The following is a 56479-nucleotide window of genomic DNA, read 5'->3' as shown; positions in this document are numbered from 1 at the left end:
CACGAAACGCTCAAGATCAATAAAGAGGCCGGCACCAAGTCCGCCTCCGTGCTGGATGATTTGCTTGTAGGATTTCGATTCGTCTTCGGCACGCAATCGACGGTGTTCCTTCTGGTCGTAATCTCGGCCTTGTACAATCTGGGTGCGAGCGCGTTTGTGTTCATTCTGCCGGTATATGCGAAAGAGTTTCTCCAGGTCGGTCCGGTTCAACTGGGCTGGCTCTGGTCCGGTCTCGGGGTCGGCATGCTGGCGGTGTCCACATGGCTTGCCTCGAGGCACCAGGGAGATCTGCATAGCCGTTTGCGCCTCATTGCTCGTGGCATGACGGTGGGGGGACTGGCGGTCTGCAGTCTAAGCCTGCTCGAGACGCCGCTGGTCGCGACTGCGGTGGTGGTTGTAGTCGGTGGGAGCACGGCGATCATGAATCCCGTCGTATGGGCGTTGCTTCAAGAGATCACTCCGGAACACTTGATGGGACGCGTGCTCACGACGTTCAGCACGGGATCGATGGCTACCGCGATGGCCGGGATGACCGGCTTTGGATGGATTGCGGAGACCGTCGGCCCGGCGCAAAGCCTTATCGGACTTGGGTTGGTTCTGTTATTGACGGCAGCCGTTGCGATCCGGTTCATGCGCCGGGCAATGATGACTCAACGGGCTCCAGCCTAAACGTTGAGTCAGGTTGCGCGGCGTCCAATCGTTCTGCCCGCCTTTCTTGTCTGCCTCATTCCGATATAACCTTTACGATTGATCAGGAGGAAGAGTAGTCGCGTATGACGGAACGTCCAATCATCCGTCGCAGACAATGGCTCCTCACGCGCGATTTCAGTCTGGTGTGGTGGAGCCAGGTGCTGTCGCAGGTGGCCGACGGTGTCAGCAAGTTGGCTCTCTTGTGGTTTGTCTATTCCATCACCGGTTCGGCGCTGAAGACGACGGTCATCGGCCTCATGCAAACATTGCCCCCGATCGTCTTCGGACCCGTGATCGGTGTGGTGGTCGATCGATTGCCCAAGAAGGCCATCCTGATCGGCAGCGACCTGGCCAGAGCCCTCTTGATCGGCTTGATCCCCTGTTGGGTATCCGTCGAATCGTTTACCATCCAATCGCTCTACGTGCTGACGTTCCTTTACGGGATTGCCACCGCCATGTTCGTGCCGACACTGTCCTCGTCGGTGCCGTTCATGGTGAAGAAAGCACAGTTGACGGCCGCCAATGCCCTCCTCCAAGGCACAACGAGCCTCGGCATCGTCATCGGCCCGGTCATCAGCGGGCTGGGGATTGCCTTTACCGGGTCTCAGGATGTGCTCTGTCTCAATGCGGTGACCTATCTGGCGTCCGCGGCATTCCTGTTCCCGCTTCGACTTTCAGCAGGGATGACGACTGCTCCGTCGGCGAGACCACGAACCACGGCGATTCAGGATCTGTTGGACGGTATTCGCTATACGCTGATATCTCGGCGCACCATTCTGGTGTTGATCCTATTGGCCTCGCTCTACACGTTTGGCAGCGGAGCGTTCACCACACTGTTTCCGGTGTTCGGAAAGGCGCTCCTTTCACTCGGTCCGATAGAGGTGGGATACCTCTGGTCTTGGCTCGGCGTGGGCTTCCTGCTCATATCGCTCTGTCTCGTGAGGTTCACCGAATGGGATCTTCGGCGCCGGATCTCGATCATCACGTGGTCGAGTGTCGTCGGGGGGTTAGCGTTGTGCGGGCTGGTCTGGACGTCGAACATCGTGGTGGCCACCCTGCTCGTGGTGTTGGTTGGGATGGGGTTGGGGACCTGGACACCGATCGCTTGGGGAATCATCCAAGAAATCTCACCCGCCCACATGGTGGGGCGGGTCATGGCGCTCTACACGGCGATGGCCACGGCCACATCAATGGCGGGCATGACGTTCTTCGGGTGGCTCATTGATGTATCCAGCGAGTCCGTGAGTCTGGTCGGCATCGGCGCAGTTCTGCTTGCCCTCGCGACATCCAGCGTGTGGTTTCGCCGACGCGTGGAGGGAGAGCACCTTTCAGTCGGGTAGTGTGTCTTTCGCTCAGCACATTTATTCAATCCGAATTCCGAAGCTGAACGGCAATGGCCTGCATTTACTTTCCTGGCTCATGCCTGCCCATGATATATAGGTGACGGTCGCAGGCAAGCCGAGCGACGATTTACCACCTGGAACATTGAACAGCATCTTCAAGCAAGCTGGGTGGAAGAAGTAGAGGACCTATCATGCGCTATGCGATTGTGATGGAAAAAGCTCCTCAGAACTATGCCGCCTATGTGCCGGACTTGCCGGGGTGCGTGGCAACTGGAGCGACGATTGAAGAAACGGAAGTCATGACCCGCGAGGCTATCGAATTCCATCTGGAAGGCCTTCGTGCAGACAGCCTACCCATTCCTCCACCCAGCAGCCAAGTGGAATACATCGAAGTCTCCGCCTAGCGGGTGCCACCACCACTCTCTGGGTGCCCTTCCATCTTATAGGGTGAAGTCCACCCAGCACCACTATTCTTGACGCCATTCTCTACGCGGCTGATAATGCGCCGGTCCTGGGAGGGCGCATGAGGGGAGTCGGTCGAATCGCAGGTCTGATTGTCGCACTGATCGGCGTGAGTTTCATTGCGGCCTGTGGTGAGTCCTTCAGTGCGCCGCATTGCGAAGCCAATGCTGCCGGGAACCCGCAAGCGCTTCAATCCCTCAGTGCCCTGCTCAGCAAGAACCGGGACAACACCCCGGCGCTTCTCGGCCGCGCCCGCTGTCAGTACTTCCTTGGAAACTATGTTCAAGCCGTACAGGATGCGAGCGACGTTCTCCGGCGCGAACCGAAACAGGCCGAGGCGCACCTCGTCCGGGGCAAATCCCTGAAGATGCTCGGCCAAATTCCGCAGGCTCTTCAAGACTACAGCGTCGCGATTGACCTCCGTCCCACCGCCGACGCCTATTATGGACGAGGGCTGACCTACCTGCGGGAGTTTCGGGGAGCGAAGCACCGGGAGGCGCTGAACGATTTCACCGAGGCGATCAAGCTCGATGCCGACCACGTCGGCGCCTATCTCTACCGCGCCCAAGCCTATAGCCATCTCGAACAGTATCAACAGGCGCTCCAAGATTCAGAAATCGTCCTGAAGCTCGCCCCGGAGACCCCCAACGCCTACTGTAACGTCGGCTTCGCCCACTATGCCCTTGGCCACGATCAGGAGGGCCAGCAATTTCTGAATACCTGTTACCAGAAGGATCCCGATCCCCAAACGCGCGGATACTATGAAACGGAAGTGAACAAGGTGCTACATGCTAGGCAGCCGCGAAGGGGAGGGGGCGGCGGGTACGATTCAGGCGGCGGCGGGAAAACGACCTACGATCAAGAGATGGAACGGCAGCAACGGGTCATCGACAGTCTCCGGAATTCAGGATTCGACAGCCGCGCCGAAGCCTGCCGGATGGATAGTTCGAAGTGTTGAGTGGGAGAAGGGTCCGAGAAAGTTAACGAGTCATGAAGGTAAAGATCATACCATCGAAGGGAAATGTCTTTTGTGATCTGGGATTTTGCCGAGGGGAGGCCGAACATTTGCTGGTCCGAGCGGACCTCATGATCCAAGTGCAGAAACTCATTGCAGCTCGCGGCCTCAAACAGAAGGCTGCCGCCAAGACACTCGGTGTGACTCAGCCGCGCGTCAGCGATCTCCTCCGGGGGCGTATCGATCTCTTCAGTACCGACGCGCTTATCGATATGCTTGCTCGACTTGGCGCGACGGTTCGCCTGACCATTGAGGTTTGTCCAGCTGTTTGAAGCAATTAGAAGACGTCAACAACCATTGTTTATGAGGAAAGGCTGCTAACGCTACGTTCAGCCTCAATCGTCTGAATTAGTCGAGACGCCATTGCTTGTTCTGCATCTAGTAGTTTTGGAAACTCAGCGCGCGCCTCCTTTAGTACTTCATCACCTTTGATAGGAGCTATCCGATACTCTTCCTTGGCAAGATGTAACAATGCCCACACTGCCAACAACGTTTGGCTCTTTTTCTTTGCCTCATTTACTGCCATCCGATACAGCCTTCGACCTTCATCTGGAACACCAAGACGAAATGTTAGCAGTCCATTTGTAGCAAGGTAGGTAGCTCTGTGGGGTCCTTCAGATTCACTGACAGAAATTCTCTCAAAATACGTCATCGCATCGTCGTAACGTCCTTGGTAGGTTAATGCTACAACGACATTGTTTAGGAGAAGAAAGTCGTCCTTGTGTCTATTGAGTCCGTGCTGGGCAATACGCTCTGCCTTTGCAAAATCAGGAGCCATAGTCAGTGCAACCCAAGAACCAAAAACTGTAGGCCGTTTGGCAAAGGGCTCATCAGATAGCCAGAACTCGGCAGCTGACAAACTATCCTGCCATCCTTGCTGCATAATACTCGTCCACGCACAAGCCTCATACGAACGAGGCGCTTCAAGTAGTTTGGTCTCAAATCCCCAATTTCCTATCCTTCTTGATATCCAGGCTGCCTGCGCGACAGAGTTTTCAGTAGGACTTTCAAGGGCCTTGCGGAACAGTTGTTTCATTAACCGGACTTTCCCTGATTCGAGTTCGAGGGTGCCAAGTGCACTGGCCAGTTCTGCGATGTGGGCGGGATGGAATTTCTTGGACTCTATGAGCTCTCTAGCTGTCTTGACAAATTTTGGAGTTCGTCCTGCTGCACTCGCTACAGCAATTTCTGCTGCAACAAGCCAAGGGTCTCTTTTCGTCGCAGCTGCTCTCAAGAGAAGATCATGTGCCTGCCCAGAATCTTGCTTGTGCAAGTAGAACCTAGCAGCGCATCTGAGGATGAAGCGGTTCGATGGGGCCAGTGCTGTTCATAAGCCACAGGGCTTGAGATCACTTTTAAGACCTTCGTATTAGCGAACATAACTGCGCCATTGATGACAATGGCGATCCCGGCACTACCACCGTATGCTCTCCACATTGAAAGGCGTCCATGTTGATCTTCATTGGATAGGTGCTCGGACAAGCAGGTGAGGTACGTATCTTCGGAAATGATAGGCAAGGAGCTAATATAAAGATCCTTAACTTCCGCAGCCAACCCTGGGAAACAGACGTCAAGTGCTCTATTAAAGTTCTTGCCAGGCTCATTGCTGTATGCACTGTTGAGACAGTTGAATCCATACTGAACTTCAGAGTAGTCGTTCATCACGGCTGTGTTTCGTAGCCAGATTTGCTTGCTCGCAAGGATCTTCGCCGCAGTATCCGCCGTAGTGTAGTAAACAAAACGACGTTCCGCAGAATTTGCCTCTCGCATCTTGGATTCGACATGCGGGAAAAAGATGTGCGTAATTCGATCTTGATCTTGAGGGGGTAAGGCCACTTTGACAATGTCCTTGCTAGAGAGATAGGGCAATATAATTGCAAAAGAGTCCGCATTCTACTCTTTGGGGAGGATTACGGTCCATGATCTGCTAGGAAGAGTAATCGGTCGAAGAGCAATTTAGCATACCTTAGGGTAATAGTTTCTTCCCACGATGACGCTTCGCCCTCACCGGACCGGTCTCGACGCGATTGCTGTGTTCGAGCTCGTGAAAGGCGCAGCTCTTGCTGTCGGCTGGGTTAGGCTTGCCGAAATTAATGCGTGCGGACATTGCGACGCTGTTCTTGTGTTTGATTGAAGCGCTACATCTGAATGCCGACTCCCGGATTATTCATGCGCTGGTGCTGAAAGTAGAGGCCTTGCAGCCGCACAGTGTCCTCATGGCGGGGCGCAGGCTGATCGGTGCGGGTCCTAGGGTAGATATCGGTCGATATTGAGTGCCCCATGGAAGACGCCGATGATGTCGATCGCGTCTGAGTTCTTGATCAGGTAAGCGATACGATAATGTCCGTGAAGCAGAATACGGATGTGTCGGTCTGGCTTCTGCCAGTAGCGGTATCCTGATTCTGGAAATTCTCGAAGGATTTCGGCTTTCAGATAGATGGTTTCGATAGTTCGGGCGGCAGCGGATGGATTATCAAGTGCGATGTAGTCGTAAATGTCACGCAGCCATCGTTCGGCTTCGGCGGTCCATGTCACCTCTGCCATGTCTTGATGCGGCGTCCCATCTCTTCATGGCTGACTGTCTTTCCTGCGTCAGAGTCAGCAAGTCCCCTCTCGATCATTCTTGCGAACGCTAATTCTCGTAGAAGCTCATCATAGGAGCTGTCATCCGGCTGATCTTGAAGAATCTTGGCGATTTGTTCTTTTGCGGAGGGCATGATCACCTCTTAGAGAGACGTCGATTTCTACTGGCGACAGTTACAAGGATAGCGGTAAGCCCCCCGTTTTACAAGCTACTAGGCCTCATGTTCTCGGATCATTCATGCGTTGGTACTGTGAGCGCGGCGGCTCCTGTGAACACGGTTCGTCCGTTGGGAAGGGGATGGATCGCTGAGCGCCACTTTCTATGAAGATGCGAGGACTCCGGCAATACACCCAGTCAGCAACGTCGTCAAATAGGCAGTCCACAACGCGCGTAGTCCCAGCACCGAGATATCTTTTGCCCGATGCGGCACCAATGCGGAGATGCCGCCGACAAAGATGCCCATGCTCGCCACATGCACGAATCCGCAGAGGGCATAGGTCATGGCTGTGAGGGACCGGGGAGAGAGCGGCGGCGGAGACGCGGATTGCACCGCGGCTAGCTTGAAATAGGCCGCGACTTCCGTCTCGATAAACCGCGACCCCAGCAAGTCCGCGCCGATCTGCCACTCCTCAGGACGGAGGCCGAGAAGAATGGCGAACGGCCAGGTCAGCCAGGCGAGGACCCGTGTGGCGGAGAGCGGCACTCCACCGATCGCAGGAAGCTGGGCCAGCGCCAGATCGACCAACGCTTCCACTCCAAGAAACACGATCAGCAACGCGGCAATGCCGACCGCCATTTTCATTCCCTGCCCCGCCCCATCGATCAAGGCGACAATGAGGTTGGAGGGCGGCTGGATTGTTTCACCGTTGGATAAAGGCGATGGGTTCCGGTCGGTGGGCACAGCAGGCACGCCGCCCAGCGTCACGGGCTGTCCATCTTCGGGCCACGTGAGTTTACTGATGAGTACCGCGCAAGGAATAGAAATCACTGACGCAGAAATCAGATGCCCTGCGATCTGAGGCGCCACATGTTGCAGAGCCGACACGTAGATGCCCATGACCGTGCTCGCCACGGTCGCCATCATGCACGTCAGCACCAAGAGCAGTTCCGATTGCGTCATGGCTGTAAGGTAGGGACGAACAATCAAGCCCGCCTCGATGCCGACGAAGATATTCGCTGCGCCGGACAGAGACTCGGCCCCCGATAGGCCCATGGTCCGGTAGAAGAGCCGGGCAAACAGACCCACGATCGCTTGCATGACGCCCAAATAGTACAGACCGGCCATCAAGGCGGCAAAGAACACGACTGCCGGCAGTGCTTGTGCAGCCAGAATAAAGCCCACCGAGGTTGTACCGTCCGAGAGACGCTGGCCTGGGTCGAGCGCGAGCGGACCGAGTAGGAAGAGCGTGCCCTTTTGCGAGGCGTGGAGCACGGCGACCACCATATCGTTGATGATGCTCCAGAACCAGCGGGAGCCCGGAAACCAAAAGGACACGATCCCGAGTCCCCAGGCCAAGACCGCGCTGCCGCCAATGGTCGTCCAGTTCAGCCGACTGCGCTTCCCCGTCAGCCAAGCCAGCAATGCGATCGTCATGAATCCGATACACGCCAGCAGGCGATACGGCCATTCCTCCACCGTCATGTCCTCCTTCCGATAAAAGCCCGGCGGAGGCTACGCCGAGGGTCGGCTGCCGTCAAGAAATAAAATAGGTGCGTGCCATCACACAGACAAAGACAGATGTGTCTGATCTCTGACATGTGCTCTAGGGCTATGCATGCTGGTTCATTGCTGCGCTTTACTTTAGTATGGTAATGTAAAGCCTTATGAGGGAGGTGTTCCATGGCTGTTCAGAAGCTCAGCAGCAAGAATCAAATTGTTATTCCGAAAGAAGCCCGACAAGCGATGGGCGTCAAGGGTGGCGATGAATTGCTGGTGGTTGTGAAAGATGATCTGACACTTATCATGCCGAAGCCAAAACGGTATTCGAAGGTTTTACAGGGGCTAGCGAAGGGAACCTATCCTGCCGACTACCTGAAACGAGAGCGCCGGTCGTGGTAGGGCCTTCTTTATCTCAAGGTCTTCCTGTCCAACGACAACGCATCGGTCTCGATACCAATGTTTTCATCTATTTTCTCGAAGACCACCCACGATATGGAGCTTGGTGTGCTGCCTTGTTTGAATTGATCGAACGGGGGCAGAATGCCGCGGTCACTTCGACGGTGACGCTTCTGGAACTGTTGGTTCAGCCCTACCGTGACCAGAAGGATGAATTGGCACAAAAGATTTTTGCCCTGACCAGCACCTACCCCAAGATCGAGTGGGTCCCGTTGACGATGAATCTGGCTGATCGAGCGGCTGAGTTGCGTGCCAACTACCGTCTCAGCACGCCTGATGCCATACAACTGGCGACTGCCATCGGCCACAAAGCCGCGCGTTTTTACGGGAATGATCGTGGATTACAGCGCGTCAAAGAGATTGAGTGCATCATTGTGGATGACCTGGTTTAGTCTCACCATTTTTCTTACGTGACGCGACGGAGGCGAATGGAAAAGGGTTGGGAGTATTTCCTGGCCATTCAATCCTTCAGTCGCTTCACATCCGAGGCCTACAACGGTACCGTCCACCATAGTTGCTTTCTCTTCTTGGGAGATAGTCTTCTCTTCACTCGATGACGCCTCGCTCTCACCAGACCGGTCTCGCCGCGATTGCTGTGTTCAAGCTCGTGAAGGGCGTGCTGCTGCTCCTCGTTGGGTTGGGCTTATTGAAATTAATGCATGCGGAGATTGCGACGCTGTTCTCGCGTTTGATCGAAACACTTCATTTGAATGCCGACTCACGGATCATTCATGCGCTGGTGCTGAAAGTCGATGCGTTGCAGCCGCACAGCGTTCTCGTGGCAGGGCTTGTCAGTCTGGGTTATGCAGCGATGCTGTTGTTGGAAGGAGTCGGGCTGTGGCTGGAGCGCTCTTGGGCTGCATATCTGACGGTCATTTCGACGAGTCTGCTGTTGCCATTCGAGCTCTACGAAGTGATCGACCGGGTATCGGTGCTTCGCGTCGGTGTACTACTGCTGAATCTGGTCATTGTGCTCTACCTCATTGTGCAGTTGAAGCAGCATACCTTCCAACCGGAGGGTCAACAATCTCTAGGAAGGTGACAAGTGAGCCGACTGAGCTCACCATCTTCCTCGCACGGTTCATCTAAACTCATCGGTCACCCCCCTTGTGATACATTCGGCGATCTCTTCTCGTCTAGTGACCATGGATGGAAGAAAGGGATTTCCAGCGAGTGGATGAACGTACCTCGGTAGAACCATCGACCACTACGCCGGGCAACGGCATGATCGCGCGGTGGGAGAGCATTCCGCTCTATGCGCGCATCGTGATGGCATTGGTGCTCGGCGTGATAGCGGGAATAATGCTGGGGAGCGAGGCGGCTGTTCTCGCGGTGCCCGGCAGGCTTGTCTTGCGTCTGCTTGGTGCGCTTGCGCCGGCGCTGATCCTTGCGGCGATTGTGCACACGTTCATGACGACTCATCTCGGCGGTCCACTCGCGGCTCGGCTACCGCGCTTATTGTTACTGAATACGTTGGTTGCCATTGCCGTCGGCCTGACGGTCGCCAACGTGATTCAGCCAGGGCACGGGGCAGGTATTACTCCACCATCCCCGCACGAAGAAGCTGCGAAGACCGCTAATCCGCTGGCCACCTTCTTGGAGAACGTGCCCAAGAGTCTGCTCGGGCCGCTCGCCGATGACGGCAAGGTGATCGGGGTCATCTTCATCGCCGTGGCGTTTGGGATGGCCTTGCGCAAGGAACGCCACCGTCCCCTCGGCACGGTAGGGCACCTTGTCGAACTCTTCCTGGAATCGCTGATCAAGATTTTGCATTGGATCATCGCGCTCGTGCCGTTCGCCGTCTTCGGCATCGTGGCCAGCATCGTGGGAACGGAGGGCTTCGCGCCGTTCAAGGCCCTTGGAATCTTTGTGCTATGCGTGCTGCTCGCGCTGGCGATCCAGGCGATGTATTACCTCGTTCGCGTACGCTTCGGGTCGTGGGTGTCTCCAGGGCAATTGCTGCGTGGTGGCCGCGATGCGCTGGTCATGGCCTTCTCCACGGCCAGTTCGACGGCGACGATGCCGGTGACGTATGCCGCGCTCAAAGACCGGGTGGGATTACGCGAGCAGTCCGCCAGCATGGGCGCGCTGGTCGGCGCGAATTTCAATAACGACGGCACTGCGCTCTACGAGGCGATGGCGGCCCTCTTCATCGCGCAAATGATCGGAATGGATCTAAGCGTTCAGCAGCAGCTGATGGTCGTCCTTACGAGTATCATCGCTTCAGTAGGCGCCGCCGGCATTCCGGAAGCGGGGTTGGTGACCATGACCATGGTCTTTACTGCCGTCGGCCTCCCCGTGGAATACATTCCTGTGCTGCTGACGGTGGATTGGTTTCTCGATCGCTGTCGCACTGCGATCAATGTGATGGGAGATATGAACGTCAGCTGTCTATTAGATGGAAAACAGAGGAGCGAAACACAGTTCCGGTCTGACACGACTTAAATCATTGCGACCCGGTAATGTCTTTACCGAGTTGTTCCGGAGCACATCCTTGTGAGGTAACCATGCGGTTCTCCAATCAGACGAATTCACACGTAAACCTCTGGTTCATTTTTGTGCTGCTGAACGGGTGGCTCGGCGGTTGTGCAGGAATTGAGTCGAAAGAAAGTCTCAACACGGTGACTTCAGTCGACCTTGGTCGTTACGCCGGAACTTGGTATGAGATCGCGCGGTTACCGATGTGGTTCCAGAGACATTGCGTGGATTCAAAAGCGGTCTACACGGTTCGATCGGATGGACGGGTTGGGGTGCACAACGAATGCGTGACCGACGGCGGCACGCTGGACACGGCGGAGGGTGTAGCGACTGTGGTGGACCCCCAGACGAATGCACGGCTCATGGTGGTATTCGACAACTGGTTTGCGCGGCTGTTTGGATCGTCCCGCGAGGGGAACTACTGGATTCTCGATCTCGATCCCGAGTATCGCACCGCGTTGGTGGGTACCCCTGATCGCCGACATTTGTGGATTCTAGCCCGTGCGCCGAGAATCGACGACGACAACTACCGGAACCTCGTCCAACTGGCGCGAAGGTTCGGCTATCCTGTCGAGCGTCTTATCCGCGACCAGCGCCCCGGCCCATCGTCTTAACCCACATGCCGGTGATCCAAGCGTATAATCAATTACCCGAAGATCACACTCCCTGCCCGCTTTCCCGAGCCTTCGGCTACCCTTTGCTGATTTTTTTTTGATCGTGGTGATGTGTGAGGGCCACTCGCAGCTTTTCTTCCTGCTCTTTGCTGAGCGATGTCTTGAGGATGGTTCCCTCATAGTTTGAGATTCCCGCCAACAGCTTGTCCTGGTCAACGCTCCGGATCAGCAGGAAAATCGCCGAGGTACCTCGCTTGATGGTGCTGCCCAAGTCCTTGATGAAGTTGTCGGGGATCCCGTAATCGCTGAGGAGCCCGAATTCACTGGCAGCGGTGGTCATGGCACCACCCCCTGCGCCTCCGGCGATGCTGCCTAACAGGCCCGCCAAAGGATTCATGAAGAGCAGCCCCATCAAGCCTCCCCATAGCACTCCCATGGCCACGCCATGTGTGGTGGCACCTCCGAACACATCGACGCACTGTTTCAGGTGGACTTTCCCATCCATGTCGCGGACGACGATGACGGCATCTTCCAGATCGAGGACATATTCAGTTTCCAACGCCCGCAGTTCGTTCAGCACCCGGTCGGCTGTGCCGGAGTCTTTAAATGCGATGCAGACCAGTTCACTCATGATCGCTCTCCTTTGATTCTATGTGGGCAGACCCGTTTCATCGAGACAGACGGTCAATCCTGTGGCGCATGCACTAGATAGCAGTTGGATTACTCTCAGAGCAAGGTGGGTTTTCCAGCGGTACCCTGACAGGGTAGCGGCCAAGCCTATCCTGACCCCTTGTTTTTCCACGCTCTGTTCCCTTACTCTCGACGCGTTCTCATCGAGTAGCCTCTTTATGTTACAAGCTGTTGCACTTGGTTGCAGTCGAGGATCGCGCCGGCTTTTTTCCGACCTCAACGTCAAAGTCGAGCCTGGGACCCTACTGGCCGTGGTGGGTGAGAACGGCAGCGGGAAAACCAGTCTGCTCCGTATCTTCTCCAGTTTATTGCCGCCCGAGCAAGGCGCGATCCTCTGGGAAGGGCAGGACATCCATCAGCTGAAAGAATTGTATTCTGGCCAACTGACCTATATCGGGCATCTCAATGGCATCAAGGACGATCTCACGCCGCTTGAAAATTTGACGAGTTCCATGTCGCTGGCTGGTGAACCATGTGCAGCTGCCAAAGCACAGGAAGCCTTGGAGTCGATCGGTCTGAAGCGACAGATTCATTCCTTGCCGTCTAAAGTGCTTTCGCAAGGACAGAAGCGCCGGGTTGCTCTGGCGAGGCTCTGGTTATCCACGCGACCGTTATGGCTGCTGGATGAGCCCTTCACCTCGCTCGATACAGCGGCAACGAGTGTCGTGACACAACGTTTGCATGCCCACCTGCAACGAGGCGGGCTGGCGGTCGTGGTGACGCACCAAGAGGTCGCGCTGCCGGCCGAAACGGTGCAACGACTGAGGCTGACCGGATGAAGCGCTCCAGCATGTGGGAGGCTGTCGGCGGAGTCGTCCGGCGGGATCTGCTTCTGGCCATGCGCCGACGTTCGGACGCGGCGATGTCGGTCTTTTTCTTGGTCATTGTGGTCAGCCTGTTCCCATTAGGTGTCGGGCCGGAACCGGCGGTTCTGAGGACGATCGGTGCCGGCGTATTATGGGTGGCGGCCTTGTTGGCCTGCCTCTTGTCGTTAGGACGGGTGTTTACTGCGGATTACTTAGACGGCGCCCTTGAACAGATGCTCCTCGTGCCCCAGCCTCTGGCGGTCTTGGTGGCAGGAAAGGTCCTTGCGCATTGGCTGATCTCCGGCCTGCCCGTGGTGCTGCTTTCACCGCTCCTCGGTCTTCAGTTCGGCTTGAGCGGGGAAGCCTTGGGAGTTCTCGTGATGTCGCTCTTGCTTGGGACGCCCACGTTGAGTATGATTGGTGCGATCGGCGCCGCGTTGGTGCTTGGCGTGCGGGGGAGTGGTCTACTGGTTGCCCTCCTGGTGCTTCCACTCTACGTTCCAGTGTTGATTTTTGGGGCCGGCGCCGTCACCAGCAGCATGGCCGGTATCGGCGGCGAAGCAAATCTCTCGCTACTCGGGGCCTGTCTGGTGTTGTCCCTCTTTTTGGCACCCTGGGCCACGGCGGCAGCCTTGCGCATTGCGTTGGAGTAAAACCGTTTCATGAGTACGGGCATCAACTGGCTGAAGTATTCGTCACCGCAGGCTTTTTATCCCCTGGCCGGCCGTCTCATTCCATGGTTCGCGTGCGTGGCGGTTGCCCTGATGGGCATCGGTCTCTACCTGGGATTCTTCGTCGCCCCGACCGATTTTCAGCAGGGCGATTCGTATCGGATCATCTTCGTCCATGTCCCCGCCGCCTGGATGTCCATGTTTCTGTATGTCGTCATGGCGGTGTGGGCCGGTATCGGGCTTGGGCTCAATGCACGTCTTTCCTTCATGATGGCTCAGGCGATCGCTCCCACGGGGGCGATGTTTACGTTTTTGGCATTGCTGACCGGGGCGATGTGGGGCAAGCCGACGTGGGGAGCCTGGTGGGTGTGGGATGCCAGGCTGACCTCGGAACTGATCCTCTTGTTCCAGTACGCGGGAGTGATGCTCCTACGGACCTCGATCGATGATCTGCGCCGTGCGGACCGTTCAAGCGCGGTGTTCGCGCTGGTCGGGGTCGTCAATGTTCCGATCATCTATTTTTCCGTCCAGTGGTGGAATACCTTGCATCAAGGCGCATCGGTCAGCATGTCCACCGGGTCGAAAATGGCCGCAACTATGCTGATGGCAATGCTGATCATGACCATGGCGTTTTGGCTGTACAGCATCGCGGTGATCCTCTCGCGGGCTCGATGTATCGTGGTCGAGCGGGAATCCCAACCCGTGTGGGAAGAAAAACCGGCCGTGATCCAGAACGCGGTGGAGGCTCGCTGATGCAGTGGGGAAGCGCGTCGGAATTCTTTGCGATGGGCGGTTATGGGCTCTACGTATGGACGTCGTTCATCGCCACGGCATTGTGTATGGTGTGGGAAGTCCTAGCCCTGTGGCGGCGACGGGCTGCTGCGCGGGCTGAACAGCGCGCGATGTTGTTAGGAGGCACCGATGAAACCGCGGCATAAACGCTTCGCCTTTATCGGGCTGGGGCTGCTGGTCTTGGGCGTGGCGACTGTACTGATCTTGAACGCATTTCAGAGCAACCTCGTGTTCTTTTTCACGCCCACGCAAGTCGTCGGCGGTGAAGCGCCGAAAGGGCGCAGTTTCCGGATCGGCGGGATGGTTGAAGACGGGAGCCTCGTCCGCGACAACGACGGCCTCACGGTCCATTTCATCGTCACTGACACGGCGAAGCGCGTGCCCGTCACCTACAAAGGGATTTTGCCGGACCTCTTCAAGGAAGGGAAGGGTGCGGTGGCGCAGGGGCAGTTGGTCGCCGACGGTACCTTCGTCGCCAGTGAAGTCCTGGCGAAACACGATGAAAATTACATGCCTCCGGAAGCGGCGGAAGCGCTGGCGAAGGCGAAGGCCTCCGGGGCGCAGCAAAGCAAGTCACTCGTTGTTCCTCAAGGTAGGAAAGATTCGCTATGATCCCTGAAATCGGTCATTTTGCCTTGATCCTCGCGCTCTGCGTCGCGGTGGTGCAGGGAACTCTCCCCATCTATGGTGCCGCAATCGGGAACTCGGCCCTCATGTCGATCGCCAAGCCTGCGGCGCGCGGGCAATTTCTTTTGGTCTTAACGGCATTTTGCTGTCTTGGTTACGCGTTTGCCGATAAAGATTTTTCTGTGTTGTATGTCGCGGCGACGTCGAATTCCCAACTCCCGCTGCATTATCGTCTCGCGGCCATTTGGGGCGCTCATGAAGGGTCGCTTCTGTTGTGGACTCTCATCTTGACCGTCTGGATGTTTGCAGTCACGCTCTTCTCCGCTCATCTTCCCGAAACGATGCGCTCACGCATCCTCGGGGTCATGGGCTTGGTCAGCTTGGGATTTCTCCTGTTCATGTTGACGGTTTCGAATCCATTCGAGCGGTTGATTCCGGCCGCTCCGGATGGACGTGACCTGAATCCCCTCTTGCAAGACCCTGGGATGGTCATCCATCCGCCGATGCTCTATATGGGGTATGTCGGTTTCTCGGTGGCGTTTGCGTTCGCGATCGCCGCGTTGCTGGGGGGTAACCTTGATGCCGCCTGGGCGCGCTGGTCCCGGCCATGGACCACGGTCGCGTGGTGCTTTCTGACCGTTGGAATCGCGATGGGGAGCGGCTGGGCCTATTACGAGTTGGGATGGGGAGGGTGGTGGTTCTGGGACCCGGTTGAAAACGCCTCATTCATGCCGTGGCTGGCCGGTACGGCCCTGGTCCATTCGCTGGCCGTGACGGACAAACGAGGTGGATTCAAGGTGTGGACCGTGCTTCTTGCCATTATGGCATTTTCCTTAAGCCTCCTCGGAACGTTTCTCGTGCGCTCCGGTGTCTTGACCTCCGTCCACGCCTTTGCCACCGATCCAAAACGAGGTCTCTTCATCCTGGCCTTTCTGGCCATCGTCATCGGGGGGTCGTTGATCCTCTACGCGTGGAGGGCTCCGCGTGTGGGATTGGGTGGGAGTTTCGCGATAGCCTCCAGAGAAGGGATGCTGTTGGCCAACAATGTGTTGCTGGTCGCGGCCATGGGCTCGGTCTTGCTGGGGACGTTGTATCCTTTGTTCCTGGATGCCTTGGATCTCGGGAAAATTTCCGTCGGGCCCCCGTATTTCGACTCGGTATTTGTTCCATTGATGGCGCCGGCGCTCTTCCTAATGGGGATCGGTCCGCTGGCCCAATGGAAGAAGGCCGACTTACCTGATCTGGCCAAGCGGTTGCGTTGGGCTTTCGGTGTGAGCATTGCGACGGCGATTGCCTTACCGTTTGTCATCGGAACATGGACTCCTTTGTTGAGTCTCGGTCTTCTGCTCGCGATTTGGATCGTCACGACTGCGATAGTCGGTTTGCGCGAGCGACTGACCCACGTCGACGGCCAAGGTCTCGCCGGTCGCCTGGCTGCGGTGCCCCGATCGTACTGGGGCATGCTCGTGGCGCACTGTGGCATTGCGGTCTTTGTCGTCGGCGTCACGATGGTGAAGGGATTCGAAACTGAAAAGGATGTACGGATGAACGTGGGGGAGACGGCGACCATCGGTGGCTATACGTTCCGGTTCGATGGCGCACAAGACGTCATGGGTCCGAACTATACGGCGGCGCGTGGCACCTTCCGTGTGAGTCTGGATGGTCGCGAAGCCGCGGTCTTGTATCCGGAGAAGCGGCGTTACCCCGTTCAGAATCAAATCATGACCGAAGCCGCCATCGATCCGGGGCTGCTGCGTGACCTTTATGTTTCCTTAGGCGAACCGCTCGATGATGGAGCCTGGAGCGTGCGGCTCTACCACAAGCCGTTTGTAGATTGGATTTGGGGCGGATGTCTGATTATGGCGTTGGGCGGCGTGCTGGCCGTCAGTGATCGCCGGTACCGACTTGCCTGGCGCCGACAAGAGCCGGCCGTGCCTGCTTCGACACGTCCGGCTAGGCGAAAAGTGGCATGAGTCGGTTTCTTCTGCCCTTGTCTATCTTCGTCGTGGTCGTCGGTTTTCTGGGTATCGGACTGACGCTCAATCCACGAGAGATTCCCTCTCCATTGATCGGAAAGGCTGCGCCGGATTTCTCTCAGCCTCAGCTGTACAATCAGGAGCAGGTGTTTTCACCGGCAGATATGAAAGGCAAGGTCTGGTTGCTGAACTTCTGGGCATCCTGGTGCAGCGGCTGTAAGACCGAACACCCGGTGTTGATGGAGCTGGCCAGGTCCGGTGAGGTCCCGATTTATGGCATGGATTACAAGGATCGACGGGAAGAAGCCTTGAGCTGGTTGCAGCGTTGGGGGAATCCCTATCCGATCGTCGGCGTGGATGATGCGGGGCGAGTCGGCATCAATTATGGAGTGTACGGGGTTCCGGAGACCTACGTCATCGACAAGCAGGGCATGATCCGCTATAAGCAGATCGGACCGTTGGATCCCGACACGGTGGCCAAGAAAATTATCCCGCTCGTGAAGCAGTTGGAATCACAATGATCTGGTTGGCGTTCATCATGGTGCTTGCCTCCGGGCCGGCGTGGGCCGGAGAAGCTCGGCCATTGGCCGACGATCCCGTCGCTGAAGCCCGGCTGAAACATCTCGCCGTCGAGCTTCGATGTTTGGTCTGTCAGAATCAAACACTGGCCGATTCCAATGCGCCGCTGGCAGAAGACCTCCGCCGTGAAGTGCGGGAAATGATCGCCAAAGACATGAGCGACAAGGAAATCATCGATTTTCTCGTCGAGCGCTATGGAGATTTCGTGCTCTATCGGCCGCCGCTTAAGGCGACGACCTCGCTCCTCTGGGTGGGACCGTTCGTCTTATTGGCCATCGGCGCAACCGCGCTCGTCGTGAGTCTGCGGCGTCGCTCGACCAAGGTGATCGATGTGCCGGTGACGGACGAAGAGCATCGACGAGTCGAACAACTATTGTCAGAAGGAGGCAAGCGTTCATGACCGCTACATTCTGGTTTATCGTCTCGGCCATGACTCTATGCGTCCTGGCGCTTCTTTTGAGACCGTTGTTGAAACGCCCGTCCGAGTCTACCAGTGAACAAGAGAAAACCTTGCCCATCTACCGGCAGCAATTCTCGGAATTGGAGCAGGATCGCGCCAACGGTTTGTTGACGGAGGACCAGTATCGAACGGCGCGAAGTGAACTGGATCGCCGTGTATTGGAAGAGACGGGCGCAATGGGAGCGCCGGCCGCACCCACCGGAGGAGTGTTGAATCTCCGGTTCGTCGCCCTCTTGCTGGGTATGCTCATTCCGGCTGCCAGCGGCGTGCTTTATTGGACATTGGGCAATCCTGCCGCGATGACGCACCCGGCGGTTCCCACGATGGCTTCACAAGGCGGACCGGGCGATGATGCTCAGATGGCGGATAGTCTCAATTCGCTGATCGAGCAGTTGAGAAAGAGGCTCGAGCAGAATCCGAACGATGCAGTAGGGTGGGGGCTCTTAGCGCGATCCTATATGGCCATGGAACGGTACGCCGATGCGGTGCCGATTTTTGAGAAGGCGACGAAGCTCGATCCCAATAACGCGAGTCTCCTGGCCGACTACGCCGATGCGCTCGGTGTTCATCAAGGGCGCAAGCTGGATGGAAAACCGGAAACCTTGATTCAAAAGGCGTTGAAGCTTGAACCTCACAATGTGAAGGCGCTTATGTTGTCAGGGACGATCGCGTACAACCGAAAAGATTTTGCGCGCGCCGCCAAGGAGTGGGAAGATGCGCATGCCCATCTTCCTCCCGACGACCAGGAGTCATCCGACCAGCTGAAGGCCAGTATTGCCGAAGCCAAACGGCATCTCGGCGGCGGTCCCAGTATGAACATGTTGGTGGCAAATCCTCCAATGGAACAGGCCAAGCCCGCCAAACCGGCGGCGCAATCCGGACAGTCGCGTGCGATTACGGGTAAGGTGGTGTTAGGGCCGAATCTGGCCGGTAAAGCGTCTCTCCCGGATACCTTATTTGTGTTTGCGAAAGATGTGGCCGGCCCTCCGATGCCGGTGTCAATCGTACGGGCGTCGAAAAAAGATTTACCGTTTACATTTCGACTCGACGATTCCACCAGTCCCATGCCGTCAAGGAAATTATCCGACATCGACACAGTGGTGATCGTCGCACGCTTGTCGAAGTCCGGAAAAGCGATGGCTGAGAGCGGTGATCTGGAAGGCATGAGTCAGCCGATCAAGCCCGGGACAGAAAACATCACCGTGGTCATCGATCGAGAGCGACCGTAGCTTTTATGTTGATCGTGCGTTCGTTGCAGATTTGTTTCATGTCCGTGTCGGTCAATCTTTGCAGAAATTCTCTTGACACTTTGTTTGGACCTAAGCTATATTTTCGCGCCATTTCAGGAAGTTGAAACAACGAACTCTAGAAAGACCTTACTGCTGACAATGAGTATGCTTTCGACGAACATTTTTATGAAGAAAAGTGCGCACTGCCTCTCAAACGGAAGGAGTACTACTGTGGGAGTCAAGCATTTGGTGAAGTATGCCCTGGTGGTTTGCGGCGTGTTGGTCGCCGCACAAGCGCAGGCGGATTTTCCCACCGTGCCGAAGGAGACGTATGAGGCGCTGAAGATCGAGCGCTCGGCGTCGCCGAAGGAGCTGTACGAAGCGCTGCTGAAGCGGTACATGGATCCGGCGCAGAACGGGGTCGGGAAGGGCAAGTACGGGGAATATTGGCAACCCGTCTCTTTCAGTAAGTACTTTGATCCGCACACCTTCTATAAGCCGCCGCAAGCGGTGAAAGAAGTGGCGAGCCGCGAGCAATGCGTCAAGTGCCACACCGACGAGTCCCCGGGCTGGGTGGCCGCGTGGAAGAAGAGCACCCACGCGAACCTGGACAAGATCCGCAAGCTCACGCCGAAAGACGAGACTTTCTATAAGAAAGCCAAGCTGGAGGCCATTGAGGACAACCTGCGCTCGATCGGCAAGCTCGGCAAGGGCGAGAACCTCAAAGAAGTCGGTTGCATCGATTGCCACTTCGACATCAACACCAAGAACAAAGCCGATCACCGCAAAGACATCAAGTTGGCGACTGCCGACACCTGCGGCACCTGCCACTTACAGGAGTTTGCGGAACGCGAGTCGGAGCGGGACACCATCACGTGGCCGAAGGATCAATGGCCGAAGGGCCGGCCGTCCCATGCGTTGGACTATCGCGCCAACGTCGAAGTGGAAGTCTATGCGGGCATGCCGCAGCGGGAAATCGCCGACGGCTGCACGGGCTGCCACGTCAATCAGAACAAGTGCGACACCTGCCATGCGCGGCATGAGTTCTCCGCCGCCGAATCCCGCAAGCCGGAAGTCTGCGCCCAGTGCCACAGCGGGGCCGACCACAACAACTGGGAAGCCTACAACCTGTCCAAACATGGCTTGAAGTATCAACGCGACAAAGCGCATTGGAACTTCAACATCCCCATCAAGGATGCGATCGGCAAAGGGGCGGCTACCGCGCCGACCTGTCAGTACTGCCACATGGAATATCAGGGCAAGATCGCCCACAACGTGGTGCGGAAAGTTCGCTGGGCCAACTATCCCTTCGTGCCCGGCATCCGCGAGAACATCAAGACCGACTGGGCCGAAAAGCGCAACGATGCCTGGGTGAAGACCTGTACGCAATGTCACTCCGAGACGTACGCCCGGGCATGGTTGGAGTTCATGGACAACGGGACCTTCTCCGGCTTGGATAAGTACGATGAAGCCCATCATACCGTCGAAGAGCAGTACAAGGCGGGCCTGTTGACCGGGCAGAAGACCAACCGTCCGGCGCCGCCCGCGCCGGAGACCGATGGGTTTGAGAAGTTCTTCCAGATTTATTGGTCGAAGGGCAACAACCCGGCGGCCAATGAGTTGAAGCTATTCGAAATGGCGGAAGATCACCTGGTGCAATTGCACGTGAGCTTGGCCCACCAATATTGGGGCTACACCTATACGGTGGGATGGGCGGCCATGAATCGGGCCTATGTCGAAATCATGGATGACGACACGCGGCTGAAAGAGAATCTCGCCCTCCAAGCACGGGTGGCGAAGCTTGAGAGTCAGGTTAAGCACAGCATGCTGGATCTGGACAGTGAAACCGGCAAGCTCTCCCTCGGCGGGATCGGGGGCGGGATGATGTTGGCCGGGACGATTGCGATTGCCGGATGGCGGAGGCGTGGAAGGAAGGAGCGTTGATCTCGACCGCTCCGTCCCTGGGTGCCCCCGTGTCACATCCGTCAGGGGCTAAATTCCTCCCGTCACTAGGACTCCTCCTGGTGACGGGAGGTCTTTTTCTGAGCGGATGGGTTGCGTATCTTTGGTTTAAGCCAGCGCCTGCTCCATATAGCTATCACCTTGTGGACGAAGGTCCCGTCACAAAGTTTGACAACCTTGCGTTGCAAAACTGGCCGGACTTGAAAGTCAGTAAATACGAAATTCGCGTTCAATCGGTGGATAAACCCATCGCCATTGCCTATCGAGCAAGTAGAGGAGCTGGATCGTCGGTTTTCCTAAATTGGGAGAATCTACTTTCTGAACCAGTCGGGGCGATGGGAGGAGATCTTCCGGAATTGGCTGCAGTCGCTGTCGATATTACAAAGCATGTTCCAGAAGGCGCCGCCCTTCTCGCCTGGTGGGACACGTCGCGTCAACTCGGGCTGTTATCCGATCGACATACTGTCTTCACATCTCATCTGGGGCAGCCTTTGATCACCCCTTCTTATTGGAAGGAACGAACTGAGGTCATCAGCAAGTACGAACGACAGTTCTGGGGAGCGGAAGGATCCGCCGAAGAGCAGAAAAGGTTCCAGAATTTTGCGGATATATTAGCCTCTGAGCCGAGCAAAGGGGCAGCCATGCTTCGAGAATTTGTCGGCTCTCAGGAAGCCTATATCGTCGTTCACCCTGCTGACCTCTATAAGCTTGGCCTCATGCGGCCGGATCGGCTCGACATTGCATTTAAGGATTTTCCTTTGACGGGTAACGTCCATGGACTGGTTGGGCAGGTCAAGGCATGGATGAAGGAGAATGGTTACGATACCTATACGCTCCAGTCTCTGTCAGAAAAAGCGGTGCGTGCCTACTTCTTAAATGAAAGTAAAAAAGGGAAGACACTCCTGTCCCAAATGCTCCCGCTAATGAATTCAAAGCCGGTTGATTTTGAAGCATTGCAAGTTGTCCATAAGCAAGGCGGATATTGGGTCTACAAAATTCCATCTGCCTCAAGCGGTGCGAATGACAATAAACCCTAATTATCTGAGTAGCAGTCCCGCATAGCTCATGGTAAACTGAGCTCGCGTCCAATCAAGCAAATGAAACGGGCGTTCAACTCTGATGAATAAAGAAACGTTCAGATCTAGACAACAGAAAGTGATCAGTGATCTTAATCATACATTCGTGGGAAAGGAGATGCCGTGAATCGTCGCATTGTGTTCGCATTTGCCGCTGCGGCGGTATTTCTAGTAGTAGCAGGGACAGCCTCCGCCGAAGGGACATTTGAAGGCCGGAAAAAGTGCTTCAACTGTCACAAAGGCGAGGGCGAGGCGTGGGAAAAGACTCTCCATGGTAAGGCCATGGAGTCGCTCAAGCCCAGCAGAGGCAAGAAGAAGGACGAGGCGATGGTCAAGGCCAAGCTGGACCCCAAGAAGGACTATACCAAAGACAAGGATTGCGTTGGATGCCACGTTGATGGGTTCGGTAAGGAAGGCGGCTACGTCATCGAAGAACCGGAGAAGTTCTTGACCGGTGTGGGTTGCGAATCCTGCCACGGGGCCGGTAGCGATTACCGGAAGATTCATAGAAAGGCAGGGGAAGCTTTTGAAAAGTCCCAGAAGACGATGGAGCGGGCCAATCTTGTTGAGGCTGGCCAGGAGTTTGAGTTTCAGGAGAAGTGCAATGCCTGCCACTTGAACTATGAAGGATCGCCATGGAAAGGTGTGAAGAAGCCGTACACTCCATTCACACCCAAGGTGGATAAGAAGTATGAATTTGATTTTGAAAAGTCCGTCCGTGATGACAAGGCCATGCATGCGCATTTCAAGTTGGCCGGCACCTTTACAGGGCCACCGATGCCAAAGTTCCATGAAGAGTTCCAGAAGTCAGCCAAGCCTCCGGTGAAGTCCGACAAGGCTGGGGAAGAATAGCGATGGGAAAGATCGGTACTCTTGCAGCAGGCGCAATTCTCACAGTTGTCTTCATCGTCGTGGTATTCGGCGGTGAGGCGGCTGTCTCTCGAACGGAATTCTGTATCAGCTGCCATTCTGAAATTTATCCCTATGAGGAGCTGAAGAAGTCTTCGCATTGGGGTGCGCTAGGGATGGATCCGGGCTGTAAGGATTGTCACGTGCCTCAGGGCCTGTCGAACTTCCACAAGGCTATTTATACGCACGTGGTAGATGGTGTGCCCTTTCTGATCAAGGAATTCACCACGGATTATTCAACCGTCGAAAAGTTCAATGAGCATCGTCCAGAGGCTGCTTACCGGGCTCGCATGAAGCTGAAGGAGTGGGACAGCTTGACGTGCCGAGCTTGCCACAAGAACACGAAACCACCAGGTGCTTCAGCCAAGGCTGCGCATGCCAAAATGCAGAGCGAAGGGGCTACGTGTATAGACTGTCATCAAAACCTGGTGCACAAGAAGGTACCAGAGAACGATCTGAACGCGAGCCTTGCCCAGGGACGCCCTGTGCTGAAGGAAGTCAAAAAGAAGAAGGATGACGACGACGAAGACGAATAAGAGAAGCTAAGCGTAATAGTTGCGGGTTGCCGAGAAGCCAGGACTGCACACAATGGTTGTGATGCACTCCTGGCTTTCTCATTTGTACAAATTTGAAAAATGAGCTTCCTACTTGCTCCCTTCCATTGGGTCATTCAGTCTTGATGACGTATTCTCGATTGCCCCAGTATCCGCACGTCGCGTGAGCTTGCTTCGCTACCTTGGAGAGAGATAGGTGCAGTCAGCAAGATCTCTGGCAAGATCCACATCGTCTATATCGTCGTGCATCACCCTATTAGCAGCGGCCACCGTCCATCGTGGGCATGGGCGTTCGATCAGAATCAATGTGCTTCCCGCTTGAACTCGGCCTTCCCTGAGTACCCGAAAATACCACCCTGTCCGACCCGTTTCTTGGACCTGAACAGCTAAATCCTTAACCCGCCAGCGGCGAGCCAATTCCCAGCATGGTTGTCTTGGTTGAGATATTTGGACGAGTGATTCGCCGATCTCAAACACATCCCCGATACAGACGGTGTCCTCCAACAGACCCTCGGTTGTAAAGTTTTCACCAAAGGCTCCAAGCGGTAGGCCAGGTAAGACTAAGGCTTCAGTCCAATAGACGTAGTGCTCGATAGGGTAGGCATTGACGGCCTTTTCTGGTCCACCGTGGTTCTCAAGGTCCGCCTGTCCGTCACCGGCGAGATTAGTCCGTCCAAGCCACACAAAGCCGGATGTCGGCTCCTTAAAAAACCCTGTGGTCCAGACTTGATCCAGAGGATTCGGCGAGTCGCCGTTTCCCACAGTCCTCGGTAGTCCAACTTGCACAGAAAGCACTTTTGCGGTGCCGGAGTTGTTCAGGATCAGCTCCTAGGCTCAATAAATCGATCGGATAATCATGATATAAATGACGTCGATACATGAGACTAGGCACTGAGGAGTCCCAGGTTGTAGGAGGTTCTCACCCATAGCTCGTACGACAGTGTTTCAATCTTGCTGCAGCAGGATGTCCGAGGTGAAAATGATCCATGGTGCAGCGAAGATAGAAATCTATGGTGGGGTCCTTCACGCCGTAACGATCTTCAGGAGTTACGGGTTCAATTCAAAATTCTTCCGGACCTGTACCACTCACAGATGCGTTTGATTCCATGTAAGGTAGGTCCTGCTCCTCCGATAGCGACTGCGTCAACCAAACAGTACCAGGCACCAACTCCGCTGGGCGGATTCCCCTGAGGCCATCCCAATAACGGGTCGATGGCCGCCCATTTCCAAGCGCCGACGGCAGTACCGATCAATTCCAACCATGTCGTAATGAAAAAGGCGGCGAGGTATACCATCGGCGAACGGCCGATAATCAGCCATACTAAAAATATGCAGAACAGCAACGCGCCGACCGCATCCCCGCGATCCGGGAACCCGCTGACCCCCCAGAGAGACCAGGCGCCCCATATTCCCACCACGAAGATCGCGATTCTTCCGGGATGCCGTACAAACAGGCCGGATCGTGCTAACGCAACTGCGGTTAGGTACACCATTCCATGACCTGGCGGGACATAGGCAGGCACGTTTTCAAACCTATATGTGTAACCACCCATATAGATAGAGGCAAAGTGCTCACCGACCGTGGCAAACAGAACGGCAATGGCAACCTGGATTCTGGTTTCTCTGCTTTCTCCAAACAACAATGCTCCGAGACAAATCCACGCCAGCACTCCCAACGTCTGTTGCCGTTCGACGCTCGCGCTGATCTCAAACAGAGAACTAATTCCAACGCAGAGGAATGTAAATGCGGCGATCACATAATCACGCATTCGATGCGTATCGAGGGCTCCTGCTTTCGGAAAATGCCGGAGGGCAATCCGCTCTGCGGCATTGAACCAAGTTCCAAGCTGAGGGGTACTCGAAGGTGCGTCCATGGGTCAGATGGAGTCTATAGAGCAGAGCGCATGCGCGATATGCTGTTTAAGACTAATGGGATTTGGTGAAGCCAGGTTGTGTAATTTCGCGGGTATCATACAGGACCGTTGGCGAACGGGCAAGATCTGGTGAGGTCATCGAGCTCCCCCCAAACGTGACACCTGAGGTGTCATAAATGAAACTGATTTTCGCGTATGCCCTGTTAAGGAGCCGTATGAGTACCGAATTTGAAGAGAGATTATTCTGAAGGAGGGAAACAGCTTGCGAGTAAGAGAGCAAAGAAAAACGCCGACCCGCCTTGCTACCTTGCGATAGGGGCGGATCGGCGTCTTACTAAACGAGCAGTGCTCTAGGCTCCCAGTCGTGTAAAGACAGGGAGAACCGGAGCCCAGATCGGATTGATGAGTCGATCACCCTTCTCAGTCCAGGACATCAACAATCCTGCGAAGCGCTGATCCGGATCGTGGAGGATGTCCACCAACCGCTGCACTTCCCACAGAACGTCCTTGGACTCAATCTTGATGTCGACCGTCTGACCAGGCAGGATCGGGGCTTCATTGTCCATCGTCAAGCCGGCCGATGCAACTAGCTCAGCCGGATAGTTTGGATCAAGTTTGGCTGCCCCCATCTTGTTGGTAAACCGGATGCCAGCGGTCGTGAATTCACCGATGGTCACAGGTTCGGTGCCGTTATTGGTCGCATGAAGAGTCATGCGCAAGGCCCGGCCTGGGACGTCGTATTCAGCATGAGTGACTTCCACCACGAACGGGTTCGGCTTGATCGGCATCGGCTTGACCTTGGTCTCACCGGCCTGAAGCGGTACGCTGACAGGATGGCGTGAATCTGCCGCCAAGTATCCGACGACCACAACGACCAACACGAAGATCAACACCGCAGCTCCGACCTTCCGATCGATGGGGTCAAGCAGAATCTCATCCCCATACGCTGCCAGCACCCGTGCACGGACCAGGTACATCGGCCGGATCATGAAGAAGCCGACCCAGAAGATGGCCACAGCCGCCCAGAACAGGTGCCACATGATACCGGTGGCAGTACCCATCGTTTCTGAGTCGAACGTTTCTCCGGTAAGGGTCTTGATCGGATTGGTGAAATCCTCATATCGACCCGTGATGTCCATCCATCCACCTGGCCCTGCGATCGGACCGGCATCCTTAACGGCAAACATCGGATGGATATGATGATGGCCGGGGAGTCGAGCCTTCAAGACGACCACATACTCGTAATCTCGGCCAATTTCCATGGGACCCGCAACAAACATTGGCGTCCCATTGATCTTTGAGCTGAGACGCACAAAGACGGAACTGGGAGAACCGATGTTGAGGAACGTCCGGGTTGGTTTTACAACCGCACGAGGCCAATCCTCGGACAAATGAAACTTCCCCCTCAGCTCTGTCACATCATTAACCTTGGTCGACTTTCCAACCCATTCAGTGTCGTACCAATTCACGGTACGCATCCGCAGGAATGGTTCCTGTGATCGCTCTCCGTGAGCGAATGCAGGAGTGATATCGAGAACCGGCGTGAATGCCAGCGTCGCCACCCCGCAAAATCCCATTATCCAGAGTTTAAAGGCGTGTTTGGCGTTCATGCTTTCCCTCCGACTTTGGCCTTGTCCTGGTTCGCCAACGTGGCGTACGCGAACACATCGTACACTTTGGTCGTCCGCTGCCGGTCATCCGTCAGGTAGAAGTAGGACGTGCAGAAGAACTTCCCGAACTGCCACCACAGGATGTACATCAACGACGACGCGAAGGCCGCGAAGAACGAGGAGATCATCGTGCTGTGCCCGCCGAACGTCCGCAGCGAGCCCACTTCGATCATCCGAATGTACTCCGGCGTCCCGGTCCGGACATACGCAAAGCCCATGTAGTCCGCCCACGACAGCAAGGTGCCGTCGATGACGAGCGGCGTATGGCTATAGGCGAAGATGGCCCAGTTGGTCGGATAGAACAACGCGGCAAACAGCCACGCCCCGATCACCGCCGTCAACGTCCAGTTCCGGGTCAACAACAAGACGATGTCCAGCACCAGCGCGCTCGGCAGCAGGGTGGACGGCATCACGAAGTTATACGGATAGTTCGACCACCACCACCAGGCGGCCACGATCGTCACCCACTTCCCGGCCAGCAGCGCCAGAATCGTGATCGTCGCCCCAAAGGGCTGCCGATAGTTCACCCAATTGTAATATTGCAGGGCCGCACAAAAGGTAATCGCGGTGACGGGCGTCACGATCGGCCACCACTGCCGATCCTTCCAATCAATCCAGAAATCCCAGTCCCCCGCCAGCAGGTCGAAGTGCATGTGGAACGTGCCCACGATGGTCACAAACAAGATCGGAATGAAATAAATGTAGTCGATGTGCCTGGACATCGCCACGCCTTCCGGCGGCAACTTCGAGGCCTTAATAATCTCATCGGTTCTAAACATAACTGACATCCTCCGTCATTCCAGCCGGCTGAGGCTGGCCCGACGCTCAGTACTTCGAGCGCCGAAACCACCCTCTCATGCCGGCCTCATGGTTATTTGGACTGCTCGCCATTCCCGTTTAGTACACGGTCTTGTGCCCGGGGCCCACCTGGCTGGGGAACGGATCCAGGATGCTCTTCGGCGCGTTGTTCCAGATCACGTCCGCCAGATTCGACATCCGGCTCACGATCTGCGCCGCCACCCCGCCCGCTGCCCCGAACAACCCGCACCACCCCAACGTCACAAAGCCCCAGTGCAACGGGGCCGAGAACAATTCATCGACGAACCAGAACGCATGCCCCCACTCGTTCAACCCCACGTTCGGCAGGATGAACATCGGCCCCACCACCGCCGCCACCAGCGGGAACGACGTCGCCTGCGCGTACAACGGTAACCGCGTCTGCGCATACAGGTAGCTCGCCACCCCGCACGTGATGTACAACGGGAACGTCCCGTAGAACGCCACAATGTGGCTCGCCGTGAAGCTCGTGTCCCGGATGATCACTTGGTGCCACGCCGCATCTTGCTCCAGCGTATAGCTGCCCGCGTAGTACACGCCCCAGATGTAGCACACCAGCCACCCCATCCAGTAAAAGTACCGCTTCAGCTCCAGCTTGTGGTCCAGGTTCGCCAGGTTCCGGTCCCGCGTCACCCAGATCCACCCGATCGTCACGGCAAAGAACACGGCGTTCGCTAAAATGTTAAAGCGCCACAGCCCCATCCACACCGAATCGAACTCGGGGGTCATGGAGTCTAACCCGTGCGAGTACCCGAAGGCCCGTTGATACAGCACCCAAAACACGCCGATCCCCAGGATCGCCAGCCAGCCCAACTTCACCGGCTTCGAGTCATACCACTGCGATATGTCATACCCTCGCCCCGAACTGTCAGCTGCCATGTCCCCTACCTCCTTGTGTTAAATGAAAGTGTGCAGCTACCGAATGCTAGATCCCAGAGAAAAGATCCCGCCACACGTTATGAATTTATTCCAGTGGAAGGACCCGCGAAAAGGTGAACAAGTATCCGACAAAGCTTCAAGACGAGTCAAGCAAAATATCATGGGTGAGGCCAGCTAAACCCTTTGCAGACAGCGTAAATTGAAGGTCTGGCTTGCGCGCCCGCAGGTATACTCTTGTAGGTGTTGGAAGTCAAGGTGAGCCGGTGTGGTTTCTTGCCCCAGTTCTGCTTGTGGACTAGTCTTATGTAGGGTGTTCTGTTTAAACGGGGATGGTTCGGTCGGCTACACGAGAACATTCTTCAATGAACGTGATCGCCGGGAGGAGGCAAGATCTCTCGCTCTTGATTGAGTTGGGTGATCTGCTGTGCCAGAAAAGCAATATCCGTCCATCCCGACCCGTCGCCATCAGGGATCCATCGCGCCCGCAAATACCCGTAGCGGTCAAAGAGAAATTCCATGTGCTTCGGGCGTGTCCCTTCACCGAACAGGTCAGGAATGGAGAGGGTTCGACGGAAGAGGGCATAGCTGCGGGCGATCTCTCGTGCACCCTGCGTGACGACAGGAAAGGGCATATCGTGAACGATCGCGGCCAGTTCATCCGGAGGGAGGTCGGTTATGGGCACTGCCAAGATGGCCGTATTCTTTCCGGTGATCGTGGCGGCAGCCGTGCGTAATTGGTCAAGCCGCCCGCGCGACTCCGGCCAAGAGAAGAGAACGAGCAGCACGGTGTGTTTCCCGCGAAAATCTTTCAAGGTACCGCTCGAACCGTCGTGCCCCGCGTACGAGAAGTTGGGCGTGGCCATGAATGGTTGCTCAGGGAGAATCCGGGGGCCAATGATTCTCGATTGATACCCTCGGGAATTGGCATGGAGAAAGTTCAGGACATCCCAACGCTCCTCCTCGGAGAATTTTTCGCCGAAGGGCGGCATGATCCCGTTGAATCGACCGTAGGTCAGCCAATGAAAAAAATCACCCGCCGTGTGCATGGCGGTATGAGGTTCCGTGAGAAGGTCTACCGGTTGTTTCGGTAACGTTTTGGCCAGCACACCGTTCCCTTTTGCTTGGGGTCCATGACAAGGAATGCAATTCCCGGTAAAAAGATCGACACCGTTTGCGATGGAAATGGCATCGAACGGTACCGGGGTTTTCCGATAGGTTTCCGGGTACGATTGCACGGCGATGGGATAGAAGGTTGCGGCGAGTCCGACGATTCCAAGGACTGTGGGCACCGCGATCCGCCACGAGGTTTTCCAGCTTTTCCGACGACCGAGAATGATCGTCGAGGCGGCTAGCATGAGGAACATGATTCCAACCCCGACGAGAGTTCGTACAAGCCAGTCGCCCCACGTGGCGTCGATAGAGAAACGGAATGGATAGGGCCAGTTATCAATGACGTCATGCTTGGCGGGGACAGCATTGGCCAGTAAGGTCGCAACAATCACCAGGAGGATGGCGAGGAGAAACTCGACTTTGACCCCTGTCCTGAGCTTTTGTCCGGCCGCTACGGCTGTTTCAGGGTCGCCCTTGAGTGATGGTACCCAAACAGACTTTGCTCGCGAGGCGATGGAAAGAATGACGGCAAGTAACGTCACCTTTGTGATGAGGAGCCAGCCATAGGTGGTTGCAACCAGTCCGGCATAATTGGTGTCAATCATACGATTGGCCACGACGACGCCTGACGCGACGACGGCGATCATCGTGGGGAGAGCCATCGCTGAAAACCGGTTCAACACGTCGCCGGCGCGCGTTCTTTCTTCGGTCGAGCCTGTCGCGGCGTTGGCGGATGAAGAGGCGACCAGGATGACTCCCGGGAGGCCGCCGAACCAGGCGCTGGCTACGATAAGATGCACGGCATAGGACAACGTAGCGAGCAGCGCTTGTTCTTCGGCTGCCGAATGGCTGGCGAGTGAGCCGAGGGCCAAGGTCAGCGCAGCGGCAGACGCACACAGAACGTAGCGCCATCGCGCCGCGGACGCATTCCGAACGTACAGGACAATCGCAAGAACCGCGAGCGCGCTGGTCGCGCGCAGGACCCAAATAAGGCCGATTCTGGTCTTTTGCAAGAAATCCGACCAAGCTTGCGGATTCCAGGCATTTTCAGGGACTCCGGTCGCTTGCGCGGTGGTGGTCGCCAAAAGACCGAATAACCCAATCAGAATCGCGAGGGCCAGCCAGGGAAAAGTCTTTTTCAGGCGGGTCGGCCACGGATGTCCGAAGCCGGCGAATGTCTGCTCGGCGATTGCTAAGAAGACGCAACCACCGATCAATATCATGTTGGACGCTAGTTGCAGAAAGCGGAACAGCGCACCAGCAGCCTCGATCATTTCCTTTGAGCTTCGCCCTTTACGGTAAAGTCGAAGGTAGATTCGACCACGTGACCATCGACGGAGAGGACACGAAACTTTACGGAATACTTGCCGGGCGCCAACTCCGGTAATGGCAGCAGAATCGATTTTTGGTCATCCGGGGCGAGGGTGGGTTTCAAGTCGGTGATCGGCTGCTTCTTCGCATCAAGGACCACGAGCGAAGCGTAATCTCCCTCAATTTTCTCATTGAACCACAATCGCACTTGAGTCGGCGACTTGGTGAGGACGGCTCGTCGTGGAGGCTCCGCCTTGACCAGCATAGAATGCGCGAAGGCCGAGGTGATGGGCATTCCCAGGGCGAATGCCACGATCAAAATGAAGCGCACAAACGTGCGCCTGCGTGGTGAGCCGATCATTATTCCTCCTCGTGCCCGATTGCTGCACCCGAGAAAACGTGACGCGTCTGGCTGGTTAGAATATCGCTTCAGCGATGGGTCAGCCGCCTACGGCACGGGTGATTTCCGAAGGTTTACGACGATCGCGAAAGGCGAAGAATACAACGACAGCGATACCGACCAAGACAGGCAGAATAAGCATCATATAGTGTTGCAGGTGTGAAACGGCTCCTGTTTCACCGACAGAAAAAGGAAATCGTGCGGCGTGCTCGCGCTTTTCGCCGATTGATACCAGCCCGACGAACTTACCGGGCTTGTCAAAGTTGTATTTCACGTCGATGGACCCGGTTGGGTAAACCTTGGCAGGGAGGTGCGTGACGGTCACGGCTTCGAGATTGTCCTCCGAACCGGTATCTCTGATGACACGCACTTCAACCGGGAGCGAGCGAAGCTCCTGTTCCACATAATCAAGAACCAAGACCGTGTTTCCCAGCCCCGGTAGTTCCTGGCAGAATTGCTTGTCGTAATAGCTGTCAGGCTGGTAGCTGTTGAAGTACATCTTGTACGGTCCGATGTGCAGGACACAGGTGTCTGTTGCCAATTCGTGTCCATGCTGGGCCAGCGCCGAGAACGGAGCTGCGACCAGAAGCAACACGCAACACACCCACACACGAATCAGAAAGTGACGGGACATGTTCAAACCTCTTCTTTTCCGGTCCCTATTCATTCGTAGCGACTCTGTCGCAGTTGATGCCTTAGGAAACCGCTATCTGCGACGGTTTGCGGCGATCGCGCATGAAAAACACAATCCCCACTACAATGATCACTGCCGCTACGGGAACCATATAGATGTTTAGGAATTTTGAAAAAAACTTCGGCTCTCCTACCGAGAATGGAAACCGGGAGATATGTTGCTGTTTGTCGCCCACGGTGACCATGCCGACGAATTTCCCCGGCTTGTCAAAAGTGTACGTAAAATCGATGGAACCATTGGGATACACCTTTGCTGGGAGGTGGAAGACCGTATTAGCCTCAAGATTGTCCTCCGAGCCGGTGTCCTTGATAATGCGAACTTCGGCGGGTAGCGTGCGAAGTTCTTGTTCGATGTAATCCAAGACGACAATGGTTTGCCCAGTCGCCGGGATGTCTTCACAGAATTGTTTCTCCTGTGTATTCTCAGGTTGGTAGCCGCTGAAGTGCATCATATAGGGGCCCACCGTGAGTTTGCACATGTCCTCGGCCATGGATAGCCCACCGTGAGCATGGACTTGTGAAGACAAGAGAGCACCCATGGCAAATACCGCACATCCAACCGTCAGCTTTAGGTTTACGAAAGGCTTCATGAGCGATCCCTCTCTGAAATGGTAAGTGAATGCTTAGATACCGACATGTCGCGCCTGGCTGCTCATGTGCGACGTCGTGCAAACCAACCCCGCACTTTGACCGACTTCGAGAGCTCATACCCGACTATCCCGAGTACCAGAAGCAATGCCAGAGGCCCCAGTGCTGCGCGTCCGAGCTTTGAATAGTCGACTTGTTGCACTCGCAGCAAATACGATGAAGGGCTCAGTCCTTCTGCCGTGATGATGACTTTGTACAGGCCCTTGTCCAATTTGGCTTCGCCCCTCACGACGCCGTCCGGGTGAGAAGCCGGCTTCCAAAACGCCACTGTCTTAGCCTCGTCTTGCTCGTTCTCATTGACCCCTTGGACGATTTTAACCCCAACCTGCAGTGTCCGCAGGCTTGGGTCGACCAGGTCCACGACCAGGAAGGTATCGCCCACATCGGGGATGTCCGTGCAGTATTGAGCTTTCGGCTCAATTTGGGGTTGGTAGGCGCTGAAGTGCACCAAGTTGCCACCGATTCTGCGCACACATGTGTCTTCTTCGATCGACACGTTTCCGTGCGCCATGACGGTGCCTGGGCTCAATGTCGCCGCGAGAACGAATAGAAAAAGAAGCGGGCCGATGCGTCTTGCCTGCTTGATCATGAGGTCTTCTGTCGTGTCAAATTCCAGACGGTCGATATTCGACGAAATTTACCATCCTGCAGACCGCTCTTTCAAGTAGTCGAGCCCCGCGTCTCGGTGCGCATCAGAAGACCGCCTCACTGCAGGTCTGGGCGCAGCCCATGAGACTGAGAATTCATGTCATCTGAAACTGAGAAGTAAACTCGAAATGGAACTATTTCTCGAGTTGACGATATCGATCAGACGTGGTGATAATGGCAAAAAGGGAGCGGGCGTAGCAAGAAAGGAGAACGTATCATGAAAGCAAAAGAAGGGGTCATCAATATCCTCAACAAAATCCTGACGGCGGATTTGACCGCCATCAATCAGTATTTCGTCCATGCCAAGATGTGCGAGCACTGGGGGTATGAACGCCTCCAGCATAAAGTGCGCGAACGGAGCATCGATGAGATGAAGGATGCCGATGAACTCATCGGTCACATTCTGTACCTGGAAGGCGTGCCCAATATGCAGCGAATGAACGCCGTCCAGGTCGGGGAGACCGTTCCTGAACAGTTTAAATTGGACTTGAAGGCAGAGCAGGAGATGCTGAGCTTACTGAATGAAGGCATCGTGCATTGCACCAAGGTCACCGATTTCACGACGCGGCACATGCTCGAAGACATGGCGAAGGATGTTGACGCCCATATCGATTGGATCGAAACCCAATTTGATACCATCAAACAAGTCGGCCTGGAGAATTACCTCGCCGAACAAATCAAGAAAGAATCCTGAGGCAGCATGAAAGCCAAAGAAGGCGTCGTTGAACTTCTCAATCAGGTATTACAAGCCGAATTAACGGCGGTGCACCAGTATCTGTTGCACGCCGCCATGTGCAAGAACTGGGGGTATGAACGGCTGCACGATCACTACAGCCATCTGGCAACCGAAGAAGTGCAACATTCTGCCGGCCTCCTAGACCATATCTTGTACCTAAACGGGACGCCGGATGTGGGACGGCTCGATACGATCGCACAGGGGCGGGATGTGGCGGCGCTGTTTCGAGCCGACCTGGACTTCGAACGTGAAGATGTTGAATTGCTCCGAAAGGCGATCGCACATTGCGCCAAGGTCAATGATTTCACAACACGTCATCAGCTGGAGCATATGATTGAGGATTCGGAAGAGCACGTTGACTGGTTCGAAACGCAACTGCGGACGATCGAGCAAGTCGGTCTCGATCGATTCCTTTCGGAGCACATCAAGAAGTAGTGACTCACCCATCCTGTTCGGGACGTGCGGTTCACAAAAACCGGAAGGGCGAGGGCCCGATCTCGTACAACGCGGGCTGCTTACGGGCGCCGCGTAGTAAAACATGCCTGATGCTCAAGTCGGCATGACCGGGGAGATCTTGCGATCACGCGCCCAGTGTTTTCAGCCATGCTTTGAGTCGTCGTGTTCGAACCGACCTGGCGAGTCCCCGTGCTTGTCCTCGTTGACGCTGGAATGAGCGGCACTTGAGACACCACAGCGAGGGGATCTGATGCCCGGTCGGTTGATTGCATCGCTGGCAGATCATGATAAGCGTTTCTGTATCGGACGTGTGATTCACCGGCTCCACGCTCTCAACGGAGAGCACGATCCGCTCTCGAATGCGTATGCGATGCCTCTCGGGAGTCCTTCTTTAACCCCCCCAAAACCCCCTTGGCATCCTACCAGTTGAATGGGGGAGGCAAGGGTCCTCGGGAGGTGAGGCCCCTTGCCTGTAAGGTGGGAGGGATGGGAACTCCCACTTCGGAACCGGTGGAAAGGGCATGCCGCAAGTGTTAGAGGTAAAAAGTTTCATTCAAACCTGTAGCCTCCATCTTTCCTAGGAGTTCACTCAAAAGACTGACGACAAAAGGGTCAAATTGCGTTGCTGAGGCTACCCGGAGGATTCGAAGCGCGATGTGATCCCGGAGAGCTCGATCAGCGACACCGGGAATATCAATAGCATCGAATGCGTCCGCAACGGCCAGGATTCTCGCTCCCAAGGGAATAAACTCTCCTCTCAGACCATACGGGTAACCGGACCCATCCCAACGCTCATGATGGTGTGCAATCATAATGGTTGCATCACGGAGGAAGGAAAAGGGTTCCAGTAACGTGGCACCGAGCCGTGGGTGGTTTTGAATCGCCACGTAGGATTCGGGATCGAGTGACTCTTGCTCGGATTGTAAGTGGAGCGGCAACATGAGAAGGCCGACATCGTGAAGCAGGGCGGCCAGTTTCAGTTGATGTAAAGTCACGGCATCGAGATGCGCTGCTTCCCCGATCCAAAGGGCAATGGCGGCTGTCTTTTGCCCGTGTGCTGCTTGCCAAGGGAGCAGGAGATCGAGCTCCTTACTTACCTGCCGAACGAGGATGCTTTCGAGATCCCGGCGGGATGTATGTGGCAGATAAAGATGATCGATCTTTCTGAGCATACCTTGAATACTCAGGACGGCTGGCTCAACTTTATCTGGCGTGTACACGCGCATGACTCGCCTCCGTAAAAACGAAGAGCCCGGGACCACCCGCGTGATCCTGGGCTCTGGGTGAATAACCGCTGGCCGCACAAAACGTCTACGACTTGCGCTCGTGCCTATTATTCTTGAGGTCGTCTATCTCTCATCGGAAGACCTTCCAGACGCCCACATTCACGCAAGGAATGATCATGATCAGGAAGCTCAAGGGCATTGGGATAGCCCCGGCCCCGGCCACTCCTTCTTTCAGGACAAGTCATGGTGGTCCGGTCCCCCAACCTTCAATCGCTGAAAAGGGGATCACGATAATGCGCTTGCACCGCTTGCATTTCAGTTCCAGCCCTTGTCCGCATACCTTGGCGATCAACTGCCCGCATTCGCAACGAGTCTCAACGGCCTGAGAACGTTCCAACGAAGCAGTTTTTGCAATAGCCATATTTTGATCGATTTGTAAATGATATTGAGAACGATTATTAATATCCTGATAGGTATTTAGGTGTCAAGCGGAAAATTCTTGGGAGTGGGACGGGTCGGACCGTACGGAAATAACTTAGTCGAGGACGCAGGAAGATGGCAGCGCCATCAGAAATTCCTCATCGACGACATGCACTGTGAGAAAATGCACTCTGTCCGTATGTGATTCATGAAGGCCGTAGAATGGCGATGAGTCAGATATCAGGGCAGTTCACAAGGTGACAGTTCGCTACAGGGCCGCGTTTGTATTCGGTACGGTCCGTTGTCGGTGAATGACCGCAGGCTATTGATAGTCTTCATTCAATGCCTTGAGGAACGCGGCGAGCGAACTGACATCTTGGCTGGTCACGGAAATTCCCCCAAGCTCCGGAGCTCCATTCCGAAGAGTATTTGCGCGTTCGAGATCCGATATCTCTCGGTAAAACTCCACCACTTGCTCAAGCGTATCGAATTGCCCGTTGTGCATATAGGGTGCGGAATGGCTCAAATCGCGAAGGCCTGGTGTCTTGAATCTGGCTATGGCCCGATCCAATAACGTTGAATCGGATAGAGGGCACGGTATCTGCTCATCGCACAGGATGACTCTTATTTTTGTCTGAGTGTTTGGGATATCGGGGTTGGCGAAAATGTTCCATACACCCAGATCGGTCAAGGCAGGGTTGTTCAGCACAGGGATCGCTCGGAAACGTTCTGAGGCGGCGGGATGTTCCTCAGTGCCGGGAAGGAAGGCATCGTAGTTTCCATTACGAGTGGCAAGATCGGGGATCACGAGAGCGGAAAATGTGTTGGCACCGTGAATGCCGTCGTACTCTTTTTGAGTTGTGCCCGTGTTGTGCAGCTTGAAATCGGTAAAGTTAGGTGCGGCATGGCAAGCGAGACAATTCCCGATCGTGCCTGCGGTTAACTCGCCCGGTGAAGCGGGTAGCGTCGCCGGCTCCGCTAGGAACATCTTCAGACCGGCCAACTCCGTCGCGCCGAACTCGAACACCTGAGCGTGAAACTGAAACTGTCCATTCGATCGGTTAGGATTGGACGTCACGAATCGAGGGGAGAATCCCGGTGCGTTGATAAGCGCCCGGAGCCGTCGGCTATAGGATAGCGGAGATTCATTTGGATCAGGCCGCTGAGGTAAGCCGTTGATCGTCAAGAAGACATCGAATGGGGACCGAATCAACGCCCCACTGTCCTCGGTCTGTGAAAAGAGAAGACCTCTCACATAAGCTGAGACCACTCTCACGACCGCGTCGAAGATTTCTTGGTCGGTGGACGATCCGATGAAAGCGCGAAATTGGGGAGGTAGTCGCAGCTCCTCAGGAATGTTCGGGTCGGTGCCGGTGAACAATACTCGGTAGGACAGACCGGTGTCGGTCAGGTCGAAGGAACCGTCGTCACCTCGGACCACGTTTGCGATATGCGCGATCGCTTGAGATTTTTCACCGTGAAGCCAGCCGAAGTTTCGGCCGGTAAATGTCGCCGTGACCAGGTTTTCCATAGAAGTGAATTCCGCGTCGAAATGAAACAAAACGCCTCCGGGCCGATTCAGACTTGCATTGACCAGGGGAGGGGAGTTTCTCGGCGCGTGCGTCTTACCGTCGGCCCGTGCAGGGATCGGACTTCGGCGCGCAAAGTCGGCATAGGTTCGCATGCCGGCGCCGGGAGATGACAGGACATCGTCCACCAAATGGCAGGCCCGACAATTCATCGACAGCCCTTTGAACGGTCCCGGGTTGATCGGTGCTCCCAAGGTCTCAACCGTATCGACCACGCCATCACCGGCTTTCGAATTGTTGACATTGCCCCCATTGTCCATGAAGACTTTGAACGCCTGGGCAAATCGCGTTTCCAGAAATAGCCGTTCGCCGACAGCCTCCTCAGCGCCAGGTGTGCCTGTGTTTGTAATTGGTGGGGTGGAATTCTCAGGTCCTGAACAAGCAGCCAGGCCGACGAGTAAGAATGAGATATGTAAAATGGTCAACGCTGATGGGATAGCACCCGAATTATGTTTGCGACTCATGATGCCCCAAGTCTTTCTGTTAAGGAGCGAGATGTGGGTTGTACGTCTGTGGACTTTCCTATCCGGCGTCGTATACCCCTACGAAGGGTCAGAGATCCACGGAAGCACTCTGAAAGAATCTGTCTAGCGCATTTGTCAATTTATGGTTCCTGTGGGTGTTTGCTTCCCGCCAGTGGTCGACCGAGCACCCACATTTCGTACAGTGGAACGACCATCATGACCAAAAAGCTGATAGTCATCAGAGTATCGCCGGTCAGCATCGAAACGACGAATATGGGTGAGACATAGCTGATCAGCCATGGCGACAGAAGATCGAGCATCACGCCGCCGAACCCGGCCCAGGTAATCGCCGCTTTCAACATATGGCTCGCACCGGTCAGATACATGACGTGGATCAAGATCATGAATACGACCGGCATCGTAAACAGATGGAAGTGGGTGATCTCCGCGAGCTCTCGAAACGACATGGGCTCCCCAAATGTCGTATCGGACCCTCGATAGTGCTCAGCGATGCCTTGAGGTGACAATCCCGTCATGCTATGGGCCCAAAAAAAGGAAAAGCAAAATCCGACGAACATCAAGAGCAAGAACAATGTGTACAGCATCCGAACATGGCGATCGGAATCGCGGAGCTTGAATTTCTGGTTGAAGTTTCGCATGCAGGGACGCGGGGCCCGCTCGATCTAGTTCCCAAATATAGACGGCAACAATCCCCTGTCTTTTTTGGCGGCCAGTGTGTCGCTGCCGATCCCGGCCGGTTTCAAGTAGAACTCATCGATCAACACGAGCACGCGTTTAATGCCCGCACTCATTGAACGCACGGACATCGTGGCGCCGGTGATATTGATGATGTCCTTGTTGATCCGAACCGGATCAAGGACGGATTTACCCTCATACTGGGCGTTGAATCGCTTCTGGCGAACTTCGCTCCCGCGTGCTTCCCGAAACACAAGGAGCTCAATGTCGGATACCAACCCTTTGTTGTCGACACCGACCATATACGTCATCGGTTTATGTTTGCCGATGGTATTTTGAACGACCGCATAGCCGTCGACCTGAGCTCCGGTTTCCCCGATGTAAACCTCGAAAGACTCTTCCGGAAACTTCCAACCGATCCGTTCCTCGATAAGAGACTTTTTCTCGGAGCCGAGCCTGATGATATCTTTTCGAATCCGCTCGGAGTTCGGAAGCATGAGTTTGATGCCGTCCTCCTCCTTTAAGTAGACCTCGGCCATGTTCACTTCTTGGTCGGTCAAATAGCGCTTGAGATCGCTGTCCCAAATACGTTCGGCACCGATCGATGGAGTCGGCATCATGGACAAGGCGATGAGCAAGCAGACGAAGCCAATACTCATGGTGAAACCGCGCACCCGTTTTCTTTGAGACGCGCGTTGAGTTTTTCAGTGACCTCTTCCATCACTTCTTCCGATGGTTCGACCGGCCACCACCGTGTTGCCTGCTGAGATACCCCGCCCCTGGCATGCCATCGTTGACGCGTTTCCAGCACATTCACTGCAGACACGTCATGATCCTGCTTGACGGCAATCGTCAGCCGCGCCCGTTCACGGTTGCCGAATCCCTCCCGCCCAAAAATTCCATAGGGTCGTCTTTTACCTTCCATTTCAACCCATGCCGTTTCAATCGTTCCATTACTTTTATTTTCAGACGTGACCGAATAGCCCTTCATTGTTTCCGAAGTCGCTGCCCACACGGTGTCGTATGGGCAGACAAAATACTGATCCCGCCCCCCGCTTAAGGATGCACAGGCTGTTAACGCTAAACACAGAAGGAGAATAATTACTCGCATAAATCCATTCTCATGATTTCAGGTTAGGGGAGGCCGGCAGGAACCGGCCTCCTCGAATCCTTAAAAGTATGTTGCTGCCGAAATGACAAGCGCGCTGTCGTGAATACGTTGCCCGTTGTTTGGGTTAAACGATTTGGGCAGGTATTGATAGCTGATCTTGAACACCGCGTCTTCGACCGGTCGGTAGTTTAAGCCGAACGAAATTTGCTCGAGCTCGCCCGAATTCTCTCCCTTGTTGTCTAAGTTCAAATTGACTCTGTCATAACGAATCACACCGGTGAATGTCGAGCCTTCCCCGAAACGTTTTGGCGAGAGTTTTGTCAAGAACGAAGGCATGAAGTGGTAGTTGCCTTGGACATAAAATCCTTGCAGTCGTTCAGGAGGAGTACCCAGCGTATTGAGTGTGCCCACGCCCGTCAGTAAGCTGCCTGGCGAGATACCCTGGAATGTACTGCCTGGAATAGCTCGAATGTTATTTCTCGCATACGCCCAGGCCGCCTCACCGATGAGTTCAAACGGTCCCCTTTGAAGAGTCCAGTCTATGGCAAAAATGCTCAGCGGGCTGTAGCTGGTGGGGGATCGATTTCCAAAATAACCAGACCCAGCGACTTCTACCCCTAGCATGGGGCTAAACGCCAGACGACCGGAAACCGTTTTCCCATTATTAATGTCCAGACCATCGGCAGCGCCACATTTTCGCTGACGAGACTCTTTTGTGCCGGTTTCTTCGTTCACTCTCGGCTCCCCATCGGGCCCATAGCCGCAGGGACCGGTCGTAACATAGACTTCATAATCCAGCTTGCCGGTTCGACCGGGATAGAACGTTCCGTAGAGACCGGCGCCCGTCTCTGATAGTGTTGATGGAATGATGAATTGGCTGACCATCGGCCGATCGGTCAAGTCGTTTAGCGGTGAATCGTGCAGCAAGTTAAACTTGCCGAGGGGAATCAAGATGATCCCACCTCGCAGGTTGACCTTTTCATGGATCAGGTAGTCGATATGGGCGAACTCCAAACTGATTTCAACGTCATTGGTCGCTCTGATCCCGTGTTCAATCTCAATTTCAGAAGCAAATTTCACATGTTCGGTGATGTCGGCATAGATAAAGGGAACGAATCGTTGCTGGTCGAAGCCATTCGTGGTGCCCTGACCATTTCGTATATCGTCAAATCCTGTTTCCATCACCGGATTCCGGTGGGCACGATATTGGATATCGAAATAGCCGCCGACGATGGCCTTCGGGAAGGACACGAATGGTTTGGCGTAGACGAGCCGCCCGGATCCGCTTGTTCCGAACGATAACGGCTGCGGCTGATCTGTTCGGCGTTCTCTGCCGACCTCTGGAAGGGCACCAATTCCAGGTTCAGCGGCTGGTGCGGCCGGCCCTTCGCGGCGTTCCATAGATCCTTCCCGCCGTTCATGTTCTTGCAAACGTTTTTCCACTGCTTCGTCGACCATCTTTTTGATTTCCTCAGGGGTCAGGTTTTCCGCTAAGGCCGGCATCGCCGGTAAGCAGATGATGACGAGAGCCCCGAGGATCGACCGCATCTTCATCGGCGTCCTCCACTATACATTGAGGTTGTGGTTTGACTCGGGACTCGGTGGTCTCTGGTCTTCAAGGGGAACTGAATTGTAGAGAGCTGTTACATGTGGTTTCCTGCAGTAAAGCTGTAATTAAGCCTCAGGCTCTTTGTGGTGATATTGAAAACGATTATTAATATTCTTTCTCGAGGGCCGAAGCTACAAGAAGGAAGATATCCGTATCAACTAGTTGTTCGCTCTGTTTATGGCAATAATTCTACTTGGTTTATTATCAGATACCTGAGTTTTACCTGGTCGCCAGCTCTATCGACTGGCAAAATTAAGTCGATTTGGGGAGGTAGCCCCAGATAGCGAGGCCGGAGTCTGGAAGTTTAAAGGCCGTGCGACAGTGGACGTGACGGGTCACGGCAGCTTGTCTTATAATTTTTGTATGAAGACAATCTGGATGCTCCAGAGAAGTTTAATCGGGGGGTTGATTCTAAGTGTGGCAGGCTGCGCGACAGAATTGCCGCCGCTGGTCCATCAAGATGAGGTGACTGGTAGTTTGGTTGTGGGGCGGGTCTTAGCGGTCCTAACAGGGGAACGGTCTCGACGGTATATGCCTCAAGTTCGGTTTCTTGAATTGGAAAACCAGGGTTCTCTAAAACGCTTTCAGGTAGAGATCGAGTCTCCGGATCAACGATTTGCGGTCAGTTTACCTCCCGGAATGTATCAACTCACCCGAGTCCAGATTAGCGAAGGTCCGTTCATGTCCATGGCCGATTTGTCCATGGCGCTTTCCGTTGACGCCGAGGCTATTACGTATGTGGGGACCTGGCGATTCGGAGTCGAGTCCCCGCGCTATGGGCGGATGGTTGCGGTCTCTGTGGTTGCTGATCAAGCAGAAACGGCACGGGTGCGGGATTTTCTCGATGATCAGTATCCGGCCTTCGATAGGCGCTCCATAGTCGAAACGCTTCCGAAGCCGTCACAGATGGAAGCGCGGCTTTATGAGGTCATGCCGTACCCTCGGTATTCGAGATATTTCCGCCGGCACTGGTGGTAAGGACGATGTCGCAGTGAAAATGCCTCACCTTCATGCCATTTTCGTCAGCACGCTCTGCTTCGTCATTCCTATGGTGGCTAGTTGTGTAGAAATGCACCCCGTTTCCCCGCCCATTGTCTCGAAACGGATCCAGATGCACATGGGCACGCTGGTTACAGTCACGGCTGTGGCTTCCGACAAACACGTGGGCGATCGGGCTGTACAGGCCGCGTTCGACGAAATCAAGCGGCTCGAGCAGCTACTGAGCACCTGGCGTTCTGACAGTCAACTTTCACAGGTGAATGCACAGGCCGGTCGTCGGCCTGTGCAAGTGAGCCCTGACACATTCCAATTGGTGCTCAGAGCTCTGGACATCGCAGCGCTCACACATGGTGGGTTCAATATTGCGCTTGGCCCTGCGATTGAAGTCTGGAGTGTGACCGAGGAGCAACGCATTCCCGCGGAGAAAGAGTTGCAACAACTGAAGCCGCTCGTCGATTGGCCAAGCATTCAACTTAATTCCGAGAAGCAGACCATTTATCTTCCGCGTACGGGGATGCGTATTGATGTCGGCGGGATTGGCAAGGGGTATGCGGCCGATCGGGCAGTGGAAGAGATGAAGCGGGTAGGGGCCAGGGGCGGCGTGGTTGCCATATCGGGAGATATCAAAACCTTCGGCAACTTGCCTGACGGAGGCGGGTTTCCGGTAGGGATCAGGCACCCACGTGAAGAAGGTACATTGATCGCGGTCATCGACTTAAAAGATGAGGCGATTTCAACGGCAGGTGATTACGAACGGTACTTCGAACGAGATGGAGTCCGCTACCATCACATCTTGGATCCACAAACACTCCAACCGGCACGCGCGTGCCGAAGCGTCACGGTCATTGCCAAGGAAGGCCTGGTGGCCGATGGATTGGATACGGGGATCTTTGTGTTGGGCCCTGAGCAAGGAATGGCCTTGGTGGAGCACTTGCCGGACGTTGAAGCTATCATTATCGATGGTGAAGGAAGGATCACCGTATCGTCAGGGCTTCAAGATCGGCTGCGTGTCCCATGAAAAATGGGTCTATGTCCGCATAGGACAATAAAAAGATCCAACGGGCTGCTTGCAGAGACCAGAAACCTCCCTGATGGCATGAGCCCCATCTGTGATGGAAAGTGACTGGAGTTTTATAGCAGCTCAGGGTCGTGCCGGGCAGCCACATGCTTGCGGCTGCCCGACGGTCCATTCATTAGAATGTCCAACGTGCTCCGGCTTGCCAGAGTGCCGGAAGGCCGGGGTAAATACCGCGGGTACGGTCCATGATGACGTCCTGTCCGAGCATATTTTTCCCTGTAAAGAAGAAGGTCGTATTGATCCTCTTGACGTGTTGATTGATCGAGGCGTTGAGCATGCACCAACCCCGCACAATCCCACGCTGTCCGTTTGGCGTCGGAATGACGGTGTTGCGGTCGTCGGCGAATTGATCACTGACGCATTGAGTTTCCACTCTGGCGTTAAACGGCCCAAAACTGAAGGCGCGGTTGGCATAGCCGATCCCGGCTGAGATCAAGTGTTCTGGAGAATAGGGCAGCCGGTTTCCGTTGGTGTTGAAGATGGCCGGTTCACCGGGCAGCAGGGCCGCACCCGTAATGGAGCTGTTGCGTAATCCTCTAAAGTCGGCTTGAGCGACCCAGGTGTAGTTGAGATCGAGGGTGATATCTTGATCGTCATTCCGGCCGGTCACGGCGTCCAGAATATCCAACTGCGCGGCAACTTCAGCTCCACGATGTTGCGTTTTGCCCGCGCTGGTCAAGGTCGCGCCGGTGCCACCGGCGACGGATTGAGAAATAATTTGATTGTCGAAGTCCATCTGATACCCGTTAATTGAATATCCGAGCCACGGCGTCAGATTACCCCGCACCCCCAATTCGTAGGTCCAATTCAGTTCCGGTCCAAGATCCACAACTTGTCCTGTACCGGTGATCGCATCGGAAATCTGTGGCGGTGCCATACCGCGATGTGCGCCGAAAAAGAACGTGTTGTTCTTGAACGGCGAGTAGGTCACCCCGACTCCCGGCAACACTTCGGTGAAGTTGGTTTTTCCGTATGTTCCCTGGCCGTTGTTCGCCAGGCGATTGGATTGATCGTAGCTGATGTGTTCGACGCGGAACCCAGGTGTGACCGTGAATGGGCCGAAGTACAACCGCTCTTGAGCAAAAAAGGCATAGGCGTTCGTCGTGCGGAAGTTATTTTCTCCCAAACAGGTGGCTGATGTAGCGGGGGGGGCTGCAGGAGCAGGGACAATGCAACTTGAAGGTAATCCTGTACCCGATAGGTTATTGAGCAGCTGCTTACGGTCGGATTGCTCGAAGGTATACCGCGCTCCAAAATCTGCTTCGCCTTTTATTCCCAGCAATGAGTGCAGATAGTGGAACCGGGGCTCGATGCCCCACACCCAATATTCCCGCTCATTCGTAAAACGCCGGTTCGCCGGGACAACACTGAAGGAGGTTGCCGGGAGAGAGTTACCGTTTTGTATGCCGCCGACGGGAGCGCCGTTGGCGTTCACACCTTGTTGAGACTGCCGAGACCAGTCCCGTTGAATGTAATGCCCAAAAAAGTTGGTGGTCGAGGTCAGATTGGCCGAGAACATGTGATTCACGGCCACATGATAACCGAGCCGCAGAAAGTCGAAGCGATCGTTGGTGAAGAGAGTCTGCCGCTCTTCGCCTCGGGTGGCCCAATCCGCCTGCGTGAGCCCTTGATAGCCGATTCCCGAGTTTTCGCGATAGTAGTTGAACTTGGCCAGAATTTGGGTTCGATCGCTCAATTCGTGGACACCCTTGAACGTCAGGTCATCCACCTTCGCGCGGATGTTGGTAAACCGCGGCGTATCGGTTTGATAATGGGTGTAGTCGACCAAGTAGCCGGTCTTGCCCCAGGTGCCTCCGTAATCGAAGTGGGTATTGAGGTAGTTGAGGTTGCCGCCCCAGACCTGGAAATGGCCTTCCGGGGTTGTCGGAGGCATGCGAGTAATGAGGTTAATGACACCTCCGATCGTTTGTGGCCCATAAAGCAATTGGCCGCTGCCTTTCAGCACTTCTATCCGATCAAACCGGAAAATCGGCGGGAAATAGTATGAAGACGGATCGGCGTACGGCATGAGCATGATCGGGACGCCGTCTTCCATGATGTGGACTTTTCGACTACGTGTTGGATCCAAGCCGCGGATACCGATGTTGGGTCTGATGCCTAAGCCGTCCTCGTCCCGCACATGAACGCCAGGGACCTCTCTCAAGGTTTCGTTGATCGTGAATCGGTGGTTGTTCTGGATGGACTCCGCCGTGATCACTTTCCCCGAGCCGGGGATATGGTCCAGGGCTGTTGGTGCGGTCCCGATGATTTCAGTCAATGGAATCTTCAGCGGCTTTTGGTCTTCTGTAGACGGCTGTGGAAGCATCTCCTCAGCGGGAGCTTGGGCTGCTGTCGCGCTTTCGATGGTAACGGAGTCCGGTCCAACAATACGATACGTCAGTCCGGTTCCCGCAAGAAGTAGCCTCAATGCGACTTCGGGGGAGTATTGGCCAACCACAGCTGCGGATTGCTGGTCTTGAATAAGGTCCGTTCTCGCCAAATAACGGACCGCGCTTTGGTTTCGAAATGCGTCGAGTGCCTGTGGGAGCGGTTGACGCGGTATATCGAAGGTCACAGCCTCAGGAGGCAGTTCGACGGGGGACTCTGCAACCGCGTTGGGCAGATTCCCCAAGCCCAGAAATAGCAATGCAACGAGAACGAAATATAACGACTTGATCCGACCCATGTGTATCTCCTTTTCCATCGTCGGCACTAGTACAGGAGTGAGTTCTATGAAGAAGGACGAAGCGAAGAGGTGGTATTCCCTATCTAGTTATGAATAATTTTTACAATCAGTCTCAAAATCGCCCAAGCATGGGTTGAAATCTAGACCTGATGGCCTGATGGAAGAGCAATATTATCAATGCGTTATTAGGAAACTACGGCAAGGTATGAAGTGAGTGGTGTCACTCGAAACGGATGGACACTTTTGAGCATGTTGAGAGAATGGTCGGGGTCGTTTAGGGAAACACTGCCGGACAAGCGAAGGTCTCGTAATGAGGCAGTGGCGATCACAATCCGGCCGGGTCGATAGCGGTTCAACTCCTCGACAATCATGCTCAGGGGCATGTCCGTGAATGAAAATTCGCCCTTTCGCCATGATGTGATCTTGAGCACATCCGCGGGTTCCGGTTCGTTCAGGATATGGTGCTCGTCATAGGTCATCCGATAGCCGGCCGGGACGTCCCATGCATGGTTGTCGTGAAGCAATCGAACGGCGCCTTCGATGACCGTGACCGTCATGATGTCCGTATGATGGTCAATGTTGAATTTCGTGCCGACGGCCCGTACGACCCATCCATCCACCGTGACTTCGAATGGTCGCTCGGCGTCAGGGGCGACCTCAAAAAGCGCTTCCCCTTGCATGAGAGTCAGGGATCGACGGTGTTCGGATAGCTTCGCTGAGAATGCGGAATGTGTGTTCATAAACACGGTTGATCCATCAGCAAGGGTGACGGACTTCTGCTCACCGACAGCAGTGTTGTAGTCGCTCAACCAGACTGTGAGCGTAGACCAAAGAAGCATGGTGGTGATGATGACGAGAAATGTGGCGGCCATGGCGGGCCGGCGCAATCGAGCGGCCGATCCAAAGATCATAGAGGGTCCACCGCGTGTCGCGAACCCGACTTGGGTCGATTCATGTTTCCCGCGTGCGACTTGGCCGGTCAATCCATCAAGGGCGAGCCAAAACCGCTCGGCATCCTGAAACTGCGATTGATGCACAGGACTTCGCGCATGCCAGGCCTCAAACTCTCGCTGTTCCTCGGAAGACATGAGGCCTGAATGGACGCGCAGAATCCACGTGTTGGCTTCGTCCCATACGCGCGCGCGTTCGTTGTGGTCTGAAGAGGTATGTTGTGTCGACATATCCGCTTGATCGTATGACAGTCAACCCGGTGAATAGTAGGAACCCACACTATGATAGTTAGGAATGCTGTTCCGACTCAATGGAAATCTTTTTACTTCTTTACAGCCGGCCATCGAAGGCTTCAAAACGGGCCCGGCAATAAGCGATGGCCTTGCTGAGATGGTGCTCTACCGTCTTCACGGATATGTGTAGTTCCCTGGCGATTTCCTCGTAGGTTTTATGCTCAAACTTGAACATGACGAATGCGGCGCGGCGCCGAGCGGGTAGCTCGTCGATCGCCTTAAGTACGGCAGCCAGGCGCCTTTTCGCGTCGACGGCCGCTTCGACATCAGGAGTGGCGATCGGCACAGTCAGCGCTTTCTCCAGCGGTTCTGAACGAGACATCGCGCGATCTTTCTTTCGCAGATAATCAATCGCGAGGTTTTTGGCAGTGGTGTAAAGAAAGCCTCGTGGGTCGCGGATCGTTTCCGGCCTGGTCAGCGTCACGATACGCAAATAGAGCTCTTGTACCAGATCAGCCGCAGCCGAAGGACAACGTACTCTTCGCGTGAGAAAGTGCAGCAGTTCGGTGTGTTCGGTCTTGGCAAATTCCACAAGTGAGTCAAGACGGGATGCGCCCGTTGACGGAGGACCGTTGACAGCCGAGCAGGAGAGGGGGAAATGGGTCACCCCGACCTCATCAAATGGATCAGACATCGCCCTCGCCTATTAAATGAGGCCGCGAGCTCAAAGGAACGCGTAAGGTCCACGTTACCGAAGGGAATAGCTGATCGGCATCAAGATCGCTACTTGCGGTTTCCCCAAGGGATGGTCCAGTTTTAGCGGAGAGGCCTTCTTCAGGGTTTCCATGGCGTCGTTATCCAGAATCAACCGTCCTGAGCTCTCTTGCACGTTCACCATTAACACTTGACCATCGTCTCTGATGACGGCGCGGAGGACCACCCTGCCTTCCCAGCGATTCATTCGAGCCATGACAGGGTAGTTCTTGAGCTCATTGATTCGCCCTTGCAATGCCCTCATCAGCCACCCATAGTCCGCCTTGGCTGCGGGGGCTGCCGTTAGGGGAGCTGCTGAAGCCACGACCTGTTCAGTTGCAGGCTGCCGGAGCTGCGCCGGTGTCTCGCTTGCTGCCTCAATGGTGGGTTGTTGAACGACTGCATCGGTGATCGACTGGCTGGTGAGCGGTGTTGCGGTCGGCGTCACGGGCTCATTGAAGGCTTCCTCGTTTGCGGGAGCCGGTTCTTCGACGACCTTTTCCTGAGGTGTTACTGGCAACTCAATTCGGCTGACTTCATGAAATTCGACGGTTTTCGCTATAACAGTAGAGGCGGTTTGATTGACCGGGGTAACCTCCTGGATGGTTTGAGTGGGCCGATGCTGAGCCGACTGCGGCTGAATCGGTTTCGTCGTTGCCTGCAGCGGTGTCGATCGGGATTTCACCGGCTGCGGCTTCGGTGGATCTGTCGGAATTGCCGGGGCGGGAGGATCCGCTGCCGGCTGGAAGCTCGAAGATTCCAACAATGCCACGTTCCACTTGAACGAGTCGGGCTCAAGCGATGATGTAAATACAGGCATCAGCGCGAGAGCGGCAGCTCCCATCAGCGCATGGAACACTACAGAATACACCCACCCCTGACGCTGCAGGTACGTGTGGTCCGGATAGTGGGAGGATAGCGAGTTCACGATTTCACGACTTCAAGACTGACTTGCCCAAAGCCGAGGCCTTTTAGTTCATCGACCACCTGGACGAACCGTTCCAGAATCGTCACTTTGTCGGCACGGACGACCACCAGCGACTCTCTCGGTTGCCGCTCAAGCACCAGTCGCAAACCATTTTCAGGAACGGCGGAATCGTTCAGATACATCTCCCCGCGCGAGGTCAACGTGATGACGAGCGGGACGTCTTTCCTATCGGAAGCTTCAGTCGCTTTGGCTAAATCGACAGGAATTTGGCCGGTACTGATGAACGTGGCCGTCGTCAACACGATCACCAGCAAGACCAGCATGACGTCAACCAAGGGGATGACGTTGATTTGGTTCAACTCCTCATCCATGTTGCTGGGTTTTATAGAGGGTGATCAGTTCAGCGACGCGTCTCCGGAGGGCGTTGTTCATCACCACGCAGGGAATGGCCACTAGAAGCCCGACAGCGGTGGCCTTGAGCGCGAGGCTCAATCCGACCATGACGGAGCTGACGGCAATGGTTTTTGAGGTTCCCATGGTGTGGAAGGTCAGCATGATTCCAAGGACTGTTCCCAAAAGCCCGATATATGGCGCATTGGCAGCCACCGTTCCAATAATGACCAGCCGCTTTGTCAGGGCAATTTCGAAAAGCTGCTGATTGGGGTAGTGAGAAGGGTCAATTCGCCGGTAAAATTGCCACCGTTCGACAGCCACGGCCACTGCCCATACGCTGAGGATCAGCAGCAGGCCGATGACCCCATAATCCACGATTTCTTTCAGTGCATCCAAGATGACATACCCCCCCACTCCTATCTTCTTGATAATGCTTCTCAATAACACCTGTTCTTCGACTCTGTCAATGGAAAAATTCAGTTCTGTCAATGGAAAAATTCAGTCTGGTTTGGAGTCCCCCGGGGGACTGATGTAGGGCGAGTGCGGGAGAGCGGCGGCATCAAACAGGACCGTATGCGTCGCCGACACCCGCACCTCAACCGGGGTCCCTTCCTGATAAACACTGGTCGAGTCTTCACGACCGTGGATGACTTGGCCGGAGTGGAGTCGAACGGTATATAAATTTTCAGACCCTCGGAACTGACGACCCACGATCCGGGGACTCGCCGATTGGTCGGGGGTCAGGTGAATGTCGTCCGGGCGAATCATCACCGCGACGGAACTGCCTTCCGCTCGGTTGAGGGCATTGGGGAATTCCCCAAGTTCGGTATGCACCATGCCTTGTCGGATGTGCCCAGGAATGAAGTCGGCTTGTCCCACAAAGTCCGCGACGAAGGGGGTAGCCGGCATGTGATAGACAAGTTCGGGTGAATCGAGTTGTTCGAGGCATCCTTGATTCAGCACAGCGATGCGATCGGCCATTGCAAAGGCCTCCTCGTGATCGTGGGTCACTAATATCGTCGTGGTCTTCGTCCGATGGAGAAGCGCGTGAACCTCCTGCCGCATGCGGCCGGCCATGTCGGGATCCAGATTGCTGAATGGCTCGTCCAGGAGGAGTAAGACCGGGTTCTGTACCAATGCCCGCGAGAGGGCCACTCGTTGCTGTTGTCCTCCAGACAATTCGTGCGGATAGCGACGTTCGAGCCCTTCGAGCCCCGTCAAACGAAGCATCGCTTGGATGCGCCCTGTCCGTTCGGCCCGCGAGAGGTGACGGAGTCCAAAGGCGATGTTGTCAGCCACACGCAGGTGAGGAAACAGCGCATATTCCTGGAAGACCATGCCGACCCGGCGCTCTTCGGTCGGAACGGTTTCAGAGGGAGATGAAACTGACCGGCCCGACAAGAAGATTTGTCCGGATCGCACCGGTTCAAATCCAGCGATGGCGCGCAATACGGTCGTCTTACCGCAACCTGACGGGCCGAGCAGGCAGAGGATTTCACCTTCTCGCACCGAAAACGAGATGCCCTGGATTGCCGGCCGGTGTGGGTCGTACGCGCAGGACACGGAACGGAGCTCCAAAATAGACGATGTCGGTTGGTACAGATCGGCTTGCCCGTCAAGCTGACCAGCCTCTTTCTGAGTCATGTGTGATGGTGAGTTCATCGTGCTCTACGCGGCCCGCCAATCGCGCGATAGCAGGAGGGCCAGTGCCGGAAGGCCGACGAGCACAATCAACAGCGCGGATGGAGCCGCCAGTTGATAGTACTCCTCGCTTGCCTCCAGCCAGACACGGATGGCCAATGTGTCGAACCCCACAGGCCTCAGCAACAACGTCGCAGGAAGCTCCTTCATCGTCTGCAGAAAAATGAGGACCCATGCCACAATCACCCCGTTACGGATCAGCGGCAGCGTGACACGTCGCCAAGTTTCACGGACTCCGAATCCTAAGGTACGGGCAACTTCTTCGAGGTTGGGGGTGATCTGTTGGATCGACGGCTCGAGCGATTGGAGGCCGACAGGCAAGAAATGCAGCACATACGCGACGATCAACACGATCACGGTACCATACAAGAACGGCATGACGTTTAAAAACAGCACCAGTACTGCAAGCGCCGCGACTGGTCCAGGCAGAACATAGCCGGCATAGGCCGCCTGCAAACAACCGAGATTGAGCCAGGTCGGTTTCCGGCTGGCGAGATACGCGAGCGGCAGTCCAACCAGCACGGCAGCCGCCGCGGCTAGACTGGACAGCAGAGCGCTGTTCCAAATAAAGCCGAAGAAACGAGCATCGAGCATCGCCTGGGCTTCCGAGGACAGACTCCACATCATCAACAGATAGGCAGGGATCCCAAAGGCCAAACCGGTGACGGTCGCAAGACAGGCCGTCAGCGCCGTCGCGTGCCACCATTCACACTGGATTCGTTGAGGCGCTCGATACCGCCCTGTTGTCTGGTAAAACCGACTCCGACGGCGAAACCAGCGTTCGGTCAACAAAAACAGCAGCGCTAGCACGACCAGCAAGATGCTCAGGATGCTCGCCGCTTGATTGTCCGAACGCCCGGTCATTTGCTGGAAGACGGCGTAGGTCAATGTTTGATAGCGCAGCAGGGAGACGGCGCCGAAGTCCGAAACGACATAGAGTACGACGAGTGCGACGCCGGCCACAATCGAGGGGCGTAACAACGGCAGGGTCACATGGAGCATGGTGCGCAGCTGGGATGCGCCGCACGTCCGAGCCACTTCTTCAAACGAGACGTTGAAGCTCAAGAGCGCGCTGCGTGTGAGCAGGTAGACGAATGGAAACGTATCGAGCGTCATGACGATGGTGACTCCCCAAAAACTTTGAGGAGAGAGGATTCTCGATTGCGGACCTGTGACCATTTGCCAGAGATGTTCCACGGGACCGCCGTAACCCAAGAGGTAGTTGTACACATAGGCCAGGACATAGGTCGGCATCGCCAGAGGAAGCACGAGGGCGACTTCCCAGAGACGCCGGCCTGGGAACTCGAATCGTGTGACCATCCAGGCGGTCGATACGCCGAGCACGAGCGCGAGCAAGGCCACGGCGCCCGCCAGGGAGACCGTATTGAGCAGCAGTTCGGGGACACGAGTTGTCCAGAGACGGTGCCAGACCGTCGAGTCGGCCGACAAGGCCAGGGCGGTGACATAGCCCAACGGTAAAAGAATCAGCGCGGTACTCGCCAGTACTGCGAGTTGCAGAGGTGAGACAGATGATCGGCGTACGGCAGTCACAAATCTACGCGGCGATCTACCGCATCCCCACTTGCTCGATGAGTAGAAGCGTAGGCTCCCGCAGTTCGGCGAGTTTAGTCAACGGCACCGAGGCCGTCCGGAAGCTTTTCCGTTCGACCAGCGACGAATCGGCCTTGACCTCAGGATGGAGCGGGTATTCTTTGTCGAGATCGGCGAACATCTTTTGACCAACCTCCGCGACAAGAAACTCCACCAGCAGCTTGGCGGTGTCGAAGCGGGAAGTGTGTTTGAGGATGCCGATCCCTGCCACGTTCATGATGGCCCCCATCCCGCCTGCTTGTTGATCGGGCATCATCACACCAAGTGGTGCAGTCGGTTGAACGGCGAGATGTCGATAGACATAGTAATGGTTCACCACGCCCACCGAGACCTGACCTTTCGCAACCGCCTCGACGATTTGCGAGCTCTTCTGGTAGACGTGAGTTCCGGCATTATTCCGGAGCCCCTCGAGAAACTTCTTAGTTTGATCGTCGCCCAAACTGGCGCGTATGACCGAGACGCCTGCTTGCAAGTATTCGCTGCCGGCGTTCGGAATGGCAATTTTGTCCTTCCACCGAGGATCGGCCAAGTCCAGCAATGATGTGATTTGGTCAGGCGTCACCATCGTGGTGTTGCACACGATGATCCAAAACCGACCCGACAAGCCGATCCAGCTGTTGTCCGCCGCGCGAAATTGAGGGGGAATCGCCTGTTCGACCTCCGGCATGCTCAGGGGACGAAGGAGTCCGGCGGTGCGTGCCATCTCCAGACTCCCGGCATCATTACTGATAAACACATCGGCTGGACTCCGGCCGCCTTCCGCCTTTAACCGATTCACCAACTCGGTCGTGCCGGATGACAGCAAGTCGACCTGAATGCCGGTCTTGGCCGTGAATGCATCCAGGACCGGCTTGATCAAGCGTTCCGATCGTCCGGAATAGACGATCAGCTTATCGGCGGCGGAGACGTTAGGGGGAATTGGAAGCCATAAGACCGCCAGAAGGCATGCCGCAACCAGACCGGCAAAGTCGAGGCGTACAGGAACGCCGATCGTACGAGAGCATTGTCTGGGCCATCGAGACATGAATGATCCTTATTTCCAGAGGGAGGCAGGTTGAAATGAATAAGCCGCCTCAAACAAATACCAGAAAAAAGAGGTGGGGATCAATGACGGCAGCGGGAACAGAGACCATAGAGTTCCAGGCGGTGAGTTTGGATGGTAAAGCCGTTACGCGATGCCACCTCTTCCTGTAAGCGCTCAATGTCGCAGTTCTCGAATTCCACGATCTTGCCGCAGCCGGTGCATATGAGATGGTCGTGGTGGCCCTTATGAGAGATATTGTCGTACTGAGTCTGGGTGCCAAAGTGCCGGGCCTGGGCCAGACCGGCCTCGCAAAACAGGTTGAGTGTGCGGTAAATCGTTGCCAAACCCAGGTGCGGATCTTTTCGTGCCAGCTGGTGGTACATCTCCTCGGCCGTGATGTGCTCCTGCTTGAGAAACGCATCCAGGATCAGTTCACGCTGCCGAGTAAACTTGAGTTGGTGTTTCCCCAGATGGTCCTTCAGTACTCCCATTTCTTTGGTATGTTTGGACATCGCCATGAGACTCCGCCTCCTAGACCGGGATTAAAGACGAAATGGAGCAGCCGGTCAAGAGTGTTTCATACGAATCTATCCAGGAGTTCAGCTGCCTTTGACGGCTGCTCTCCGGCTGTCTATAGTAAAGCCGTCAAACTCATTGGTGGAGCGACGTTGAGAACACCCAATCAGATTACCGTCGACCGGGCGCTGTTGCTGTACGTCCTGCGGCTAGCGGAGCCTCATGGCCAGCTGAGTGATGTGAAGTTGCAGCAACTCTGCTTTCTCTGCGAGCTCCAAACCTTTGCCAAGGGCGTGCGTGCATTCCACTTTGAATTCTTTCGGTTTGCCTATGGAGCCTTCAGCAAAGATCTCGATAACGACCTGACTTCCCTTCGTAGGAAAGGAAGGGTCGAAAACTTCATCGTGTCGGATCAAGCCAAAGAAGAGGCGATTCCCTTGCTGTTGAAGGGGATCGAAGGGATAGAGGCCAACGAGAAGGCGAAAGAAATTATCGATGCTGTTGTGGCCACATATGGCCCTCAAGATAGCAGCACGATGACGAACTCCGTGGAGTTGGTCCAGCTCAGCACGCCGCAGGACCCGGAATTCAAGATCCCCATTCGAGACATTGTCTTCCATACGACTCTGCTGGTACCCCATCGGATCGACGTGCAGGCTGAATTTACCTTGACCCTGGCGAGCCTGTCCAAGCTGAATGTTGCGCTGGGATACGATAGCCGGCCGGCGGTAGACACTCACAGTTGGTAGAGTTCGCCGTACTTCTGTTCCACATACTTCAGGAAAGGCTCAGGACTCACCGTGGAACCGGTCACCCGTTCGGCAAGATGTTCCGGCGTGAACATGCGGCCCCAACGGTGGATCTTCTGCTCGAGCCATCGGCGCAACATCATCAATCGCCCCGCCGCAATCTCATCCTCCAAATGGGGCATTTCCAGCTTGGCCTGATCAAAGAACTGTACGGCATAGAGGTTCCCGAGGGTATAGGTCGGAAAATACCCGAAGGCGCCGAACGACCAGTGCACATCTTGCAACACCCCTTCGGCCTCGGAAGGCGGGACGATGCCCAGGTATTCTTTCATCTTGTCGTTCCAGATATCCGGTAAATCGTCCGGTTGAGTCTTGTCTTCCACGAGGTCTTTCTCGATCTCGAACCGCAGCATGATGTGCAGATTGTAGGTCAGCTCATCGGCTTCCACACGAATCAACGACGGCTTCACACGATTGATCGCGGCATAGAACCGGTCGACATCGATGCCGCGCAGCTGCTGGTGAAAGGTTTGCTGCAGAATCGGATAAAAAAAGCGCCAGAAGGGGCGGGAGCGCCCCACGCAATTTTCCCAGAGACGGGATTGGCTCTCATGGATGCCGAGGGAAACCGAATCGCCCAGCGGCGTGCCGAAGTACTGTTGATCCAGGCCCTGATCGTATAGCCCGTGGCCACCCTCGTGGATACAACTGAAAAGGCAGGATTGCAATTCATGTTCATGCACGCGGGTCGTCACACGTACGTCGGTCGGATGGAATGAGGTGGTGAAGGGATGTGCCGAGAGATCCAATCGACCCCGCTTGAAGTCATACCCCATCGCGATCAGGA

62 protein-coding genes (2 of these 62 running past the window's edge) are annotated in these 56479 nt (G+C 55.4%); 29 read left to right on the top strand and 33 right to left on the bottom strand.

Features of this window, described 5'->3' with window-relative positions; translation table 11 throughout:
* From H8K04_14215 to H8K04_14190, 6 genes are all read left to right on the top strand, one after another.
* Positions 1–669, top strand: the 3' portion of a protein-coding gene (locus H8K04_14215) for an MFS transporter (protein ID UVT17993.1). It extends 633 nt beyond the left edge of the window; only the last 669 of its 1302 coding nucleotides appear in the window; its start codon lies beyond the left edge, outside the window; it ends in the stop codon at positions 667–669.
* A gap of 104 nt (positions 670–773) precedes the next feature.
* A complete protein-coding gene (locus H8K04_14210) occupies positions 774–2030 on the top strand; it encodes an MFS transporter (GenBank protein ID UVT14975.1) in 1257 nt (418 codons plus the stop codon).
* Between the two features lie 100 nt (positions 2031–2130).
* Entirely contained in the window at positions 2131–2214 is an 84-nt protein-coding gene (locus H8K04_14205) for a type II toxin-antitoxin system HicA family toxin (GenBank protein ID UVT17992.1), read from the top strand.
* 10 nt (positions 2215–2224) lie between these two features.
* The gene (locus H8K04_14200) at positions 2225–2437 is read left to right on the top strand and encodes a type II toxin-antitoxin system HicB family antitoxin (protein UVT14974.1); all 213 of its coding nucleotides are present in this window, start codon (positions 2225–2227) and stop codon (positions 2435–2437) included.
* A 119-nt stretch (positions 2438–2556) separates the two neighbouring features.
* Positions 2557–3453 carry a tetratricopeptide repeat protein gene (locus H8K04_14195; GenBank protein ID UVT14973.1) on the top strand — a complete coding sequence of 299 codons (897 nt, stop codon included), beginning with the start codon at positions 2557–2559 and terminating at the stop codon, positions 3451–3453.
* A gap of 32 nt (positions 3454–3485) precedes the next feature.
* Positions 3486–3782 carry an XRE family transcriptional regulator gene (locus H8K04_14190; GenBank protein UVT14972.1) on the top strand — a complete coding sequence of 99 codons (297 nt, stop codon included), beginning with the start codon at positions 3486–3488 and terminating at the stop codon, positions 3780–3782.
* 29 nt (positions 3783–3811) lie between these two features.
* Here H8K04_14190 and H8K04_14185 read toward each other — a convergent pair whose 3' ends face one another.
* The 5 genes from H8K04_14185 to H8K04_14165 form a co-directional block, all read right to left on the bottom strand.
* A complete protein-coding gene (locus H8K04_14185; protein ID UVT14971.1) occupies positions 3812–4744 on the bottom strand; it encodes a hypothetical protein in 933 nt (310 codons plus the stop codon).
* Positions 4741–5346: a hypothetical protein gene (locus H8K04_14180; protein UVT14970.1), complete on the bottom strand. Its 606-nt coding sequence runs from the start codon at positions 5344–5346 to the stop codon at positions 4741–4743. The genes H8K04_14185 and H8K04_14180 overlap by 4 nt, the downstream gene beginning before the upstream one ends.
* Before the next feature lie 411 nt (positions 5347–5757).
* The gene (locus H8K04_14175) at positions 5758–6054 is read right to left on the bottom strand and encodes a type II toxin-antitoxin system RelE/ParE family toxin (GenBank protein UVT14969.1); all 297 of its coding nucleotides are present in this window, start codon (positions 6052–6054) and stop codon (positions 5758–5760) included.
* On the bottom strand, positions 6042–6227 hold the full coding sequence (locus tag H8K04_14170) for a hypothetical protein (GenBank protein UVT14968.1): 186 nt from the start codon (positions 6225–6227) through the stop codon (positions 6042–6044). Before H8K04_14170 ends, H8K04_14175 begins: the two co-directional genes overlap by 13 nt.
* Before the next feature lie 186 nt (positions 6228–6413).
* Positions 6414–7730: a nucleoside permease nupX gene (locus tag H8K04_14165; protein ID UVT17991.1), complete on the bottom strand. Its 1317-nt coding sequence runs from the start codon at positions 7728–7730 to the stop codon at positions 6414–6416.
* A 204-nt stretch (positions 7731–7934) separates the two neighbouring features.
* On the opposite strand from H8K04_14165, the gene H8K04_14160 reads away from it, so the two are divergent.
* From H8K04_14160 to H8K04_14140, 5 genes are all read left to right on the top strand, one after another.
* On the top strand, positions 7935–8153 hold the full coding sequence (locus H8K04_14160; GenBank protein UVT14967.1) for an AbrB/MazE/SpoVT family DNA-binding domain-containing protein: 219 nt from the start codon (positions 7935–7937) through the stop codon (positions 8151–8153).
* Positions 8147–8602 (top strand): PIN domain-containing protein, encoded by a 456-nt coding sequence (locus H8K04_14155; protein UVT14966.1) that lies wholly within the window; start codon positions 8147–8149, stop codon positions 8600–8602. The genes H8K04_14160 and H8K04_14155 overlap by 7 nt, the downstream gene beginning before the upstream one ends.
* Positions 8603–8763: 161 nt before the next feature.
* Positions 8764–9252 carry a DUF2127 domain-containing protein gene (locus tag H8K04_14150; GenBank protein ID UVT14965.1) on the top strand — a complete coding sequence of 163 codons (489 nt, stop codon included), beginning with the start codon at positions 8764–8766 and terminating at the stop codon, positions 9250–9252.
* A 182-nt stretch (positions 9253–9434) separates the two neighbouring features.
* Positions 9435–10655 carry a dicarboxylate/amino acid:cation symporter gene (locus H8K04_14145; GenBank protein ID UVT17990.1) on the top strand — a complete coding sequence of 407 codons (1221 nt, stop codon included), beginning with the start codon at positions 9435–9437 and terminating at the stop codon, positions 10653–10655.
* Between the two features lie 62 nt (positions 10656–10717).
* Positions 10718–11302: a lipocalin family protein gene (locus H8K04_14140; GenBank protein UVT14964.1), complete on the top strand. Its 585-nt coding sequence runs from the start codon at positions 10718–10720 to the stop codon at positions 11300–11302.
* A gap of 76 nt (positions 11303–11378) precedes the next feature.
* Here the strand turns inward: H8K04_14140 and H8K04_14135 are convergent, their stop codons facing one another.
* Complete coding sequence (locus H8K04_14135; protein ID UVT14963.1) at positions 11379–11933, bottom strand: DUF1269 domain-containing protein; 555 nt, start codon at positions 11931–11933, stop codon at positions 11379–11381.
* Between the two features lie 217 nt (positions 11934–12150).
* Between H8K04_14135 and ccmA the strand changes: the two genes are divergently transcribed.
* From ccmA to H8K04_14070, 13 genes are all read left to right on the top strand, one after another.
* Positions 12151–12771 (top strand): cytochrome c biogenesis heme-transporting ATPase CcmA, encoded by a 621-nt coding sequence (gene ccmA, locus H8K04_14130; GenBank protein ID UVT14962.1) that lies wholly within the window; start codon positions 12151–12153, stop codon positions 12769–12771.
* Complete coding sequence (ccmB, locus tag H8K04_14125; GenBank protein ID UVT14961.1) at positions 12768–13451, top strand: heme exporter protein CcmB; 684 nt, start codon at positions 12768–12770, stop codon at positions 13449–13451. The genes ccmA and ccmB overlap by 4 nt, the downstream gene beginning before the upstream one ends.
* A 9-nt stretch (positions 13452–13460) precedes the next feature.
* Positions 13461–14222, top strand: a complete 762-nt coding sequence (ccsA, locus tag H8K04_14120) for a cytochrome c biogenesis protein CcsA (GenBank protein UVT14960.1) — start codon at positions 13461–13463, stop codon at positions 14220–14222.
* On the top strand, positions 14222–14407 hold the full coding sequence (gene ccmD, locus H8K04_14115; GenBank protein UVT14959.1) for a heme exporter protein CcmD: 186 nt from the start codon (positions 14222–14224) through the stop codon (positions 14405–14407). Before ccsA ends, ccmD begins: the two co-directional genes overlap by 1 nt.
* Positions 14391–14873 carry a cytochrome c maturation protein CcmE gene (gene ccmE, locus H8K04_14110; GenBank protein UVT14958.1) on the top strand — a complete coding sequence of 161 codons (483 nt, stop codon included), beginning with the start codon at positions 14391–14393 and terminating at the stop codon, positions 14871–14873. Before ccmD ends, ccmE begins: the two co-directional genes overlap by 17 nt.
* Positions 14870–16861 (top strand): heme lyase CcmF/NrfE family subunit, encoded by a 1992-nt coding sequence (locus H8K04_14105; GenBank protein ID UVT14957.1) that lies wholly within the window; start codon positions 14870–14872, stop codon positions 16859–16861. Before ccmE ends, H8K04_14105 begins: the two co-directional genes overlap by 4 nt.
* Complete coding sequence (locus tag H8K04_14100; protein ID UVT14956.1) at positions 16858–17385, top strand: DsbE family thiol:disulfide interchange protein; 528 nt, start codon at positions 16858–16860, stop codon at positions 17383–17385. The genes H8K04_14105 and H8K04_14100 overlap by 4 nt, the downstream gene beginning before the upstream one ends.
* Positions 17382–17843, top strand: coding sequence for a cytochrome c-type biogenesis protein CcmH (locus H8K04_14095; GenBank protein UVT14955.1), 462 nt, complete (start codon positions 17382–17384; stop codon positions 17841–17843). Before H8K04_14100 ends, H8K04_14095 begins: the two co-directional genes overlap by 4 nt.
* Positions 17840–19132 (top strand): c-type cytochrome biogenesis protein CcmI, encoded by a 1293-nt coding sequence (gene ccmI / locus H8K04_14090; GenBank protein ID UVT14954.1) that lies wholly within the window; start codon positions 17840–17842, stop codon positions 19130–19132. Before H8K04_14095 ends, ccmI begins: the two co-directional genes overlap by 4 nt.
* A 186-nt stretch (positions 19133–19318) precedes the next feature.
* Positions 19319–21076 carry a hydroxylamine reductase gene (locus H8K04_14085; protein ID UVT14953.1) on the top strand — a complete coding sequence of 586 codons (1758 nt, stop codon included), beginning with the start codon at positions 19319–19321 and terminating at the stop codon, positions 21074–21076.
* Positions 21077–21156: 80 nt separating this feature from the next.
* Positions 21157–22131 carry a hydroxylamine oxidation protein HaoB gene (haoB, locus tag H8K04_14080; GenBank protein ID UVT14952.1) on the top strand — a complete coding sequence of 325 codons (975 nt, stop codon included), beginning with the start codon at positions 21157–21159 and terminating at the stop codon, positions 22129–22131.
* Positions 22132–22293: 162 nt separating this feature from the next.
* Positions 22294–23022 carry a cytochrome C554 gene (locus H8K04_14075; protein ID UVT14951.1) on the top strand — a complete coding sequence of 243 codons (729 nt, stop codon included), beginning with the start codon at positions 22294–22296 and terminating at the stop codon, positions 23020–23022.
* Between the two features lie 2 nt (positions 23023–23024).
* Complete coding sequence (locus H8K04_14070) at positions 23025–23615, top strand: NapC/NirT family cytochrome c (protein UVT14950.1); 591 nt, start codon at positions 23025–23027, stop codon at positions 23613–23615.
* A 195-nt stretch (positions 23616–23810) separates the two neighbouring features.
* Here H8K04_14070 and H8K04_14065 read toward each other — a convergent pair whose 3' ends face one another.
* From H8K04_14065 to H8K04_14020, 10 genes are all read right to left on the bottom strand, one after another.
* Entirely contained in the window at positions 23811–24419 is a 609-nt protein-coding gene (locus H8K04_14065) for an MOSC domain-containing protein (protein UVT14949.1), read from the bottom strand.
* Positions 24420–24688: 269 nt separating this feature from the next.
* Positions 24689–25402 (bottom strand): hypothetical protein, encoded by a 714-nt coding sequence (locus H8K04_14060; protein UVT17989.1) that lies wholly within the window; start codon positions 25400–25402, stop codon positions 24689–24691.
* 455 nt (positions 25403–25857) lie between these two features.
* The gene (locus H8K04_14055; protein UVT14948.1) at positions 25858–27117 is read right to left on the bottom strand and encodes a methane monooxygenase/ammonia monooxygenase subunit B; all 1260 of its coding nucleotides are present in this window, start codon (positions 27115–27117) and stop codon (positions 25858–25860) included.
* Positions 27114–27956, bottom strand: coding sequence for a methane monooxygenase/ammonia monooxygenase subunit A (locus H8K04_14050; protein ID UVT14947.1), 843 nt, complete (start codon positions 27954–27956; stop codon positions 27114–27116). Before H8K04_14050 ends, H8K04_14055 begins: the two co-directional genes overlap by 4 nt.
* A 118-nt stretch (positions 27957–28074) precedes the next feature.
* Entirely contained in the window at positions 28075–28893 is an 819-nt protein-coding gene (locus H8K04_14045; GenBank protein UVT14946.1) for a methane monooxygenase/ammonia monooxygenase subunit C, read from the bottom strand.
* A 359-nt stretch (positions 28894–29252) separates the two neighbouring features.
* Positions 29253–31277 carry a CopD family protein gene (locus H8K04_14040; GenBank protein UVT14945.1) on the bottom strand — a complete coding sequence of 675 codons (2025 nt, stop codon included), beginning with the start codon at positions 31275–31277 and terminating at the stop codon, positions 29253–29255.
* Entirely contained in the window at positions 31274–31675 is a 402-nt protein-coding gene (locus tag H8K04_14035; GenBank protein ID UVT14944.1) for a copper resistance protein CopC, read from the bottom strand. Before H8K04_14035 ends, H8K04_14040 begins: the two co-directional genes overlap by 4 nt.
* A gap of 79 nt (positions 31676–31754) precedes the next feature.
* On the bottom strand, positions 31755–32306 hold the full coding sequence (locus H8K04_14030; GenBank protein UVT17988.1) for a hypothetical protein: 552 nt from the start codon (positions 32304–32306) through the stop codon (positions 31755–31757).
* A gap of 103 nt (positions 32307–32409) precedes the next feature.
* On the bottom strand, positions 32410–32946 hold the full coding sequence (locus tag H8K04_14025) for a hypothetical protein (GenBank protein ID UVT17987.1): 537 nt from the start codon (positions 32944–32946) through the stop codon (positions 32410–32412).
* A 113-nt stretch (positions 32947–33059) separates the two neighbouring features.
* Positions 33060–33644, bottom strand: a complete 585-nt coding sequence (locus H8K04_14020) for a hypothetical protein (GenBank protein ID UVT14943.1) — start codon at positions 33642–33644, stop codon at positions 33060–33062.
* 276 nt (positions 33645–33920) lie between these two features.
* On the opposite strand from H8K04_14020, the gene bfr (H8K04_14015) reads away from it, so the two are divergent.
* Both bfr (H8K04_14015) and bfr (H8K04_14010) read left to right on the top strand, forming a co-directional pair.
* Positions 33921–34397, top strand: coding sequence for a bacterioferritin (bfr, locus tag H8K04_14015; GenBank protein ID UVT14942.1), 477 nt, complete (start codon positions 33921–33923; stop codon positions 34395–34397).
* A 6-nt stretch (positions 34398–34403) separates the two neighbouring features.
* Positions 34404–34874 carry a bacterioferritin gene (gene bfr, locus H8K04_14010; GenBank protein UVT14941.1) on the top strand — a complete coding sequence of 157 codons (471 nt, stop codon included), beginning with the start codon at positions 34404–34406 and terminating at the stop codon, positions 34872–34874.
* Between the two features lie 554 nt (positions 34875–35428).
* Here the strand turns inward: bfr (H8K04_14010) and H8K04_14005 are convergent.
* The 6 genes from H8K04_14005 to H8K04_13980 all read right to left on the bottom strand — a co-directional run bounded on the left by H8K04_14005 (position 35429) and on the right by H8K04_13980 (position 41955).
* The gene (locus H8K04_14005) at positions 35429–36121 is read right to left on the bottom strand and encodes an HD domain-containing protein (protein ID UVT14940.1); all 693 of its coding nucleotides are present in this window, start codon (positions 36119–36121) and stop codon (positions 35429–35431) included.
* A gap of 742 nt (positions 36122–36863) precedes the next feature.
* On the bottom strand, positions 36864–38594 hold the full coding sequence (locus H8K04_14000) for a hypothetical protein (GenBank protein ID UVT14939.1): 1731 nt from the start codon (positions 38592–38594) through the stop codon (positions 36864–36866).
* 140 nt (positions 38595–38734) lie between these two features.
* A complete protein-coding gene (locus tag H8K04_13995) occupies positions 38735–39253 on the bottom strand; it encodes a hypothetical protein (protein UVT14938.1) in 519 nt (172 codons plus the stop codon).
* 24 nt (positions 39254–39277) lie between these two features.
* Positions 39278–39949: an FMN-binding protein gene (locus H8K04_13990; GenBank protein UVT14937.1), complete on the bottom strand. Its 672-nt coding sequence runs from the start codon at positions 39947–39949 to the stop codon at positions 39278–39280.
* On the bottom strand, positions 39946–40401 hold the full coding sequence (locus H8K04_13985; GenBank protein ID UVT14936.1) for a hypothetical protein: 456 nt from the start codon (positions 40399–40401) through the stop codon (positions 39946–39948). The genes H8K04_13990 and H8K04_13985 overlap by 4 nt, the downstream gene beginning before the upstream one ends.
* Before the next feature lie 60 nt (positions 40402–40461).
* The gene (locus H8K04_13980) at positions 40462–41955 is read right to left on the bottom strand and encodes a hypothetical protein (GenBank protein UVT14935.1); all 1494 of its coding nucleotides are present in this window, start codon (positions 41953–41955) and stop codon (positions 40462–40464) included.
* A gap of 418 nt (positions 41956–42373) precedes the next feature.
* Between H8K04_13980 and H8K04_13975 the strand changes: the two genes are divergently transcribed.
* Positions 42374–42988: a hypothetical protein gene (locus tag H8K04_13975; protein UVT14934.1), complete on the top strand. Its 615-nt coding sequence runs from the start codon at positions 42374–42376 to the stop codon at positions 42986–42988.
* Positions 42933–44027 carry an FAD:protein FMN transferase gene (locus H8K04_13970; protein UVT14933.1) on the top strand — a complete coding sequence of 365 codons (1095 nt, stop codon included), beginning with the start codon at positions 42933–42935 and terminating at the stop codon, positions 44025–44027. Before H8K04_13975 ends, H8K04_13970 begins: the two co-directional genes overlap by 56 nt.
* Before the next feature lie 175 nt (positions 44028–44202).
* Here the strand turns inward: H8K04_13970 and H8K04_13965 are convergent, their stop codons facing one another.
* The 10 genes from H8K04_13965 to H8K04_13920 form a co-directional block, all read right to left on the bottom strand.
* Positions 44203–46773, bottom strand: a complete 2571-nt coding sequence (locus H8K04_13965) for a TonB-dependent receptor (GenBank protein UVT14932.1) — start codon at positions 46771–46773, stop codon at positions 44203–44205.
* Positions 46774–46958: 185 nt separating this feature from the next.
* A complete protein-coding gene (locus H8K04_13960; GenBank protein ID UVT14931.1) occupies positions 46959–47954 on the bottom strand; it encodes a FecR family protein in 996 nt (331 codons plus the stop codon).
* Positions 47955–48054: 100 nt separating this feature from the next.
* The gene (locus H8K04_13955) at positions 48055–48651 is read right to left on the bottom strand and encodes an RNA polymerase sigma factor (GenBank protein ID UVT14930.1); all 597 of its coding nucleotides are present in this window, start codon (positions 48649–48651) and stop codon (positions 48055–48057) included.
* 54 nt (positions 48652–48705) lie between these two features.
* A complete protein-coding gene (locus tag H8K04_13950) occupies positions 48706–49638 on the bottom strand; it encodes an energy transducer TonB (protein ID UVT14929.1) in 933 nt (310 codons plus the stop codon).
* Positions 49635–50009, bottom strand: coding sequence for a biopolymer transporter ExbD (locus tag H8K04_13945; GenBank protein UVT14928.1), 375 nt, complete (start codon positions 50007–50009; stop codon positions 49635–49637). The genes H8K04_13950 and H8K04_13945 overlap by 4 nt, the downstream gene beginning before the upstream one ends.
* Entirely contained in the window at positions 50002–50427 is a 426-nt protein-coding gene (gene exbB / locus H8K04_13940) for a TonB-system energizer ExbB (protein ID UVT17986.1), read from the bottom strand. The genes H8K04_13945 and exbB overlap by 8 nt, the downstream gene beginning before the upstream one ends.
* A gap of 102 nt (positions 50428–50529) precedes the next feature.
* On the bottom strand, positions 50530–51675 hold the full coding sequence (locus H8K04_13935; GenBank protein ID UVT14927.1) for an ABC transporter ATP-binding protein: 1146 nt from the start codon (positions 51673–51675) through the stop codon (positions 50530–50532).
* Between the two features lie 24 nt (positions 51676–51699).
* Positions 51700–53283 (bottom strand): iron ABC transporter permease, encoded by a 1584-nt coding sequence (locus H8K04_13930; protein UVT14926.1) that lies wholly within the window; start codon positions 53281–53283, stop codon positions 51700–51702.
* Between the two features lie 16 nt (positions 53284–53299).
* A complete protein-coding gene (locus tag H8K04_13925) occupies positions 53300–54367 on the bottom strand; it encodes an extracellular solute-binding protein (protein ID UVT14925.1) in 1068 nt (355 codons plus the stop codon).
* 80 nt (positions 54368–54447) lie between these two features.
* Positions 54448–54879, bottom strand: a complete 432-nt coding sequence (locus H8K04_13920) for a transcriptional repressor (GenBank protein UVT17985.1) — start codon at positions 54877–54879, stop codon at positions 54448–54450.
* A gap of 156 nt (positions 54880–55035) precedes the next feature.
* Here H8K04_13920 and H8K04_13915 point away from each other — a divergent pair, with 156 nt between their 5' ends.
* Positions 55036–55632: a hypothetical protein gene (locus tag H8K04_13915; protein ID UVT14924.1), complete on the top strand. Its 597-nt coding sequence runs from the start codon at positions 55036–55038 to the stop codon at positions 55630–55632.
* Here the strand turns inward: H8K04_13915 and H8K04_13910 are convergent.
* Positions 55620–56479, bottom strand: the 3' portion of a protein-coding gene (locus tag H8K04_13910) for a carboxypeptidase M32 (GenBank protein ID UVT14923.1). Its footprint extends 673 nt past the window's final position; 860 of the gene's 1533 nt are visible here — the last part of the coding sequence; the start codon falls outside the window, past its right edge; the stop codon is at positions 55620–55622. The two genes, H8K04_13915 and H8K04_13910, sit on opposite strands and share 13 nt — an antisense overlap.

The organism is Nitrospira sp., from assembly GCA_024760525.1.
Taxonomy (GTDB): domain Bacteria; phylum Nitrospirota; class Nitrospiria; order Nitrospirales; family Nitrospiraceae; genus Nitrospira_D.
The sequence above is the reverse complement of the archived record's forward strand: the minus strand, read 5'-3'. Positions and strand labels throughout refer to the sequence as shown.

Excerpts from the sequence above, each read along its gene's own strand:
- H8K04_14210 (UVT14975.1), top strand. The coding sequence starts at position 774 with ATGACGGAACGTCCAATCATCCGTCGCAGACAATGGCTCCTCACGCGC.
- H8K04_14200 (UVT14974.1), top strand. The coding sequence starts at position 2,225 with ATGCGCTATGCGATTGTGATGGAAAAAGCTCCTCAGAACTATGCCGCC.
- H8K04_14195 (UVT14973.1), top strand. The coding sequence starts at position 2,557 with ATGAGGGGAGTCGGTCGAATCGCAGGTCTGATTGTCGCACTGATCGGC.
- H8K04_14190 (UVT14972.1), top strand. The coding sequence starts at position 3,486 with ATGAAGGTAAAGATCATACCATCGAAGGGAAATGTCTTTTGTGATCTG.
- H8K04_14175 (UVT14969.1), bottom strand. The coding sequence starts at position 6,054 with ATGGCAGAGGTGACATGGACCGCCGAAGCCGAACGATGGCTGCGTGAC.
- H8K04_14170 (UVT14968.1), bottom strand. The coding sequence starts at position 6,227 with ATGCCCTCCGCAAAAGAACAAATCGCCAAGATTCTTCAAGATCAGCCG.
- H8K04_14160 (UVT14967.1), top strand. The coding sequence starts at position 7,935 with ATGGCTGTTCAGAAGCTCAGCAGCAAGAATCAAATTGTTATTCCGAAA.
- H8K04_14150 (UVT14965.1), top strand. The coding sequence starts at position 8,764 with ATGACGCCTCGCTCTCACCAGACCGGTCTCGCCGCGATTGCTGTGTTC.
- H8K04_14145 (UVT17990.1), top strand. The coding sequence starts at position 9,435 with ATGATCGCGCGGTGGGAGAGCATTCCGCTCTATGCGCGCATCGTGATG.
- H8K04_14140 (UVT14964.1), top strand. The coding sequence starts at position 10,718 with ATGCGGTTCTCCAATCAGACGAATTCACACGTAAACCTCTGGTTCATT.
- H8K04_14135 (UVT14963.1), bottom strand. The coding sequence starts at position 11,933 with ATGAGTGAACTGGTCTGCATCGCATTTAAAGACTCCGGCACAGCCGAC.
- ccmA (UVT14962.1), top strand. The coding sequence starts at position 12,151 with ATGTTACAAGCTGTTGCACTTGGTTGCAGTCGAGGATCGCGCCGGCTT.
- ccmB (UVT14961.1), top strand. The coding sequence starts at position 12,768 with ATGAAGCGCTCCAGCATGTGGGAGGCTGTCGGCGGAGTCGTCCGGCGG.
- ccsA (UVT14960.1), top strand. The coding sequence starts at position 13,461 with ATGAGTACGGGCATCAACTGGCTGAAGTATTCGTCACCGCAGGCTTTT.
- ccmD (UVT14959.1), top strand. The coding sequence starts at position 14,222 with ATGCAGTGGGGAAGCGCGTCGGAATTCTTTGCGATGGGCGGTTATGGG.
- ccmE (UVT14958.1), top strand. The coding sequence starts at position 14,391 with ATGAAACCGCGGCATAAACGCTTCGCCTTTATCGGGCTGGGGCTGCTG.
- H8K04_14105 (UVT14957.1), top strand. The coding sequence starts at position 14,870 with ATGATCCCTGAAATCGGTCATTTTGCCTTGATCCTCGCGCTCTGCGTC.
- H8K04_14100 (UVT14956.1), top strand. The coding sequence starts at position 16,858 with ATGAGTCGGTTTCTTCTGCCCTTGTCTATCTTCGTCGTGGTCGTCGGT.
- H8K04_14095 (UVT14955.1), top strand. The coding sequence starts at position 17,382 with ATGATCTGGTTGGCGTTCATCATGGTGCTTGCCTCCGGGCCGGCGTGG.
- ccmI (UVT14954.1), top strand. The coding sequence starts at position 17,840 with ATGACCGCTACATTCTGGTTTATCGTCTCGGCCATGACTCTATGCGTC.
- H8K04_14085 (UVT14953.1), top strand. The coding sequence starts at position 19,319 with ATGAAGAAAAGTGCGCACTGCCTCTCAAACGGAAGGAGTACTACTGTG.
- H8K04_14070 (UVT14950.1), top strand. The coding sequence starts at position 23,025 with ATGGGAAAGATCGGTACTCTTGCAGCAGGCGCAATTCTCACAGTTGTC.
- H8K04_14060 (UVT17989.1), bottom strand. The coding sequence starts at position 25,402 with ATGCGTGATTATGTGATCGCCGCATTTACATTCCTCTGCGTTGGAATT.
- H8K04_14055 (UVT14948.1), bottom strand. The coding sequence starts at position 27,117 with ATGAACGCCAAACACGCCTTTAAACTCTGGATAATGGGATTTTGCGGG.
- H8K04_14050 (UVT14947.1), bottom strand. The coding sequence starts at position 27,956 with ATGTTTAGAACCGATGAGATTATTAAGGCCTCGAAGTTGCCGCCGGAA.
- H8K04_14045 (UVT14946.1), bottom strand. The coding sequence starts at position 28,893 with ATGGCAGCTGACAGTTCGGGGCGAGGGTATGACATATCGCAGTGGTAT.
- H8K04_14040 (UVT14945.1), bottom strand. The coding sequence starts at position 31,277 with ATGATCGAGGCTGCTGGTGCGCTGTTCCGCTTTCTGCAACTAGCGTCC.
- H8K04_14035 (UVT14944.1), bottom strand. The coding sequence starts at position 31,675 with ATGATCGGCTCACCACGCAGGCGCACGTTTGTGCGCTTCATTTTGATC.
- H8K04_14025 (UVT17987.1), bottom strand. The coding sequence starts at position 32,946 with ATGGGTGCTCTCTTGTCTTCACAAGTCCATGCTCACGGTGGGCTATCC.
- H8K04_14020 (UVT14943.1), bottom strand. The coding sequence starts at position 33,644 with ATGATCAAGCAGGCAAGACGCATCGGCCCGCTTCTTTTTCTATTCGTT.
- bfr (UVT14942.1), top strand. The coding sequence starts at position 33,921 with ATGAAAGCAAAAGAAGGGGTCATCAATATCCTCAACAAAATCCTGACG.
- bfr (UVT14941.1), top strand. The coding sequence starts at position 34,404 with ATGAAAGCCAAAGAAGGCGTCGTTGAACTTCTCAATCAGGTATTACAA.
- H8K04_14005 (UVT14940.1), bottom strand. The coding sequence starts at position 36,121 with ATGCGCGTGTACACGCCAGATAAAGTTGAGCCAGCCGTCCTGAGTATT.
- H8K04_14000 (UVT14939.1), bottom strand. The coding sequence starts at position 38,594 with ATGAGTCGCAAACATAATTCGGGTGCTATCCCATCAGCGTTGACCATT.
- H8K04_13995 (UVT14938.1), bottom strand. The coding sequence starts at position 39,253 with ATGCGAAACTTCAACCAGAAATTCAAGCTCCGCGATTCCGATCGCCAT.
- H8K04_13990 (UVT14937.1), bottom strand. The coding sequence starts at position 39,949 with ATGAGTATTGGCTTCGTCTGCTTGCTCATCGCCTTGTCCATGATGCCG.
- H8K04_13985 (UVT14936.1), bottom strand. The coding sequence starts at position 40,401 with ATGCGAGTAATTATTCTCCTTCTGTGTTTAGCGTTAACAGCCTGTGCA.
- H8K04_13980 (UVT14935.1), bottom strand. The coding sequence starts at position 41,955 with ATGAAGATGCGGTCGATCCTCGGGGCTCTCGTCATCATCTGCTTACCG.
- H8K04_13975 (UVT14934.1), top strand. The coding sequence starts at position 42,374 with ATGAAGACAATCTGGATGCTCCAGAGAAGTTTAATCGGGGGGTTGATT.
- H8K04_13970 (UVT14933.1), top strand. The coding sequence starts at position 42,933 with ATGAGGTCATGCCGTACCCTCGGTATTCGAGATATTTCCGCCGGCACT.
- H8K04_13965 (UVT14932.1), bottom strand. The coding sequence starts at position 46,773 with ATGGGTCGGATCAAGTCGTTATATTTCGTTCTCGTTGCATTGCTATTT.
- H8K04_13960 (UVT14931.1), bottom strand. The coding sequence starts at position 47,954 with ATGTCGACACAACATACCTCTTCAGACCACAACGAACGCGCGCGCGTA.
- H8K04_13955 (UVT14930.1), bottom strand. The coding sequence starts at position 48,651 with ATGTCTGATCCATTTGATGAGGTCGGGGTGACCCATTTCCCCCTCTCC.
- H8K04_13945 (UVT14928.1), bottom strand. The coding sequence starts at position 50,009 with ATGGATGAGGAGTTGAACCAAATCAACGTCATCCCCTTGGTTGACGTC.
- H8K04_13935 (UVT14927.1), bottom strand. The coding sequence starts at position 51,675 with ATGACTCAGAAAGAGGCTGGTCAGCTTGACGGGCAAGCCGATCTGTAC.
- H8K04_13925 (UVT14925.1), bottom strand. The coding sequence starts at position 54,367 with ATGTCTCGATGGCCCAGACAATGCTCTCGTACGATCGGCGTTCCTGTA.
- H8K04_13920 (UVT17985.1), bottom strand. The coding sequence starts at position 54,879 with ATGTCCAAACATACCAAAGAAATGGGAGTACTGAAGGACCATCTGGGG.